This is a genomic window from Eggerthella hominis (assembly GCF_014287365.1).
Lineage (GTDB): Bacteria > Actinomycetota > Coriobacteriia > Coriobacteriales > Eggerthellaceae > Eggerthella > Eggerthella guodeyinii.
Genome location: NZ_JACOOA010000008.1, coordinates 114,487 through 159,758, shown reverse-complemented (window position 1 = coordinate 159,758; position 45,272 = coordinate 114,487). Strand labels below are relative to the sequence as shown.

Sequence of the window (45,272 nt, the reverse complement as noted above, 5' to 3'; positions counted from 1 at the left end):
GCGGCCGAGTGCGAGCTGCTGTCCTACCTGGCCTCCCTGGCCGCCGGGGCCACGGCGCCGGCGGGCGCGCCCGAGGCCGCCGCCCTTCCCGGCGGCTCCCCCGGGGCCGCCTACGGGCGGTTCCTCTCCGGGCACGCCCGCGCCTGGATGCCCGCCTTCGCCGAGCGCCTCGCCGCCGAGGCCCGCCACCCCTTCTACCGCGCGGCCGCCGCCTACCTGGGCGCGCTCGTCGCCTGAGGGCGCCCCGCCCGCCGCGGGAAGTGGCAGAGATCGCGCCGAATGCGCGGATTTTCGTCGAGTTTCGTGCAACGCAAGATTCGCGACCTGGGGTTTTCTCCTTCCGAGCTCGGCTTGAACCGCCCGAATCAGCACATCCGGCGCGATCTCTGCCACTTTGGGGCCGCGCCGTTGACGCTGTCGGATCACGCATCCCACACGACGCAGGCGGGCTGCGGCACGCGCACGTGCGCGACGGCCCGCACCGCTCCGTCGGCGGCGTCGCGCTCGAACAGGCGCACGTCGTCGCTCGCAAGGTTGGCCACCGCCAGAAAGCGCCCGTCGGGCGATAGCGCGAAGTGCCGCGGCCCCCGACCGCCGCACCCGACGTCCCAGCGTCCGGCCGCCCGTCCCCGCTCGTCCACCTGGAACGCCGCCAACCGGTCGCTTCCGCGCACCGACGCGTACAGCTGCCGTCCGTCCGGCGCGAACGCGATATGGGCCGCCAGCGCATCGCCGTCCGGCGTCTGCGGAAGCGCCAGCTGCGCGACGGGCCGCCAATGCAAGCCGGCTTCGTCGAAGCGGAACAGCAGGACGTTGCATGCCAGCTCGTTCGCCAGCGCGGCCACCGGCAGCCGCGGGTGGTACGCCACCATGCGCGGCCCCGAGCCCGCCGCCACGCGCACCGTTTCCACGGGCTCCGGCGCGATCGCGCCGCACGCGTCCACCGGATAGATCACGAGCGCATCGATGCCGAGGTCGACGGCCACCAGCAGCCGCGTTCCCGGCACGAAGCTCAGCGAGTGCACGTGGGGTGCCTCTTGCCGGTCGTCGCGCAGGCCGCGGCCCTCGTGCCGCCGCGACGGCAGCCCCGCCACGAGCCGCCCGTCGTCCAGCAGCGCGCAGCAGCCGATGGAGCCGCTCAGGTAGTTCGCGCCGTACAGGCTGCACCCGCTCGGGTCGGGCAGTACGAAGCACGTGCCCGCATCGCGGGGCGCCGTGCATGCCCCGCGGCAGGTCAGCGAGCCGTTGGCCTCGATGGCGTAGGAGGCCATGCGCCCGCACGCGTCCAGCTCGTGGGCGGCGTAGAGGAAGGGCCCGCGCCGTGCGAGGTAGGAGGGGTTCGGCGCGCATCCGTCCGTGCGCACGACGCGCGCGATGCCGCGGTCGCCGTCGAAGGCGATCGTGGAGATGCCGCCTCGCTCGGCGTCGCCGGTGTACCCGCCTGCGAACAGCCGACGGAAGGCGCCCCCGCTCACGGACGCTCCTCGGCCGGCGGCCGCGCGCCGAGCGCGCCGCGCGAGCGCGGCGGTTCGCCGCCGCCGTGGGCGCGGCGCAGGTTCGTCCGTTTCGTCATGGGCCACCGCCTTCCTCGCGATGAAGATGTCGTCGAACGCCCAGTATGGCCGGGAAAGAAACCTCGCGCGATGCCGCGCGGCCATTGTGCGAGGGCCGTAAAACCCTCGGCACGCGGCCGTTTCCCCGCGCGCCCCTCCTTCCACATATGACACGTTGTCATATCGAACGCTCCCGTTTTGTGCGATACTGGCCCCAGCGTAAAAGCACTCGGGTGGTCGGGTGCGCGAACGGGCGAAGGAGGGGATGTGTTCAGCGTATTGGCGGTGGGCTATCTGTTCCTCGGCGGCGCGGGCGCGGGTGCTATCGCGGTCGCGTCGATCCTCGACCTCGCCTGGGTGAAAGCCCCGTTCGGCGCCGCGTCGCGCATCTCCATCGGCGAGGCGACGCCCCTCGAGCGCGTGGCGGCCTTCGGCCTGCTCGCCGGGTTCGCGGCGCTGGCGCTCGGCGTGCTGTGCCTCCTGTTCGACCTCGGGCGCATCGACCGCGTCGTCGCGCTGCTGCTGCGGCCCTCGCCGACGTTCCTCACCGTGGGCACGTACGCGCTGGCGGCCCTCGCGGCCTGCGCGGCGTTCCTCGCGGCGGTGCGGTTCGCCTACCTGCCGGGCGTCCCGCGCGGCGCGGTGCGCGCCGTCGAGGCGGTGGCGGCCGTCGTGGGCGTCGTGGTGATGCTGTACACGGGCCTGCTGCTGCAGAGTATGGGCGCGGTGGCCTTGTGGCGCTCGCCGCTCGTCCCGGCGCTGTTCGTGCTGTCGTCGCTTTCCTGCGGCATCGCGGTGCTGCTGCTCGCGGCGTTCTTCGCGCCGGCGGACGCGGCCGTGGCCCGGTTCGCGCACGCGCTCGCGCGCATCGACGCCGCCGTCATCGCCCTCGAGGCCGTGGCCGCGGCGCTGCTGGTGGCGCTCGCGCTCGGCGGCGACCATTCCACCGCGGCCGCGTCGGCCCAGCGCCTGACGAGCGGCGACCTCGCCGCGTGGTGGTGGGTGGGCTTCGCGCTGTGCGGGCTCGTCGTCCCGCTCGTCGTGGAGGTCGCGTTCGCCGCCCGCCGCGCGTCCGGCCACGCGCTGCGCACGGCGCTCGCCGTGGCGGCCGTGCTCGTGCTCGTGGGCGGGTTCAGCATGCGCGCCGCGCTCGCCGACGCCGGCGCCCACCGCGACCTCGAGCTCGAGGCGCCCCTGAACGACCCCGGCGCGATGGCGCGCTGGGCGAACTAGAAAGAGCAAACACGTGGCCCTGTTCGAGATAAACGAGAAAAGCAGCATCCCTATCTGGTTGCAGCTGAAGAACCGGTTCATCTACCTCATCACCTCGGGGTACTACAAGCCGGGCGACCAGCTGCCCACCGTGCGCGGCCTCGCCGCGGACGTCGAGGTGAACTACAACACGGTGAGCAAGGTGTACATGAGCCTCGAGCAGGACGGCTACATCCAGTCCAAACGCCGCCAGGGCGCGTTTGTCCTCGATGTGTCCGACAAGCCGGGCGTCAGCATCTCGTCCACGGCCGAGATCGTCACCCAGGAGTACCTCAAGCGCTGCTTCGAACTGGGCATGTCGCTGGAAGACGTGGAGCAGCAGTTCGCGCTCAGCATGAGCGAAGCGAAAGCCAAGCGGGCCGCCGGCTAAAGGCCGCGCGCCCGAACGCGAAGGGAGATCGTTCTATGAAACGCGATACGCAAAGGGGAGCCGCGTCGGCGAACGCGCCCGCCGGGTCCGCCACGGGCGCCGCGCCCGCCTACGCCGACGCTCGCGGCATGCCCGATGGCATCCGCTCGGTGACGAGCCGCAGCCGCGCGTCCCGCAATGGGGCCGTCGTGTTCGCCGTGGTGGTGTTCGTCGCGGCGTTCGGCATCGTGCTGGCGGTTGCGCAGGCGGCCTTCGGCGAGATCGGCCTCGTCGCCCTCGCGGCGGCGGTCGTGATCGCGTGGCTGGCGTCCTCGTCGGTGCACATCGTGCTGGAGTGGGAGAAGGCGGTGGTGCTGCGCTTCGGCAAGTTCAACCGCGTGGCGGGCCCCGGCATCGTGTTCACCTGGCCCATCGTCGAGTTCTACACGCTGCGCATCGACCAGCGCGTGGCCACCACGTACTTCGGCGCCGAGGAGACGCTCACGAGCGACCTCGTCCCCATCAACGTGGACGCCGTGCTGTTCTGGATGGTGTGGAACGCGAAGAGCGCCACCGTGGAAGTGGAGGACTACGCCTCGGCCGTGGCCTGGATCGCCCAGACGGCCATGCGCAAGGCCATCGGCTCCACCACCGTGTCCGAGGTGGCCACGCGCCGCGACCAGCTGGACGAGCTGCTGAAGGAGACCATCGAGGAGAAGCTCAACCCCTGGGGCATCACGATCATCGACGTGGAGATCCGCGACATCGTCGTGCCGAAGGAGCTGCAGGCCGCCATGGCCATGGAGGCCGTCGCCGAGCGCAAGCGCAACGCCCGCATGGTGCTGGCCGAGGCCGAGAAGGACATCTCGGAGATGCTCAAGGACGCCTCCGAGGTGTACGCCGGCGACGCCGACGCCATGAAGCTGCGCACGATGCACCTCGCCTACGAAAGCGTCGAGCAGTCGGGCGGCACCCTCGTCATCCCGAGCGCCTTCAGCGAGGGCTTCGTCGACAACGCGCCGGGGGAGGGAAGCCCGAGCAAGGGCTGATCCGCCGCGCCGCACGCGCGAAAACGGGGAAGAGAACGCGAAAGCGGCCTGCGAACGGTCGCTTTCGCGTATTCGGCGCAAGCTATGATCGGCGCAATCAGCAAAAGAATCCCCAGTACAAACTCTATATCCTAAAAATAGAATAATCGTCTGTCATATTCTGTCATACATCGTTATTGATAATCATAGTGACGTATGGCAGAATGCGGGACAGAAGGAATCGGCCGATTTCTGATATGAGGGGGACATCTCGGAAAACGCGCTCGTGCGCACCGACGCGCCGCGCAGCCGAAGGGGACAGCCGTTCGCGGAACGCTCACCTTCATCCGGACATCCCCTAGGCATTCTGCAGCAAGAATGGAGGAGGAGACATGTCGGAAACGAAGAGCCCGCACGGCGGACTCACGCGCAGGAGCTTCCTGAAGACGACCGGTGCCGTCGCAGGCGTCGCAGCCGTCGCGGGGACGGGTGCCGCCCTGACCGAGCTCGCGCCGAAGGCGTACGCGGAAGGAGCCGCCGCCGTCGATGGCGAGCAGGTGTTCCGCACGTCCTGCCGCGGCAACTGCGGCAGCCGGTGCCCGCAGGAAGTGGTCGTGCGCGAGGGCAAGGTCGTGCGCACCACCGCAGCGCAGCTGCCGGGCGATGACAACGTGCGCCGCCGTCTGTGCGTGAAGGGCTACACCCAGCCCCAACGCCTGTACGAGCCCGACCGTTTGAAGTACCCCATGAAGCGCGCCAGCTGGAGCCCCGAGAACCCGAACGGGGAAGCGCGCGGCAACGGCGACTGGGAGCGCATCAGCTGGGACGAGGCCATCGATATCGTGTCCACGCAGATCGGCACCATCATGGAGCAGCACGGCCCCTCGTCGGTGGCCCTGTGGACGTCCTACGGTTCCAACAACGTGCTGAACGGCACGTCCGCCGGCTTCATGTCGGTGGCCTACGGCCGCTTCATCACGTCCACCGGCATCACGGTGCTCGGAGCGAGCGCCGACTACGCCCAGCTCAAAACCCAGATGTCCGACCTCGCCGTCACGGGCAACGACTGCGCCGACATCGCCAACGCCAAAACCATCATGGCGTGGGGCGGCAACCCGGCCGAGGCCTACATCCACGACTGGCAGTTCGTGTGCCAGGCGCGCGAGAAGGGCGCCAAGCTCATCACCATCGATCCGCAGTTCACGGCATCGGCCATGCACTCGGACGTCTACGTCCCCATCCGCCCCGGCACCGACGGCGCGCTCATGCTGGGCATGGCGAACTACATCGTCGAGAACGGCCTGGTGGACGAGGACTTCATGAAGCAGAAGACCGTCTCGCCGCTGCTCATCAAGGAGGACGGCACGTACTTCCGCCTGAGCGACCTGGGCGTCGAGCCCACCGAGGGGCCCATCAACCCCTACACGGGCCAGCCGAGCGTCATCGACCCGAACGTCGTGTGGGACGCGGCGACGGACGGTCCCGTCGCGGCCGCCAAGGCCGCCGACCCGGTGCTGCTGGGCAGCTTCGAGCACGAGGGCGTGGCGGTGCAGACGGTGTACCAGAAGACGCTCGACTCCATCAAGGAATTCACGGTGGAGAAGGCCGCTGAGATCTGCGACCTGCCCGTCGAGACCGTCGAGATGCTGGCGAAGACCTACGCCACCGAGGGCCCCGTTGCCGTGCTCACGTACCAGGGCATCGGCCACCACGTGAACTCGCACCACAACTACAAGAACCTCTCGTTTATCGGCGCGCTCACCGGCAACGCGGGCAAGCCCGGCGCCATGCTGTTCCGCGCCTACGGCACGTCCATGCCCACGAACTCCGCCGAGTACATGCTGGGCAAGGTGGCGCTCAACATCTGCGGCATGTACCTGCCCCAGATCCTCGAGACGAAGCAGTGGGCCGGCAAAGACCTCGACATCCGCATGCTGTTCTGCACGAACGGCAACATGCTGTCCTGCGAGTCGGGCCGCGCGCAGCTGGTCGAGGCCGTGAAGAAGGTCGACTTCGTCGTGTGCGCCGACGTCAACCTCACCGACACGGCGCGCTACGCCGACGTGCTGCTGCCCGTCACGCACGCCTACGAGACCGAGGACTTCGACGGCGGCGGCTCCACGCCGTTCCCGACGTACTACCACAAGGTGATCGACCCGCTGTACGAGTGCAAGACCGACCTCGAGATCATGCGCCTCATCGCCGACAAGCTGGGCATGAGCCAGATCTACGCCAAGTCCGACGAGGAGTTCCTGCGCGCCATCATCGACACGCCGGCCAACATCGCGGGCGGCTGCGGCTACGACGACTTCCACAAGGACAAGCCCGTGAAGAACTACGCGTTCACGGAGAAGTCGCTGGTGGACACGTTCGCCAGCACGCCCACGCAGCGTCTGCAGTACTACATCGAGAAGCCGACGCCGCGCAACAACTTCGGCCAGGAGATCGCCGACTACGAGCGCCTGCCGCACTACGAGCACGCCAACGAGGCGTACTGGGAGAACCCGCTGCGCGAGAAGTACCCGCTCATGGGCTGCAGCGAGCACCCGAAGTACCACGTGCACTCGCAGTGCGCCCACACGCCGTGGCTGCGCGAGCTCGAGCCCGAGCCGCTGCTGAAGGTGAACGCCTCCGACGCCGCCGCGCGCGGCATCGAGCAGGGCGACTACGTGCGCGTGTACAACGACCACGGGTACGCCGTGCTCAAGGCGCGCGTGACCGAGGGCATCAAGCCGGGCGTCGTCTCCATCCCGCACGGGTGGCAGGCCGACCAGTTCGTCGAGGGCCACACGCAGGACCTCACGAACATCTTCATGAACGATTTCGTCTCGAACAGCGCGTTCTACGATTTCCTCTGCGAAGTCGAGAAGTACGAAGGGGGTGAGCGGTAATGGCCCATTACGGAATGGTCATCGACACGAAGCGGTGCGTAGGCTGCAATGCCTGCTCCATGGCGTGCAAGATGACGAACAACCTGCCCGACACGAACTGGTGGAGCCGCGTGCTCACCGAGGGCGGCGACGAGATCGACACGCCGGCCGGCATCTTCCCCGACGTGTCCATGCGCTACATCCCCGTCAGCTGCCAGCATTGCGAGAACCCGGCCTGCACGAAGGTGTGCCCCGTGGGCGCCACGTACAAGGATCCCGAGACGGGCGTCGTGCGCCAGGACTACGACAAGTGCATCGGCTGCCGCATGTGCATGGCGGCGTGCCCGTACACCGGTGTGCGCTCGTTCAACTGGGACGAGCCGAAGTACTCCACCGAGCACGCCATCGGCGACGCGGACATCGCGCCGCACCAGAAGCACACGGTGGAGAAGTGCACGTTCTGCTACCAGCGCCTCGCGCGCGGCGAAGTGCCCGCCTGCATGGACCTGTGCCCTGCCCGCGCGCGCCACTTCGGCGACCTTGACGACCCGGAGTCGGAGGTGTCGAAGCTCATCAAGGAGCGCTCGTACGAGCAGCTGCTGGCGAGCGAAGGCACGAAGCCGTCCGTGTACTACCTCGTGTAAGGGGGAGAGATCATGACTGAGAACGTATCGGCGGCCCAGCCCGCCAAGGCTCCTGCTGCCAAGTTCGGCGGCAAGGGGCTCACCATCGCCATCGCGGTGGCCGCGATCATCACGGTGGCGGGCCTGGCCCTGTGGGTGTTCCAGCTCACCGGCGGCATGGTGAACACCAACATGCGCAACCTCGACTCGTGGGGGCTCTACATCACGATGTTCATGTTCCTCGTGGGCCTGTCCGCCGGCGGCCTCATCATCTCGAGCGCGCCGCGCGTGTTCGGGGTGGAGGGCTTCGGCGGCATCTCGAAGATCGCCGTGTGGACGTCCATCTGCTGCACGGTGCTGGCCATCGGCTTCGTGGTGGTCGACCTCGGCCAACCGCTGCGCCTGTGGGAGCTGTTCGCCTACTCGAACCTCGGCTCGCCGCTGATGTGGGACATCATCGTGCTGGGCACGTACCTTATCCTGTCCATCGTGTACCTGTGGGCGATGCTGCGCTTCGAAGGCGGCAAGGGTTCCGCGACGGGCCTGCGCGTCGTGTCGGCCATCGCGCTCGTGTGCGCCGTGCTCGTGCACTCGGTGACGGCCTGGATCTTCGGCCTGCAGCAGGGGCGCGAGATGTGGCACACCGCGCTGCTCGGCCCCTGGTTCGTGTCGTCGGCCCTCGTGTGCGGCGTGGCCCTCGTGCTCGTCGTGGTCATCGCGCTGCGTCGCGCCGGCTATGTGCAGCTCGACCAGAAGCACGTCGTGAAGATGCTGAAGCTGTTGGGCGTGTTCGTGCTGGTGGACCTGTACTTCTTCGGCTGCGACCTGCTGACCGAGGGTTTTCCGGCCGGGTCGGGCGCCGACATCGTGGCCATGCTGACCACCGGCGCGCTGGCACCGTTCTTCTGGATCGAGGTGCTGGGCTGCGCCGCCACCGCCGTGATCGCCTTCGTGCCGAAGCTGCGCACGAACCCGCTCATCGTGGTCGCCGCGGTGCTGGCCATCGTGGGCATCTTCTGCAAGCGCGTGCAGCTGCTCGTGGGCGGCTTCCAGATCCCGAACCTCGATATGCCGGCCGTCGTGTCGGGCCCGGGGCTCACGGATGCGGGCGCGGCGCTGCAGAGCGCGGGCGGTGCGATGGTGTACTTCCCGTCGCCGCTCGAGTTCGGCGTCATGGTGGGCGTCGTCGGGTTGGGCGCGCTCCTGCTCCTGCTGGGGCTCAAGTTCCTGCCGTTGAAGCCCACCGAGCAGTCGCACTAGATTCTACGGCCGTCTTCGGCGGGGCGCTTTCCTCCAAGGGCGTCCCGCCGCGCGCGGTGAAGGGGCGGTACATGCGATGCTGAGAAAAACGGTCATCACCCTGGTGACGTTCTTCCTCGTGGGGGCCGTGGTGTTCGGCGCCGTGGCCGCCGCGAACCCCACCGTGGGGCTTCCCCGCGCCATCGAGCCCGATTCGGCCTGCCCGGCGGTGGGCTGCGCGTCGGGGTCGTGCCACGGCTTCGGCGACGTGCCCCAGCCCGACGGCGAGCACGAGATGGTGTGTCCCGAGGCGGGCTGCGCGAGCGTGGAATGCCATGCGTGGGACACGCTCTCGACGCGCTACTACCGGGCGTCCGACGCGAGCCTGAACCTGTGGATTCTGGCGCCGGTGGCCCTCGTCGGGCTGCTCATCCTGATCGTACGGAAGCTGTAAGGGGGCGATGACTGGGTGAAACGGACGCTTTTCATCGACGCTGCGGCGCTTCTCGTGTACGCGGCTGCGGCCCTTCCGGCGCTCACGGGCGTGCCCGTGCACGAATGGCTGGGCCTGGCGCTGCTGGTGCCGGTGCTCGTCCATTGCGTGCTGCATGCGGATTGGGTCGCGGCCACGCTGGCGCGGCTCGGCCGCGGGGCGGGTCCGGCGCGCGTGGGGCACCTGGCGCTCGACGCGGCGCTCCTCGTCGCGTTCATGATGGTGCTCGTGTCGGGCCTGGGCATTTCGGGCACCGTGCTGCAGGCGTTCGGCCTGTACGTGGACGGGTACTACGCGTGGGGCCCTCTGCACGCCATCGCGGCGAAGGCGTTGCTCGCCCTTTTGCTCGTTCACGTGGCCGTGCACGCGGGGTCGCTGTACAATCTTCTGAAACGACGCGGCACGCCGAAGGCGCCCGCGCACGACGACGGAGGTTTGAGCGATGAGCACCGATCCGCTTGAGGCGCGGCCCACGCTGCGCGCGTGGCTCGACGAGTACGCCGACATCGAGGCCGACTACCTGGCGCAGCTTGGCCGCTGGGGCATCCGCATCGCGCCGCGCGACGCCGACGCGGACGCCGTCCGCGCGGCGAAGGAGCGCCTGCGCGCGAAGGGCGCGCGCTTCCGCAACGGCGATGCCAGCATCGTGTGCGGCGGGCTGTCGTCGGCGTGCGTGGCCTGCACGGGCGGGCGGGGGAGCAAGACGTTCTTCCTGTCGCTCGCGTGCAACCGCTCCTGCTACTTCTGCTTCAACGCCAACCAGGCCGACTACGCCGACCACCTGCGCCTGAACGACGCATGGCGCGACGAGGTGGACGCGTTCGCCGCCGCGTGCGGCGGCGACGTCACGCACGTGGGGCTGACGGGCGGCGAGCCGCTGCTCCACGCCGACGAGGCCGTGGCGTTCTGCGCCTACGTCCACGAGCGTTTTCCCGACGCGCATATCCGGCTGTACACCGCCGGCGACTTCCTCGACGAGCCGCTGCTCGCGCGCCTGCGCGACGCGGGGCTCGCGGAGCTGCGCATGAGCATCAAGCTCGACGACGGCGAGGACGACATCGACGACGCGCTCGCGCGCCTGGCGCTCGCGACGCGCTTCATCCCCGACGTGATGGTGGAGATGCCCGTGGTCCCCGGCACGGGCGAGCGCATGCGCGCCCTCTTGCGCGAGCTCGACCGCCTGGGCGCGTTCGGCATCAACCTGCTGGAGTTCTGCTACCCCCTGGGCGCGTGGGACGAGTTCGAGCGCCGCGGCTTCGCGGTGAAGAACCCGCCGTTCCCCGTGCTGTACAACTACGGCTACGCCGGCGGCCTGCCGCTGGCGGGCAGCGAACTTCTGTGCCTCGAGCTGCTGGAATTCGCGCTCGACGAGGGGTTGTCGCTCGGCGTGCACTACTGCTCGCTCGAGAACAAGAACCGCGACCAGATCTGCCTGCAGAACGCTTCCCGCCCGCTCGACGGCGGCGTGTACGAACGCGACGAGCACGACTTCTTCCTCAAGACGATGAAGGTGTTCGACGGCGACGTGCCCCTCGTGCAGCGCGCGCTCGAGGCGTGCGGCGTCGGCGCGTTCGCGCTGGAGGACGACGGTCGCAGCTTGGCCTTCCACCCGCGCCACGTCGCAGCCGTGCAGGGCCTTCCCGTCGCGCTGTGCCGGTCGTACAACGTGCTGGAGGAGTCCGCCGACGGCACCGTCGTGCGCGAGCTGAAGCTCGAGCCGCTTCTCTAGTGGATGCGGGCGTCCCGTATTCGCGCCCTGCCTGGGTGCGCTTGTCGGGTAGCAGGCTCCCCTCTTTTCTGTGTCCTTGAGTTTTGCACCCTCGTGGCAGCCTTTTTCGCGTATAGCTCAGCGGGAGCACGGGAGAAACCCCTGGTGGGCTGAGTTCGGGCGAAGCGCGCTCTTCGCCGAAGCCTCTTGCGAGGGTACATAACTCGAGGATCGAGTGCCTTTCGCAAGGTTTTTGCGCCACGAGGGTGCAAAACTCAAGGACCGGTCGGTTCTTGCGGGTCGGTTCGTCCGCCTGCGCGCCGCGACCCCCCTCCTCCTCGCTTCGTTGCAGATCGGCAGCACCTGCGGCGCGCCCGCGATCTGTGCTATCCTTTCCGCTGCACGCAATCATTCGAGCGGAACGCAGGGCCATGGATTTCAGATCGCTCCACCTAGAGGACAAAGCCGCCGTCAACGAGGTGCTGCTGCCGCTCGGCCGCAACGACTCGGCGCTCGGGTTCGCCAACCTCTACTCGCTCACCGAGAAGTACGGCACCCAGATATGCCTCGAGGACGGCACGCTCTTCGTGCGCCAGCTCGAGCGCGTGCCGGGGGCGGTGGCGTACTACCCGCCGCTCGGCACGCAGGACATCGCTCGCGACGTGCGGAAACTCATGGACGAAGCGCGCGTCGAAGGCCACGAGCCGTGCCTCGTGGGCCTCTCGCCCGAGGAGCGCGAGCGGCTCGCCGCCGACCTGCCGGGCGCGTTCGAATTCTCCTCCGATCGCAATTTCGCCGACTACCTCTACCTCACCGACACCATCGCCGCCTACGAGGGCCCGGGCCTCGCGAAGAAGCGCCGCGAGACGAACAAGTTCTTCCAGCTGTACGGCCGCGAGGCGTCCTTCGAGCCCATCGTCCTCGACGGCATGGACGAGCTGCGCGCTTACCAGCAGGTGTGGTTCGAGACGAGCCGACGCCGCGGCACCGACGAGCATCCTCTCGAGCTCGAGCATCGCAAGATCCTGCTCGACATGGACCACTTCCGGGAACTCGATCTCGAAGGCATCCTCCTGCGCATCGGCGATACCGTCGAAGGGTACGCGTACGGAAGCATGCTGCCCGGCGGCGCGTTCGACGTCATGGTGCTCAAGGGCAACCTCGACTACCGGTTCGTGTGGCGCGCGCTGCTGCGCGAGCTGGCCCGCTTCTGCGTCGGCAAGGCGACCTACCTCAACCTCGAAGAGGATCTCGGTCTGCCCGGCCTGCGCGAGAACAAGATGAGCTACCAGCCCTGCGCCCTCATGGAGAAGTTCCAGGGCCGCCTGCTGTAGCGCCAGCGCGAAGCGAACCGCTGCCGAACGCGCGAATCGCCGAGTACCAGGCAATTTTTGCGTTTTGCGAACGCGCAGGGCCTCAGCGGGGCATTGCTCGCAGTATCGGACATCGCCGACCTGGGGCGATGTCCGGCCTCTCGTGCGCGTTCGCCGCCGATAACGCTCGAAAGCGCCTGAATCGTTCGCAAAACGCAAAAACTGCTTGCCGCATCGCGATGTGCGTGTCCGGAGGGCAGCAACGATCCCGAAACGCAAGAACGCCCCGGACCTGCCGGGGCGTTCGCATGCGATGGAGAAGGGCGGCGCGCTACTTGAGGATGCGCCGTGTGGCGAGCGCCGCGCCCGCAATGGCGGCCACGCCGGCCGACGCGAGCGCCACGCCCAGCGGCCCCTTCAGCGTGTCGTCGCCGGTTTGGGTGAGGCTCGAGGTTTTGGCCTCGCCGTTGGCCTGCTTGTTCTCGCTTGCCTGGTCGGTGCTTTCGGACTTGGGCAGGTCGCGCGGTTCCTGGGCGGCGGTCGAAGGCTCCTCGAGGGTGGTTTCCTCCTTGTCCACCACTTCCTTGGTGGGCTCCTCCTCCTTGGGGGCGTCGGAGCCGGTCGTGGTGTCGGGCGGCGTCGCAGTCTCCTCGGAGGGCGGCGTGGTATCCGGCTTGGTCCCTTCCTCGGGCTTCGGGTCCTCGGTCGGCGGGGTCGTCGTGCCCTCTTCCTTGTCGTCGGGCTTCACGACGTCGTTCGAGCCGCCTTGATCGGTGCCGTTGTCGGCGGGCGGGGTGGTGTCCTCGGGCTCCTGCGGCTCGTTCGACGGCTCATCCTCGGGTTCGTTCGACGGGTTGTCGTTGTCCGTCGGCGGGGTGGTGGTGTCCGGCGGCAGCGTGCCGTTGTCGGCGGGCGGGAGGGGCTCCTCGCCGGGCTCCTCCGGCTCCTCGGCCGCCGGCGGCTCCGGCTCGGTGGCGGATTGGCTGAGGATCTCCAGGTATCCCGCCTTCTCGTTCCGGTACCGGTTTTCCCAGCCCTCATGGTACTGCGGCTGCCCCTGGTAGAACTCGCCCACGTGCGCCACGACGTAGTCGCACAGCACGGTGACGAACTCCTCGTCGGTCATGTCGTTCGTCAGCCCGGCGCCGGGGTGGTTGTAGCTGTCGTAATAGGTGCCGTTCACGTACCCGTCGGACCAGCCGCCCACGAACTTGTGCCATCCCGACGTGCCGAACAGGTTCGCCAAGCCCCAGCAGAGGCTCTTCACGGCATCGGAGCGGTTCGAGATGTCGATGCCGCGGCCTGCGAGGTAGTTCTCGGCGGGCACGTAGTAGTTCTCGTACGCGTAGCTGTCCTGCAGCCCGGCGAACTCGGTGGGGTTGTTAGCGTAGGCGGTGTGCCACGAGTCGTTGAGTCGCTTGCCCACCTCGGTGAGCTCCCCGGCATCCTCGTCGTACAGGTCACCCGAGATGTCGGTGTTCGCCACCCATCCGAACATCGCGTACTTCGTGGAGTCGTAGTTGTAGCACGCCACGAGGAAGCTCTTGAGCACGTAGCGGTTGTCGAACTGGTAGTAGCCCATCGCGTGATAGCCGTCGCCCCAAGAGAGTCCCTGGTCGTAGTTCTGGTTGCTCTCGTACCGGGCGAAGTACTTCATCGTGTCGGAGAGGTTCACCGGCCCGAACGACGAGCGCGAAAGCGGGGATATCAGGGCGCGGGCGATCGACGCGCTGGCGCTGTCGGAATAGAAATCGGCCTTGTCGTACCCGGCCGGCTTGGCCGCGTCGCCCGAAGGGGCCGCGTCGGCGGAACCCGAGGCGCTGTCATCGGCCGGTGCTTCTTCGGCGAACGCCGCGCCCGGCAACAGGCCGCATGCGAGGGAGAGAGATACTCCCAAGGCGAGCGCCTTCGGAGTGTTGGATTGTCCCATGAGGACCTCCTTGTTCTTCAAGTATACTGCGTTTCAACTTCGTTCGTAGTGTGTTCGCGCGCCTGTAAGCGCTGGAACCTATAGTCTCGCATGCCGATTCGAGGGCCGCAGCTGAGATTGGGCGAATTCCACATCGTCGCAACGAACAAAACAAAAGTCTCTCCCTGGGAATTATGACGATGCAGATCCAAATTGCGCCGCGAATCGAAACTGGTTCCTTTCCATCGTCCCAGTTGAACCGGCGAATCAACAAAGAATTTCCACAGTTCGTAAAAATTTTCCTTGACTCGCCTTGACTTCCGACGTATCTTAGGCAATTGCGACTTTTTCGCAGAAATGCGGGTGCACATGAAGGAGGAAAAGCCTCGTGGCTCAAGGAAAAACGACTGATCAGACCAGCCTTTATAGGGATCGGCGAAGCTTCGCTAAGATCCCGGACGTCATGGACGTCCCCAACCTCATCGCCATCCAAACGGACAGCTTTGAGTTTTTCAAGGGCGAGGGCCTGGCGCAAGCGTTCCAGGATATCAGCCCCATCGAGAACAACACCAAGGACATGTGCGTGGAGTTCGGCAAGCACGAGTTCGGCGAGCCGAAGTACACGGTGGACGAGTGCAAGGAGAAGGACGTCTCCTACCAAGCACCGCTGTTCGTGGAGATCCGCTTCATCAACCGCGAGACCGGCGAGATCAAGGAGCAGGACGTCTTCATGGGCGACTTCCCGCTCATGACGCCGCGCGGCACGTTCATCATCAACGGCACGGAGCGCGTCGTCGTCTCCCAGCTCGTTCGCTCCCCGGGCGTCTACTTCGCCTCCGAGCGCGACAAGGCGTCCGACAAGGTGCTGTTCAACGCGAAGGTCATCCCGAGCCGCGGCGCGTGGCTCGAGTTCGAGACCGACAAGCGCGACATCCTGTCCGTGCGCATCGACCGCAAGCGCAAGCAGCCGGCGACGCTGCTCGTGCGCGCCCTCGGCCTGGCCGAGACGCGCGAGGAGATCATCGAGCTCCTCGGCAACGACGAGATGGTGCTGCGCACGCTCGACCGCGACCCGGCCACCACGAAGGAAGAGTCGCTCATCGAGCTGTACAAGCGCTTCCGTCCCGGCGAGCCGCCCACCATCGACTCCGCCCGCACGCTGCTCGAGGGCCTGTTCTTCAACCCGCAGCGCTACGATCTGGCGAAGGTCGGCCGCTACAAGATCAACAAGAAGCTGGGCTTCGACCCCGACTACGAGGCCTCCACGCTCACCAACGACGACATCGTGCGCACGATGCAGTACATCGTGGCGCTCCATGCCGGCGACGAGGGCGTGCAGACCGACGACATCGACCACTTCGGCAACCGCCGCATCCGCACGGTGGGCGAGCTGATCCAGAACCAGTTCCGCATCGGCCTGTCGCGCATGGAGCGCGTCGTGCGCGAGCGCATGAGCATGCAGGAGCCCGACGAGATCACGCCGCAGAGCCTCGTGAACATCCGCCCCATCGTGGCGGCCATCAAGGAGTTCTTCGGCTCCTCGCAGCTGTCCCAGTTCATGGACCAGACGAACCCCGCTGCCGGCATCACGCACAAGCGCCGTCTGTCGGCCCTCGGCCCGGGCGGCCTGTCCCGCGAGCGCGCCGGCTTCGAGGTGCGCGACGTCCACACGTCCCACTACGGCCGCATGTGCCCCATCGAGACGCCTGAAGGCCCGAACATCGGCCTCATCGGCTCGCTGGCAACCTACGCCCGCATCAACCCCTACGGCTTCATCGAGACGCCGTATCGCCGCGTCGAGAAGGGCCTGGTCACGGACATCGTGGACTACCTCACGGCCGACGAGGAGGAGAACTACACCATCGCGCAGGCCAACGACCTGTTCGACCCCGAGACCCGCAAGTTCGGCACGTTCGACGACGAGGGCAACTTCCACGAGGCCGTCCGCGTGCTCTGCCGCACGAAGGACGCCGCCGGCGTGTTCGGCGAGCCCGACGAAGTGGCGCCCGAGCTCGTCGAGTACATGGACGTGTCCCCGCGCCAGATGGTGTCGGTGGCTACCTCGCTCATCCCGTTCCTCGAGCACGACGACGCGAACCGCGCCCTCATGGGCTCGAACATGCAGCGTCAGGCCGTGCCGCTGCTCAAGCCGCACGCGCCGCTCGTCGGCACCGGCATCGAGCACCGCATCGCGGTCGACTCCGGCGAGATCCTCGTCGCCCAGAACCCGGGCGTCGTCGATTACGTCGACGGCCAGACCATCATCGTGCTGAACAACGACGGCGAGTACGACGAGTACCTCGTGCCGAAGTTCCAGCGCTCCAACCAGTCGGGCTGCATCAACCACCGCCCCATCGTCCGCAAGGGCGACGAGGTGCAGGCGGGCGACGTGCTGGCCGACGGCCCCAGCTGCGACGGCGGCGAGCTCGCGCTCGGCCAGAACCTCATGGTGGCCTACATGCCGTGGGAAGGCTATAACTACGAGGACGCCATCATCGTGTCCGAGCGCGTGGTTGCCGAGGACCTGCTCACGTCCATCCACATCTCCGAGTACGAGATCGACGCCCGCGACACGAAGCTCGGCCCCGAGGAGATCACCCGCGAGATCCCGAACATCTCCGACGACATGATCAGCGACCTCGATGCCGACGGCATCATCCGCGTGGGCGCCGAGGTGTTCCCGGGCGACGTGCTGGTGGGCAAGGTCACGCCGAAGGGCGAGACGGAGCTCACGGCCGAGGAGCGCCTGCTGCGTGCCATCTTCGGCGAGAAGGCCCGCGAGGTGCGCGACACGTCCCTCAAGGTGCCCCACGGCTCCGGCGGCCGCGTCATCGGCATGAGCCGCTTCAGCCGCGAAGCCGGCGACGAGCTGGCTCCGGGCGTCAACGAGCTCGTGCGCATCTACGTGGCTCAGAAGCGCAAGGTGCAGCAGGGCGACAAGCTGTCCGGCCGCCACGGCAACAAGGGCGTCATCTCCCGCGTGCTGCCGGTGGAGGACATGCCCTACCTCGCCGACGGCACCCCGATCGACGTCATCCTCAACCCCCTGGGCGTTCCGTCCCGCATGAACGTCGGCCAGCTGCTTGAGAACCACCTCGGCTGGGCTGCGAAGTGGGGCTGGGACGACGCGGAGGAGACCGACGCGGTGGTCGAGGGCCCGATGCACGTGGCCACGCCCGTGTTCGACGGCGCCACGGAGAAGGAGATCTCCGACGCCATCGAGAAGTCGAACCGCAACCTCATCAACCGCAACCACGCCAAGTTCGGCGACCTGGCGCGCGACGAGTTCGTGCCCCAGCTGTCCCGCACGGGCAAGACGTGGCTGTACGACGGCCGCACGGGCGAGAAGTTCCGCGAGCCCATCACGGTGGGCCAGAGCTACATCCTGAAGCTCGGCCACATGGTGGACGACAAGATCCACGCGCGCTCGACCGGCCCTTACAGCCTGATCACGCAGCAGCCGCTCGGCGGCAAGGCGCAGTTCGGCGGCCAGCGCTTCGGCGAGATGGAAGTGTGGGCGCTCTACGCCTATGGCGCGTCGAACGTGCTGCAGGAGATTCTCACGGTGAAGTCCGACGACACCGCGGGCCGCGTCAAGTCCTACGAAGCCATCGTCAAGGGCGAGAACATCCCGGCCGCCGAGGTGCCCGAGAGCTTCAAGGTGCTCGTGAAGGAAATGAAGTCGCTGTGCCTGAACGTCGAGCTGGAGGGTCACGATCATCGCACGATCGACGTGACGCAGGAAAGCGACGGCCAGGAAGACGGCGATCGTGCGCTGTACGAGGCCATCGCCGCCGACGCGCGCAAAACTGAAGAAGACGACGCGGCCAATGCGCTCGACAGCATTGCCGCCGAGCTGGGAGAGCTGATGGGCGATAGCAACAACGATACGAACGACCTGATCGGTGACGGAGAGGAGCGATAAATGACGACGGAATTCGACGTAAGCAATTTCGATGCCCTGCGCATTTCGCTCGCCAACGCCGAGGACGTGCGCAGCTGGTCGCGCGGCGAGGTGAAGAAGCCCGAGACGATCAACTACCGCACGCTCAAGCCCGAGAAGGACGGCCTGTTCTGCGAGAAGATCTTCGGCCCGACGAAGGACTGGGAGTGCGCCTGCGGCAAGTACAAGCGCGTGCGCTTCAAGGGCATCGTCTGCGAGCGCTGCGGCGTCGAGGTGACGCGCAGCAAGGTTCGCCGCGAGCGCATGGGACACATCGAGCTGGCCGCCCCGGTCAGCCATATCTGGTACTTCAAGGGCTCGCCTTCGCGCCTGGGCTACCTCCTGGACATCGCGCCGAAGGAGCTCGAGAAGGTGCTGTACTTCGCGTCCTCCATCATCACGTCGGTGGACAAGGAAGCCCGCGAGGAGGATGCCGACGAGCTGCGTGACGAGCTGGCCGCCGACCTCGAGGAGCTGGACGCCGAGCGCGACCGCCTCGTGGAGGCCACGCGCAAGCTGTCCGTGGACTACGTCCCCGAGGACGACGACTTCGTCGACGACGTGGACGAGGACGAGCGCATGACGGCCGAGGAGGTCGACGAGGAGATCGCCGACATCTACGAGGAGTTCAACGAGCGCAAGGCGCTGCGTCAGGACGCCTTCGACGCCTTCATGAAGATCGAGCCGAAGCAGCTCGTGCCGGACGAGGCCCTCTACCGCGAGATGCGCCTCAACTACCGCGACTACTTCACGGGCGGCATGGGCGCCGAGTCCGTGCGCGACCTGCTGGACGCCATGGACCTGGCCGCGACGGCCGACGAGCTGCGCGACGTCATCGCCAACGGCAAGGGCCAGAAGCGCGCCAAGGCCATCAAGCGACTCAAGGTGGTCGACGCGTTCCTCAAGTCCGAAAACAAGCCGACGGACATGATCCTCGACGTCATCCCGGTGATCCCGCCCGACCTGCGCCCCATGGTGCAGCTCGACGGCGGCCGCTTCGCGACGTCGGACCTCAACGACCTGTACCGTCGCGTCATCAACCGCAACAACCGCCTCAAGCGCCTGCTGGACCTCGGCGCGCCTGAGATCATCGTCAACAACGAGAAGCGCATGCTGCAGGAGGCCGTCGACAGCCTGTTCGACAACGGCCGCCGCGGCCGTCCCGTCACGGGCCCGGGCAACCGCCCGCTCAAGTCGCTGTCCGACATGCTCAAGGGCAAGCAGGGCCGCTTCCGCCAGAACCTGCTGGGCAAGCGCGTCGACTACTCCGGCCGTTCGGTCATCGTCGTCGGCCCGCAGCTCAAGCTGCACCAGTGCGGCCTGCCGTCGCAGATGGCGCTCGAGCTGTTCAAGCCGTTCGTCATGAAGCGTCTGGTCGAGCTGGAGTACGCCGCCAACATCAAGGCCGCCAAGCGCGCCGTCGATCGCGGTGCCAGCTACGTGTGGGACGTGCTGGAAGAGGTCATCACCGAGCATCCCGTGCTGCTGAACCGCGCCCCCACGCTGCACCGACTGGGCATCCAGGCCTTCGAGCCGGTGCTGGTCGAGGGCAAGGCCATCAAGCTGCACCCGCTGGTCTGCACCGCCTTCAACGCCGACTTCGACGGCGACCAGATGGCCGTGCACGTGCCGCTGGGCGCCGAGGCGCAGGCCGAGGCCCGCGTGCTCATGCTGTCCGCCAACAACATCAAGTCGCCGGCCCACGGCCGTCCGCTGACCGTGCCCACCCAGGACATGATCATCGGCCTGTACTACCTCACGGCCGCCCGCGACGGCTTCGAGGGCGAGGGTCGCTTCTTCATCGACTTCGACGACGCCATGAACGCCTACGACGCGCGCGCCGAGCTGGACCTGCAGGCCAAGATCTGGGTGCGCCTCTCCAAGGACACGCAGGTGGCCACGGCCTTCGGCGTGTTCGAGGAGCACAAGGCCGGCGAGCGCATCGAGACCACCATCGGCCGCATCACGTTCAACAACGTGCTGCCCGAGGACTACCCGTACCTCAACTACGAGATGAACAAGAAGGAGATCAGCCGCCTCGTCGAGGACGTGTGCAACCGCTACGAGCTGTCCAACGTGCCGGCGATCCTCGACGGCCTCAAGGACGCGGGCTTCCACTACGCCACGCGCGCCGGCGTCACCGTGTCGGTGTACGACGCCACCGTGCCGCCGAACAAGGGCGAGATCCTGGCTGCCGCCGACGAGAAGGTCGCGGCCATCGACGAGGACTACGAGATGGGCCTCATGAGCCCCGACGAGCGCCACAAGCAGGTCGTCGACATCTGGAACGCTGCGAACGAGGAAGTCGGCGAGGCCATGGCCGAGAACTTCGACAAGTTCAACCCCATCTACATGATGGCGTTCTCCGGCGCTCGTGGTAACATCAAGCAGATCCGCCAGCTGGCCGGTATGCGAGGCCTCATGTCCGACCCGAAGGGCGAGATCATCGACCGCCCGATCAAGGCGAACTTCCGCGAAGGCCTTTCCGTCCTGGAGTACTTCATCTCCACGCACGGCGCCCGTAAGGGTCTGGCCGACACCGCGCTGCGTACCGCCGACTCGGGTTACCTGACCCGCCGTCTCGTGGACGTGGCCCAGGACGTCATCATCCGCGAGATCGACTGCGGCACCACCGACGGCGTACCGTACCCGCTGCACAACGAGAAGGGCGACGTCGACGAGAACCTCATCGGCCGCTGCCTGCTCGACGACGTGGCGGGCACCGACGGCGTCGTGCTGCTGGGCGCGGGCGAGTACATCACCCATATGGACCAGCTCAAGGCCATGGATGCCGCGGGCGTCGAGACGCTCGTCATCCGCACGGTCATGACCTGCCATGCCGAGCACGGCGTGTGCCAGAAGTGCTACGGTTGGGACCTCGCCACGTCGCGTCCGGTGAACATCGGCACGGCGGTGGGCATCATCGCCGCCCAGTCCATCGGCGAGCCGGGCACCCAGCTCACCATGCGCACGTTCCACACCGGCGGCGTCGCCGGCGAGGACATCACCCACGGTCTTCCCCGTGTCCAGGAGCTGTTCGAGGCGCGCAAGCCCAAGGGCCTCGCCATCCTCGCGGAGATCTCCGGCACGCTGCAGATCTCGGGCGACAAGCAGTCCAAGACCATCACGATCCACGACCAGCAGGGCAACTTCCGCGAGTACGTCGTGTCGGCGCGCGCCCAGATGCTGCCCGGCGTGACGGACGGCTGCGAAGTGAAGGTGGGCCAGCAGCTCACCAAGGGCTCGGTGAACCCGCACGACCTGCTGCGCCTCACCGATCCGAACACGACGCTGCGCTACATCGTGAGCCAGGTCCAGGGCGTGTACGTGTCCCAGGGCGTGGACATCAACGACAAGCACATCGAGGTCATCGCGCGCCAGATGCTGCGCAAGGTGGCCGTCATGGACGCCGGCGAGTCCGACTACCTGCCGGGTCGCCAGGTCAACCGCTTCGAGTTCGAGGATGCCGCCAACGCGCTCATCGCCGAAGGCAAGGAGCCGCCCGTGGGCCAGCCGCTGCTGCTGGGCATCACGAAGGCATCGCTGGCCACGGACTCGTTCCTGTCGGCCGCCTCGTTCCAGGAGACCACGAAGGTGCTCACCGACGCCGCCATCGAGGGCAAGGTGGACCATCTGGCCGGCCTCAAGGAGAACGTCATCATCGGCAAGCCGATCCCGGCGGGCACGGGCCTCTCGCGCTACCGCGAAGTGGGCCTCACCTACAAGGGCCGTCCGGTTGCGCCGGTGCTGGGCGAGACGCTGCCCGACTTCGCGCCGGAAGCGCTCCGCGACATCGAGGAGCTGCTGCCCCAGCCGCAGGATTGGTCGCTCGACGGCGACGGCTACCTCAACATGGGTACGAACTACGGCAGCTACTACAGCGGCCTGTCGCTGGGCCATCGCGGCCCGCAGCTGTCCGACGAGGACGCGCGCCTGTACATCTACGACGATCTGGGCGTGTCGCAGCGTTGGGCCAACAAGTTCTCCGAGGCGGGCATCGAGACGGTGGCCGACCTCGTGGGTCACACCGAGGAGGACCTGCTGCGCATCGAGGGCATCGGCGTGAAGGCCATCGAGGAGCTGAAGGAAGGCCTCGACGCCCACGAGCTGACGCACGTGATCGAGGACGACCTCGCGGCCACGAGCGACGACATGAGCCAGCTGCTCGACATGGTGTTCTCGCCTGACGACACCATCCTCATCGGCGGCGACGAGCCCCCGACCTTCAACACCGAGGGCGAGGACATGCTGGGCGAGGCCCTGCCGCCGCGCTCCTACCAGCGCAACCTGGAAGAGCTCGATGCGCTGCTGGGCTCCGTGGGATCGCTGGGCTTCGGTCTGACCAGCAAGGATGAAGAAGAAGCATCCAACGCTGACGACGACGTGGAAGAGTAGTTGACAGGGGGCGCGCTCAGGCGCGCCCCCTGTTCGCTTTGCCCGTTTTGTCTCCTTCCCTTGCGCGGGCGCTTGGATTGCGGGACCTGCAAGTCGTGCGGCCATCGCAAGGGGAAGAGCCGCATGATCATCTCGAAAGGTATCATCTCATGCCGATCAAAACCTACCTACCGGAAAACGAGCAGCCGCCCGCATCCCCTATCGGGGCAACGCTCGAGGCGCTTGCCGCCACCATCGCGGCGCGACGCGACGCCGACGAGGGGAGCTACACCCATCGTCTGCTCACCGATTCGCCCGACACCGTGCTGAAGAAGGTCATGGAGGAAGCGGGCGAAGTGGCGCTTGCCGCGAAGGACGTCGAGTCCTGGTCGTGCTCGTCGCTGGCCGCCGCCCTGGCGTTCGAATGCGGTCGAGGCAACGACGTGGAGGAGGAGTCGCTGGCCGTCGAGCTGCCGGCCGAGTACCACGAAGCGGTGGATCATCTGCGCTACGAGGCTGCCGACGTGGTGTACCACCTGCTGGTGGTGCTCGAGCGCTACGGCATCGACCTCGACGAGTTCGCCGCCGAGCTGAACAACCGCATGACCGACGCCGAGCGCCCTGAGGGCGCCGTCCGTCTGTACGAGAATCACGTGAAGAGGGGGAAGTAGCATGGCTCGTTTATTTGGAACGGATGGGGTTCGCGGTGTGGCGAACAAGGAGCTGACGTGCGAGACGGCCTTCAAGCTGGGCCAGGCCGCCGTGGCGTTCCAGGGCACCACCATCCTCATCGGCAAGGATACGCGCCTGTCCGGCGACATGCTGGAAGCCGCCGTGTCCGCCGGCATCATGTCGATGGGCGGCACGGCCCTCTTGGCCGGCATCATCCCGACGCCCGCCATCGCGCTGCTCGTGCGCGAGCTGCACTGCGACGGCGGCATCGTCATCTCCGCCTCGCACAACCCGCCCGAGTACAACGGCATCAAGCTGTTCGACAGCCAGGGCTTCAAGCTGCCCGATGCGGTGGAGGACGAGATCGAGGCTTATCTGGCCGCGGGCGGCCCGCCGGTCGAGGAGCTCCCGGGCGGCGACGAGGTGGGCGTGGCGCTGCCGGTGGACGACGCCTGCGAGCTGTACGTCGCGCACGCCGTGTCCACGGTGGCGAACGAGGGCATCGACTTCGCGGGCCTCAAGGTGGCGCTCGACGTGGGCCACGGCGCGTCGTGCATGACGAGCGCCGAGGCGCTGCGCCGTCTGGGCGCCGAGGTCGTCGTGGTCAACGAGGACTTCGACGGCACCGACATCAACGTGCAGTGCGGCTCCACGCATCTCGAGCCGCTGCGCGCGCTCGTGGCCGAGACGGGCGCCGACGTCGGCATCGCGCACGACGGCGACGCCGACCGCGTCATGCTCATGGACGCCAAGGGCAACGAGATCGACGGCGACGTGATGGAGGCCGTGTGCGCCATCGACCTGCACAAGCGCGGCCTGCTGCCCGGCGGCACCGCCGTGTCCACGGTCATGTGCAACCTCGGGCTCACCCATGCCTTGCGCGACGCGGGCATCGAGCTCATCCAGACGAAGGTGGGCGACCGCTACGTGCTGGAGGCCATGCGCGAGGGCGGTTTCGTCCTCGGCGGCGAGCAGAGCGGCCATATGATCTTCCTCGAGCACAACTCCACGGGCGACGGCCTCGTGACGGCGCTCCAGTTCCTGGCCGCGTGCCAGCGCGCCGGTTCCACCATCGAGGACGCCGCGTCGGTGATGACGCGCTTCCCGCAGACGCTCATCAACGTGCGCGTGGGCGACAAGCACGCCGTGGACGGCAACGCCGCCGTGCAGGCCGCCGTCGAAGCCGCCGAGGCGGAGTTGGGCGACTCGGGCCGCGTGCTGCTGCGCCCCTCCGGCACCGAGCCGGTGGTGCGCGTCATGGTGGAGGCCGCCAGCGCCGAAGAAGCCGAGCGCCACGCGCGCGCCATCGCCGACGTGGTGGAGCGCGAGGTCTAGTCCGAAGCCTCATCGACCGGCGATAACGACCCCGGCGCGTTCTGCGTGCCGGGGTCGCTTCGTTGCGGGGGGTGTAGCGCGGGGCGTCGGGGCCCGGAATGTTTCATGTGAAACATTCGTTCTGACTCCCTCTTTGGCGTGTAACGCCCGACTGGGGTTCCGCGGGCCCGCTTCCGGTCGGGGCGTCGGCCGGAAGCGCCCGCGCCGTCGCGCTCTCGCCTCCCTATGTGCGGAAAAATCGGGCTTTTGGCAATCTTTCCCCCTATTTCGCCGTCGCGGGGCGCCGCCGCCGCGGTCTCGGGCGGCGAAACCCCAGGTCGGGAGCTTTCCACAGCGGGGAGCCGGGAGGGCCGGGTTGCCAAAAGCCCGATTTTTCCGCACGCAAGGGAGCCCGAAGCGGCGCGGCCGGAACGCGGCCGGCGCGATGGTCGCGACGCCCCTGCGCGGCGGCGCCCCGCCGAGGAGGCTGGGCGGACGTCGACGAGTGCGGGCGCGGAGGAGGGCGCGAAGGCGCGGATGCGGGCGCTGCAGGGTGGGGCGCGGGGTGCGGAGGCACGGATCAGCACATCGTCATCCTGAGCGAGCGAAGCGCGCCGAAGGATCCCCGCGGCGATAGCGGCATGCGTTGCGGTTGGTGCCTCACGGGATCCTTCGACTGCGGCGGCTCGCGCCGTCTCCGCTCAGGATGACAACCTGGCCTGATCTTTATGTCAATGGTGGTCTACCAGCGGAAGACGCTCTTTCTGCACAAAAATCACCGCTGTGAAGTTCGGGACGGCAATTGGGTTGCTGTTCGCGCACGCGCGAACAGGGAAAATGCCCAACGAATGGGCGGAAGCGGTGGTTGGAAAACGCCTCAAACGCTTCACAGCGGTGATTTTTGTGACTCCGCGCGCGTTTATTCGCGTCGCTGCGGGTTGGGAGCGCGCCTTTTCAGTCGGCGAGCGCGACGCGCGCAGGGGTCGGTGCTGCGTCGGTCCCCGCCTGCGCTCGCGCATCGGCTTGCATGTGGCGGAAGTTCCAGAACGTCACCGCGAAGCAGATGAGCGCGTACACGAGCGTGATCGACGCCTTCGCGGAGCCGAAGGGCGGCAACGCGCCTGTCTTCGAGATCAGCGAGTAGGCCATGATCAGCAAAAACGGCAGCAGCATCGCGTACTCGCTTTTGAAGTAGCGCAGGAGGTCGAATTCCTGCTTGCGCAGCACGCGCTTGCTGACCACGAACAGCGCGATGCCTGCGTGCATGGCGACGAGGGCGACGAAGAACCACGGCTTCTCGAGAAACTGCATGACGGTCAGGCAGCCGAACGTGACGATGGCGGCCGTCAGAAACAGGGCGAGACCGCGGGCGGGATTCTTTTCGGACATCGAACGTTCCCCTTCGGTACGGCGGAGCATGCCTCCGCACGGCGTTTTCGCCATGATACGGGATATGGCGGCGAACGACGCCCTCAATGTGCAACTTCAAGGGGAAAACGGAACAACCGCAAGCGGGATCAAGCGGCGGCGTCTCGGCTTCACTATAGTACGCTTGCGTAGTCGAGACGAGGAGAACGAGCGCATGTACGAGTGGCAGCGGCATATTCAGGTGATCGTCGACGAGATCGACGCCTGCATCAAACGGCACGACGACGAGGCGCTCGCCCTGAGCGCGCTCTCCCGCAGGCTGGGCTATTCCGAGTTCCATATGACGAGGAAGTTCAAGGAGATCTCGGGCATGTCGTTTCGGGATTACCTGCGTCAGCGCAGGTTGGCCTTCGCGCTCAAGGAGGTGCGCGACGGCGAGCGCAGCATGCTCGACATCGCCTTCGACTACGGATTCTCTTCGCACGAGGCGTTCACGCGGGCGTTCAAGGCGGCGTACGGCATCGTCCCCAGCGCATACCGCAAGCGGCCCGCGCCGGTGGTGCTTCGCACGAAGATCAACCCGTTCGACCGGTACGTTCTAGGATTAGGAGAGATCGGCATGGTGAAATCAAGCAACGACGTCAAAGCGTACTTCGTAACCATCCCCGCGCACAGGTTCCTGCACGTGAGGAACAGCGAGAGCAACGGGTACTGGGACTTCTGGCAGAAGCAGAGCCTCGTGCCCGGGCAGGACCACGAGACGGTGTGCGGCCTGCTCGACAGCATCAAGGGCAAGCTGGACGACAACGGCGGCAGCGAGGCGGACAGCAGCGGCGGGCACGTGATGGCCTACATCGGCGACCCCGGCGGAAGGCTGTGCGATTGGGGGTTCCCGCGCGTCGAGTGCTACGGCGTGCGCCTTCCCGCCGCCTACGACGGCGCGGTGCCGCCGAACCTGACGATGATGGACGTGCCGGAGGCCGAGTACCTCGTGTTCGAGCACGGCCCCTTCGACTACGAGCAGGAGAACCGCAGCGTGGAAGGGAAGATCGAGGAGGCGATGGCGACGTTCGACTTCGACGGCACCGGCTACCGCTTCGACACCGAGCCGGGCCGCGTGCTGTACTTCTACCACGACCCCGAGCGCTTCTGGAAATACGTGAGGCCGGTGAAGAGGGGGTAGCCCCTCCCTCATGGCGCGGCGGAAGCTGTGGGATGCGCGCATCCTATCCCGCACCGATCGCACGCCGCCGCCGTTGCGAATCGGCGCGGAACGCGCCCGTCGGTTCGCAGGTCGCACCCGCGCCCCTCAACGTGCGAGCTTCTTCCCGGCAACGATTCCACGCGGCCTCTTGCGCGCGCGGGCGCTTCCATGGGATCGTAGGCGGTGCGACACGGACGCGGCCGCGACCTGCCGCCGGTCGACCGCAGGCATCGTCGGACCGCGCTCCTGTCGCATCATCGACGAACAAACGCCCCCGGCTCCTTGCGAAGCCGGGGGCGTTCTCGTGCGCGCGGGCGGGGCGCTACCTGCGGGCGAACAGGCTGAGGAAGCGCACGAGCAAGCTCGGCTTCTTGCGCGGCGGCGGCGTGGTCGCGAGCCCTCGGTCGTCCGGGCGCGCGGTGCGCGCCGCCGGCTCGCCGACGGGCGGCTCGATGGCGTCGGCCTCGAGCGCCGGCTCGGGCGCGGGCGCGGATGCAGCCGCGCCCGCGGCCACAGGCTCGGGCGCGGCCGTCTCCGCAGCCGTCGGCTCCTGCACGGCCGGCTTCTCGAACAGCTCCTCGTCCACGGGCACCTCGCTGCGCAGCGCGCTGCGGCGGTTCGCCTCGCGCGCGGCCTCCTCCTCGGCCGCTTCGAGCCGGCGCTGCTGCGCGCGCTTGATGAAGAACTCCTGCGACTCGAACAGCGTGGTCGTGCCGTCTTCGGCTTCCTTGGCGAACGCGCCCAGCGGGGTGTAGCTTCCGTCGGGCAGCAGTTCGCGCAGCTTCGCCGTGTCGCTCATCGACACGTCCAGGTAGCCCAGGATCTCCTCGCGCAGCTGATCGTTCAGCACGGGCCAGGCGATCTCGATACGCTTGTCCATGTTGCGCGTCATGAGGTCGGCGCTCGACAGGTACAGCTTCATGGTGTCGCGCGGGCCGAACCCGTAGATGCGGCTGTGCTCCAGCAGCCGGCCCACGATGGACACGACGCGCACGTGGTCGGTGCAGCCTTCGAGCCCCGGCACGATGCACGAGATGCCGCGCACGAACAGCGTCACGTCCACGCCGGCCTGCGACGCCTCGACGATCTTCTCGATGACGTCCTTGTCGGTGACGGAGTTCGTCTTGAAGAACAGCCCGCACGGCTCGCCGGCCTTCGCGTGCTCGATCTGCGTGTCGATGCCCGCGAGGATCATCGGCTTGATCTGCAGCGGGGCCACCCACATGATGTCGTAGTTGTCGGAGGTGTTCTCCAGGCCCATGTTGCGGAAGAACTCGGTGGCGTCGCGCCCGAACGTCTCGTCGGTGGTGATGAACGACAGGTCGGTGTACAGCTTCGCCGTCTTCTCGTTGTAGTTGCCGGTGCCCAGCTGCGTGATGTGCTGCAGGCCGTGCTCGGTCTGGCGCGTGATGCAGCAGATCTTCGAGTGCACCTTGAAGTCGCGGAAGCCGTAGATGACGTTGCATCCCGCCTGCTCGAACCGCTGCGACCACTCGATGTTGTTGCTCTCGTCGAAGCGGGCGCGCAGCTCGAACAGGGCGGTCACCTCCTTGCCGTTCTCGGCGGCGGCGATGAGCGCCTCGGCCAGATGCGACTGGCTGGCCAGGCGGTACAGCGTGATCTTGATGGAGATGACCGACGCGTCGTTCGCGGCCTCGCGCAGCAGCTGCACGAAGGCGTCCATGCTCTCGTAAGGGTACGACAGCAGCACTTCCTTCTCGGTCACCTGGTCGATGATGCGGCGGTTGCGGTCGAGGCAGCCCGGCCACTGCGGCGTGAACGGCGTGTTCGTCAGCTCGGCGCGCTGGCCCTCGGGCAGGCGGCCGGCCAGGCCGAACGTGTAGCTCATGTCGAGCGGCACCTTGGTGACGTAGGCTTGGTACGGCTTGAGGTTCAAGCGCTTGAGCAGCAGCTTCTCCAGGGTGGGGGACAGCGGGCGCTCGCTTTCGAGCCGCACGGGAGCCAGGCGGGAGCGCTTCTTGAGGATGCGCTTCATGTGCTCGCGGTAGTCCTCATCGCTCTCGTCGGTGCCCTCGGTGGCATCGAGGTCGGCGTTGCGGGTGACGCAGATGACGTTCGTGTGCTTGATGGCGTACATGGAGAAGATCTCGTCGGCCACCATCTCGATGGCGTGCTCGAGCAGGATGAACTGCAGCCCGTCGCCCGGCAGCGCGATCACGCGCTCGCACTGGCGCGGCATGGGCACGAGGCCCAGCGTCACGCCCTCGGCGCCGAGGTTCTTCGCCTTCTCCTCCTTGGTCGGCTTCTCGCCGTCCTTCGCCTTCGGGGCCTTCTTCTTCGCTCCCAGATCCTCGTTGAGGCGCAGCACCACGTACAGCGCGCCGTTCTCCAGGTGGGGGAACGGGTGGCGCGAGTTGATGATCTGCGGCGACAGGAACGGCATCACGTTCTTGTGCACGTAGCCCGAGAGGAAGGCGCGCTGCTCGTCGTCGAGGTCCTCGGGGCGCAGCCCGCACACGCCGTGCTCGCACAGCAGCTTCCGGACGCTTTCGTAGGTGCGCTCTTGGATGGGGTACAGCTCGTGGCAGCGCGCGTAGATGGCTTCGAGCTGCTCGGTGGGCGTCATGCCCGACTTCGAGTCGATGATGTGCTTCTTCACGAGCGACAGGTCGGTCAGGCTGCCCACGCGCACCATGAAGAACTCCTGGAGGTTGCTCCAGAAGATGGAGATGAAGTTCAGGCGCTCGAGCAGCGGCACCGTCTCGTCGGCGCCCTGGTCGAGCACGCGCTCGTTGAACGTGAGCCACGACAGCTCGCGGTTCTGCAGGTACGGCGCCTTGACGGGCGCGTCGCCTTCGACGGAGGGGCTCGCGCCCTCGACCTCGTCGATGGAGGCGCGCATCTCGTCCGCGCGCGTTTCCGCGAGCGCGGCGCTCGCTTGGCCGATGGACGCCTCGGCGGTTTCGGCGGTGGCTTTCTTGGCGGTGTCCATGAACGTCCCCTTCCCGTGGTTCGATTCCTGCATGCGTCGCTACCGCAGCATGCGGTCGATCAGATACCCTTCGCGCACGCCGTACTTGCACACGTCGAGGCGATCGGCTCCGCACGCGTCGAGCAGCTCCAGAAGGATGATGCAGCCCGGCACGAGGGTGTGCACGCGCTCGGCCGAGGCCTTGAGCGCGGTGTGGGCGAACGCGTCGGGGTCGGTGCGGCACCATTCCAGTATCGCATGAATTTCCTTTTTAGTCATGGTTTTCGGACGGGCGGTCGCGCCGGCAGCCTGGGCATGCATCTTGGCGGCCGCTCGCACGCTGCCGCCGATGCCGAACAGCACTTCCGAGCGGTACGCGTCCGGGCGCGGCAGCGCGGCGAAGCGCTCCCGGAACGCGGCGGCGATGGCGTCCATCTCGGCGCCGGTGGGCAGGATGCCCCGCACGTGCTGGGCGAACGACGAGAGCGAGCCCTGCCCGATGCTCGCGTTGTCGAAGTCGCGGTCGTGCTCGATGCGCGTGAGCTCGGTGGAGCCGCCGCCGATGTCCACGAGCGTGCCCTGCACCACGGTGCGGTCGCACGTGGCGCCGACGAAGCCCAGGTGCGCCTCGTCCTGCGCCGACAGCAGCGAGATGGGCAGCTCGGCGCCCTCCTCGATGGCGATCACGGCTTCCTCGCAGTTCGAGGCGTTGCGGATGACGGCGGTGGCGAACACCTCCATCTTCTCGCAGTTGAAGTACCGCGCGCGCTTCGCGTGGCCGCGCAGCACGCTTATGGCGCGGTCGATGCCGTCCCGGGTGAACGCGCCGTCCACGACGTAGGCCGACAGGCCCGCCATCACCTTGTCGTTGATGAGGCTCTTGAAGTCCTTGCTCGTGTACGTGCGCTTGTGCGCGTCCTTCACGTCGTACACGACGAGGCGTATCGAGTTCGACCCAAGGTCGACCACCGCATAGTTGGGCATTGGTCCATCCATCCGCAATCAGGCGGCTCGCCTGGGGCGATCCGCAACGTGCTCCATCCCTCCATTGTAGGCGTACCCGCGCTCTCCGGCCAGAAGCGCGAGGAACTGAAAGCAGGATTTTACTTTTCGCTCTTCCTTGACGCGGACCGCCCGGCCGGGCCCTCCGGGGCCCTTGTGGTACTATGAACCTCTCGAAGGAAAGGAAGCGCCCATGCTGGAGACCGTCGATTTCTCACTCGAACCGCTTTCGAAAGACGCCTACAAGGCGCGCCGCGACGAGCTGATGGAGCAGCTGGTGGTGCTGCAGCAGCAGGCGCGCGTGCAGGGCGTGGGCCTGGTCGTGCTGTTCGAGGGATGGAACGGCGCCGGCAAGGGCAGCCGCATCTCCGATCTCATGTACCACCTCGATGCGCGCGCGACCAGCGTGTACGTCACCGAGAACCTCGACGTGAAGGCCGCGCGCTCGTTCGCGGGCGGCGCGCACGGCGTGACGGGCTTCTACCCCGTGATGCAGGAGTTCTGGAAGGGGCTCGGCCAGCGCGGCACCATCTCGTTCTTCGACCGCGGCTGGTACACCGCCGCCGTCCAGCACATGCTGTACACCGAGTTCGGCAAGCTCTCGCTCAAGTCCTCCAAGCGCAAGAGCCAGAAGGCCGTCGCGGCCGCCATGGCCGAGGCGCGCGACGAGCGCCACATCGACGTGCTGCGCCGCTACCTCACCTCGGCGTCCGACTTCGAGCGCCAGCTGGCCGACGACGGCTACCTCGTGGTGAAGTTCTTCGTGCACGTCACGAAGGAGGCGCAGAAGAAGCGCCTCACGCGCCTGCACGACGACCCGGCCACGCGCTGGCGCGTGGGCGAGGACAAGCTGGCCACCATCGGCAACTACGAGGAGGCCTACCGGCTCTACGACAACCTGCTGAAGGGCAGCGACTTCTCGTTCGCGCCGTGGAACCTCGTGAACGGCGAGGACAAGCGCCGCGCCAACCTGCAGATCGCCGAGACGCTGGTCAACGCGCTTACCGGCGCGCTCGAGGCGGTCCCCGACGCCGACGCCGCCGCGGCAGCCGCGAAGGCGCAGGCCAACTCGGCGGGCGCCCTCGACGAGGCGCCGCTGTTCGGCCGCTCGCCCGAGGAGGAGGCCCGCGTGCGCGAGGAGGCCGAGCGCGCCGCAGCCGAAGCCGCGGCCCGCGCGCCGCGCGTGTCGCGCTACCGCCAGGTGGACGACCCGCCGCGCCTCGATCGCATCGACCACACGCTCGTGCTCGACCCCGACGAGTACAAGGTGCGGCTCAAGGCCGAGCAGGAGCGTCTCAACAAGCTCGAGATGGAGATGTACCAGAAGCGCATCCCGCTCATGATCATGTACGAAGGCTGGGACGCGGCGGGCAAGGGCGGCAACATCAAGCGCGTGGCCCAGGCGCTCGACGCCCGCGCCTACACCGTCTTCCCGAGCCCGGCCCCCACGAAGCCCGAGCTGCTGCACCCGCACCTGTGGCGCTACTGGACGCGCCTGCCGAAGGCGGGCCACGTGGGCATCTACGACCGCAGCTGGTACGGCCGCCTGCTCGTGGAGCGCGTCGAAGGTTTCGCCTCGGTGTCGGAGTGGACGCGGGCGTATGACGAGATCAACGAATTCGAACGCGATTTGGTGCGCTGGGGCGCCATCCTGCTGAAGTTCTGGGTGGACGTGAGCCCCGAGGAGCAGCTCCGCCGCTTCCACGATCGCGAGCAGGACCCCGCGAAGCAGTGGAAGATCACCGACGAGGACTGGCGCAACCGCGACAAGTATCCCCAGTACAAAGCCGCGGTCGAGGATATCTTCCGCCTGACGAGCACGCCGTTCGCCCCCTGGATCGTCCTCGAGAGCGACGACAAGCGCTACGCGCGCGTCAAGGCGCTTAAAATAATCAACGATGCTCTGGAAGCGCGCTTGCACGAAAACTGAGATCGCGTTACTATGGGCAGCAGTACTCAAAACGACCGTGCGCATGCGCGCGCTTGAACGAAAAAAGGGGTAAAGAGCCATGACTCTGTTCGGAATCACCGTGCCTATGGAGGCCATCTGGGTCATCGTCGCGATCATCGTTCTCGTCATCATCGGCTTCATCGCGAAGGGCTTCATCGACGAGATGAAGAAGTAGCCGCTTTGGCGAACAGCGGTTTCCGATCGTGAAAATTGCGTTTTTGCGAACATCGCGCCCCCGTCAACGGGGGCGTTTGTTTATTATGGTAACGGTCTGGCGAAGACGGAATTCCGTCATCTGACGATCATCCGAAAGGTGAACATGTCCGAGTATCGACAGTATCCCGATCCCGCGTCGAGCGGGCGACATGCGCAGCAGCCGCGCACGCCGAGGGGCGCTGCGCCGCAGGCGCGAGCAGGGGCGCAACCGGGCGCCTACCGTCCGGCTACCGCACAGCACTCCGCCTACCGCCCCGTGCAACCCGCGTCGCGCCGGTCGAACGGCGGCGGGGGCAACCCGTACCAGCAGTACCCGAGTCATCAGCAGCCCGGTTCCGGGCGTCCCAAGAAGAAGGGCGGCCCGTGGCGGGTCGTGTTCTGGATCGCGCTCGTGGTGTTCGTCGTGGCCTTGGCCGCGCTCGGAGCCATCGGCTTCAGCTACTGGCAGGGCCAGCAAACCTACCAAAGCGTCGCGGAGGAGGGCTTCACGCCGCCCAGCGACATCGAAGGAACGTCGCTGGCCGACCTCACGGTGGACTGGGACGCGCTCAAGGCCATCAACCCCGACACGGTGGGCTGGATCTACATCCCCGGCACCGTGGTGAACTACCCCATCGTGCAGACCACCGACGACGTGAAGTACCTCACGCACGACTTCAAGGGCTCGGAGGGGTGGATCGCCACGTTCGGCGCCATCTTCCTGTCGGCCGAGAACGCGAGCGACTTCTCCGACCCGAACAACATCATCTACGGGCACCATCTGAACGACGGCTCGATGTTCGCCTGCCTGGCCGACTTCAGCGATGCCGCCCAGTTCGACGACCATCGCACGGTGTATATCCTCACGCCCGAGGGCAACTACCAGCTGAACACGTTCGCGCTCGTGCACGTGGCGGCCGACGACCCGCTGGCGCAGACGCAGTTCACCGACGAGGCCGAGCGCGTCGCCTACGTGCAGGACAAGATCGACCGCTCGGTGGTGGCCGCCTCCGACATTCCCGAGGCCGCCGACATCGCGCACACCTTCGCGCTGGCAACCTGCGACAACCTGCCTTCCGACGGGCGCTACGTGCTGTACTCCTACGTGGCGGCCAGCACGGTGGGCGAGGACGGCGGCGACGTCGTGGACCCCGAGGCGGCCGCGGCCGTCGATTCGGCGGAACAGGAGATCGCTTCATGAGCACCTCGATCCTGCCGGGCGAGCGCCCCGACCGTCTCGAGGAGGAATGCGCCGTGTTCGGTGTGTTCGCGCCCGGGGAGGACGTGGCGCGCATGACGTGCTTCGGCCTGCAGGCGCTGCAGCATCGCGGGCAGGAGAGCGCCGGCATCGCCGTGGGCGACGGCGAGACCATCATGGTGTCGAAGGACCTGGGCCTCGTGACCCAGGTGTTCGACGAGGCCAGCCTGGCCGCGCTCGACGGCTTCGTGGCGGTGGGCCACGCGCGCTACTCCACGAGCGGCGGCGCCGCATCGTGGGAGGCCGCGCAGCCGCACATCTCGGCCATCGACGACGTGCTGATCGCGCTCGCGCACAACGGCACGCTCATCAACACGAACGCCATGCGCACGCGCCTCATCGACGAGGGCGTGCAGTTCCGCTCGGGCACCGACAGCGAGGTGGCGGCGAAGGTGATCGGCCAGGTCACGCAAGCCACGCACCACCTGCGCAACGGCATCCGCCGCGCCATGGAGGATATCGAGGGGGCCTACGCCATGGTGCTGGCCAGCCCCGATTCGCTGTACGCGTTCCGCGACCCGAACGGCATCCGCCCGCTGTGCATCGGCGCGCTGCCCGACGGCCGCGGCTGGGTCGTGTCGAGCGAGACGTGCGGCCTCGACATCGTGGGCGCGCAGTACGTGCGCGACGTCGAGCCGGGCGAGATCGTGCGCTTCAACCGCGACGGCATGTACGCCGAGCAGGGGGTTCCCGCCCGGGCGTCGGCGGCGTGCATCTTCGAGTACGTGTACTTCGCGCGCCCCGACAGCGTGATCGACGGCCAGAGCGTGTACCAGGCCCGCCGCAGCATGGGCCGCATCCTGGCGCAGGAGGCCCCCGTGGAGGCCGACCTCGTGCTGGGCGTGCCCGACTCGGGCGTGCCGTCGGCCCTGGGCTACGCGTTTGAGAGCGGCATCCCGTACGCCGACGGCATCGTGAAGAACCGCTACGTGGGGCGCACGTTCATCGAGCCCACCCAGGCCATGCGCCAGCTGGGCATCCGCTTGAAGCTGAACCCGCTGCGCTCGGTGATCGAGGGGCAGCGCCTCGTGGTCATCGACGACAGCATCGTGCGTGGCAACACGTCGAAGAAGCTCGTGCAGATGCTGCGCGACGCGGGCGCGGCGGAGGTGCACCTGCGCATCGTGAGCCCCGAGGTGAGGTGGCCGTGCTTCTACGGCATCGATACCGACACGCGCGATCAGCTGATCGCCGCGAACATGGACCTCGGCGAGATGAACGCGTGGATCGGTTCGGACTCGCTGGCCTTCATCTCGCTCGAGGGTTTGCGCTCCGCCGTTCCCGACGCCCGTCGCCAGGGGTTCTGCGACGCGTGCTTCACCGGCGACTACCCGGTGGCCATCCCCGACGCGGTGGCCAAGAGGAGCTTCCTGACGAAGAAGGATTTCGACGAGACGTACGGCGAAGACGCGACGGGCTAGGCGCGCCGCGCACGACAGCAGCATGACAGTGGGGGATCGCCCCGACCTGGACGATACGGCACAAGGAGCCAAGATGACTGAGAGAATTACCGTAAGCGCGACGCAGACCGACGACGGCCCGCACATGCCCAGCTGGATGGACGAAGACGCGGTGACCTACGCGCAGGCGGGCGTGGACACGGCCGAGGGCGCGCGCGCCGTCGAAGCCATCAAGGGCGTCGTGCACGACACGTACCGTCCCGAGGTGGTGGGCGACATCGGCGGCTTCGGCGGCCTGTTCTCCATCGCGGCGGCCAAGAGCATGGACGACCCGCTGCTGGTCAGCGGCACCGACGGCGTGGGCACGAAGCTCAAGGTGGCGCAGCTGGCCGGCAAGCACGACACGGTGGGCATCGACCTCGTGGCCATGTGCGCGAACGACATCCTCGCCACGGGCGCCGAGCCGCTGTTCTTCCTCGACTACGTGGCCATCGGCAAGCTCAAGGCCGAGAACGTGGCCGAGATCGTGGCGGGCATCGGCGAAGGCTGCAAGCAGGCCGGCTGCGCGCTCATCGGCGGCGAGATGGCCGAGCACCCCGGCGTCATGGACCCCGACGACTACGACCTGTCCGGCTTCTGCGTGGGCGTGGTCGACCGCACGAAGATGCTCGATCCGGCCACCGTGCGCGAGGGCGACGTGCTGATCGGCCTCGCGTCGAGCGGCCTGCATTCCAACGGCTACTCGCTGGCGCGCAAGGTGTGCGTGGAGGGGAAGACCCACTACGAGCTGCGCATCGAGCGCGAGGAGCTGGGCGGCGCGAGCCTCCAGGACGCGCTTCTGGAGCCCACGCGCATCTACGTGAAGCCGGTGCGCGCCGTGCTGGAGGCCTGCGAGGGCGCCGTGCACGCGCTCGCGCACATCACGGGCGGCGGCATCTCCGAGAACCTCGACCGCGCGCTGCCGAAGACCTGCGCCGCCGAGGTGGACCTCGGCACGTGGCCGGTGCCGGCCATCGCGTCGTTCGTGTGCGACGCGGCGCACCTCGACGAGGCCGAGGCGCTCAAGACGTTCAACATGGGCCTCGGCATGGTGCTCATCGTGGACGCGGCGCGCGCCGACGAGGTGGAGGCCGCGCTGACGGAGGCCGGCGAAACCGCGTACCGCGTGGGCCGCATCGTGCCCGGCGAGGGCGAGGTCCGCTACACGGGCGACGGCGCGCTGTACGCGTTCGGCGCCGACGCGGAGGCGTAGGGCCATGGCCGAGCCGCTGAAGATCGGGGTGCTGCTGAGCGGCAGCGGCACGAATTTGCAGGCCATCGTCGACGCGGCGGCCGAGGGGCTGCCGGTGGAGATCGTGCACGTGGTGTCGTCGCGTCCCGACGCCTACGGCATCGAGCGCGCGCACGCGGCGGGCATCCCGGTCACGGCGCTCAACCGCGACGTGTACGCCGACCCGATCGAGGCCGACAAACGCATCGTCGAGACGCTGCGCGACGCCGGCGCGGACTACGTGGTGATGGCGGGCTACATGCGCAAGGTGACGCCGGTGCTGCTGGACGCGTTCCCCGACCGCGTGCTGAACCTGCACCCGGCGTTGCTGCCCTCGTTCAAGGGCGCGCACGCCATCCAGGACGCCTACGACGCGGGCGTGAAGGTGACGGGCATCACCGTCCACTTCGCGAACGAGGACTATGACTTGGGCCCCATCGTGGCGCAGCGCGCCGTGGAGGTGCGCGAGGACGACGCCCTCGACGATCTCGAGGCCCGCATCCACGAGGTCGAGCACGTCCTGTACCCCGAGGTGCTGCGCCTCATAGCCGAAGGCCGCGTCACCGTAGGCGAGGACCGCAAGGTGCATATCGCCCCCGCCCGCTGAACGCGCGGAGCGACCCGCAGGTTCGCCGCTCTCGCTGCGCGTAAGCTCGTCGCCCGTCCCTGATGAAACCAAGGAGCTATCATGATCCAACCCGCGCTCAAGCAGATCATCGCCGACCTCCGCGAGGGCCGCACGCCCGCCCTGCGCGTCGAGGACTTCCCGTGCTTCTCGCCCGAGGCGACCGAGGGAAACCAGCATGTGGACCCGTCGTACCTCGACGCGGTGGCGCGCAGCCTCACGGCCGACGACATCCCCACGTTCGAACGCGCCCTGCGCGCGATGGAGGAGGGCGACCTCGCCTGGCTCGGTTTCAAGATCGTCTACGACGCCGACGAGGCCCAGCGCAATACCGACAACGAGGTGACGAAGAAGTACGGCGACGCGGGCTCGGCCGACGGCGAGCCGCTCGTGTTCTTCTGCAACGACGCGAAGGAGGTCGTGGCCGCGCGCCCGTACTCGCCGCGCGACCTGTTCCAGATGAAGGACGTTACGCGCGGCCCCTCGATGCACAACGAGCAGTTCGAGGGCCTCACCTGGGCGAGCGTCCCCCTGTTCGACCAGGTGCACGTCTGGCTGCTCGGCGCGTCCGACGCGGCCAGCGAGGTGGCGGCGCTCGCCGACCACGTGGGCTTCGCGGTGACGGTGGTCGACTACGATCCGGCGTACGTGAGCGAGGCGCGCTTCCCCCGCGCCAAGCGCATCGTGCTCGAGGGCGGCAACTTCGACGCGCTCGACGAGCTCGACGCCGCGCCGGAGGACTACGTGTGCGTGCTCACGCGCGGCCACATGTTCGACCCCGAGGGCTGCGTGTGGGCCGCGAAGCACCACGTGCACTACGTCGGCATGATGGGCTGCGCGGGCAAGAACGACCGCGTGCACGAGCTGGTGCTGGACAGCGGCGCCACCGAGGAGGACTGGGAGCGCGTCAAGCGGCCCATCGGCCTCAAGTTCGGGGCGAAGACGCCCGCCGAGCTGGCCATCGCCATCGTGGCCGAGCTCGTGGACGTGCGCTACCGTCAGCGCTACAGCGCCGAGGCGCGCGAGCGCCACGAGAAGAGCCTCGGTCGCTAGGATGCAGAACGGAGCCTACGACGCGCTGATCGTGATCGACGTGCAGACCGCGCTCGTCGAGGCGCACCCTTCCGACGAGGAGCGTTTCATCGCCTCGGTGGGCGCGCTTGTCGGGGCGTGCCGCTGCAACGGCGTTCCCGTGGTGTACGTGCTGCACGACGGGGGAGCGGGCGACGAGCTCGAGCGCGGCACGGACGGGTGGCAGGCGTATGCCGCCGTCGCCCCGCAGGGCGGAGAGCCCTGCGTCGGCAAGCGCTTCAACAGCGCGTTTCGGCGCACGGGGCTCCATGAGATGCTGCGGTCCCTCGGCGCGAAGCGCCTCGTCATGTGCGGCATGCAGACGGAGTTCTGCTTCGACGCGTCCGTCAAGGCAGCCTTCGAGCTGGGCTTCGAGGTGACGGTGCCGCGCGAGGCCGTCACCACCTTCGACAGCGAGTTCGCGACGGGCGACGCCCTCACCGCCTACTTCGAAGACCGCATATGGGACGGCCGCTTCGCCCAGGTGAAAGACACGGCTTCCGTGATCGAGGAGCTTGCCGCTCGCTAACCTGCCCGTCGTGCGCTTTCGCGGGATATGCGCGCGCCTCTTCGTCCGCCTCGCGGCCCGGGTGGTACCATGCGTCGAAGGAGATTGGACGCATGGGGCCGTTCAGTCGCAAACAAGAGGAAAGGATGTAAGGCCATATGAGCAATCCTAAGGTCAAGCGCGTGCTCGTGTCCGTCACGGACAAGAGCGGCGTTGCGGACTTCGCCCGCGCGCTCGTCGACGAGTTCGGGGCGGAAATCATCTCGACGGGCGGCACCGCCCGCGCGCTCAAGGACGCCGGCGTGCCGGTCACGCCCATCGACGACGTGACGCAGTTCCCCGAGATGATGGACGGCCGCGTGAAGACGCTGCACCCGCGCGTGCACGGCGGGCTTCTGGCCAAGCGCGACAACGAGGCGCACATGGCCCAGGCGGCCGAGCACGGCATCGAGATGATCGACATGGTGGTGGTGAACCTCTACGCCTTCGAGAAGACGGTCGAGAGCGGCGCCGACTTCGGCACCTGCATCGAGAACATCGACATCGGCGGCCCGTCCATGCTGCGCTCCGCGGCCAAGAACTTCGAGAGCGTGGCCGTGGTCACGCGTCCCGAAAACTACGATGCCATCCTGGCCGAGATGCGCGCCAACGACGGTGCCACCCTGCGCGACACGCGCGCCAAGCTGGCGCTCGACGTGTTCGAGACCACGGCGGCCTACGACGGCGCCATCGCCGCGTGGATGGGCGCCCAGCTTGAGGGCGAGGGCGACGTGAAGTTCCCGGCCGATCGCTGCTTGCGTCTCACAAAGGTGCAGGACCTGCGCTACGGCGAGAACCCGCACCAGAGCGCCGCGTTCTACCGCCGCGACGACTACGCCGACGCCCCGCACAGCCTGGCCCACGCCAAGCAGCACCAGGGCAAGGAGCTGTCCTACAACAACTACCTCGACCTCGACGCGGCCTGGACAGCCGTGCGCGAGTTCGACGAGCCGGCCTGCGTCATCGTCAAGCACCTCACGCCGTGCGGCGTGTGCCAGAACGACGACCTCGTCGAGGCCTACCAGCGCGCGCACGCGTGCGATCCGGTGAGCGCCTACGGCGGCGTCATGGCGTTCAACCGCCCCGTCACCTCCGACGTGGTGGTGGCCATCTTCGACAACAAGCAGTTCGTCGAAGCTATCATCGCCCCCGAGTTCGCGGGCGACGCGCTCGACATGTACAGCGCCAAGAAGAACGCGCGCCTGCTGTCCACGGGCGGCGTGAATCCGGCCGGCGGGGAGGTGGAGTACCGCGCTGTCGAGGGCGGCCTCCTGTGCCAGGATTCCGACGCTGTGGCCGAGGACCCCGCGACGTTCACGGTGCCCACGAAGCGCCAGCCCACCGAGGAGGAGCTCGCCGAGCTGCTGTTCGCGTGGAAGGTGTGCAAGTCCATCAAGTCGAACGCCATCTCCATCACGAAGGGCCATGCGACCATCGGCGTGGGCGGCGGCCAGCCGAACCGCGTGAACTCCGCCCGCATCGCCGTCGAGCAGGCGGGCGAGGAAGCCAAGGGCGCCGTGGCGGCGTCCGACGCGTTCTTCCCGTTCCGCGACGGCCTCGACGCGCTGGCCGAGGCCGGCGTGACGGCCGTCATCGAGCCGGGCGGCTCCATCCGCGACGAGGAAGTGATCGCCGCCGCCGACGAGCACGGCATCGCACTCGTGTTCACCGGCCACCGCCACTTCCGCCACTAGGAAGGCTCCGGCGGCCTGATCGGCCGACCACCGGCACGCACTCATCGAGCGGCCTCCTCCGGGAGGCCGCTCGTGCGTTCGGCCCTCGCGCGCCCTTCTTCCCCGATTCCCCTGTTTCAGGGGACAGGATTCCCCTGCTCCACCTCCTTGGCGGGACAGCTTTTCCCCGTGACGCGCCGTATGCTGCCCTCATCTGCTGACCAGGGGATTCAAGGAGGGGACTATGAAGCAATCGCAAAGAACGCGCGCACGGCGGGCCGCGTGCGCAACCGTTGCGGCGTTGGCGACGGCGGCGCTCTGCTGCCTGGGCGCGTGCGCGCCTCAGCAAACGTCGGATGGGGGTGCGCGCGACGACGCGAAGAGCAACGCGCCGGCCGTCGACGCGGCGTGGTCGATGGGTGGGGACTGCGGCACGTGCCATGCCACGGAGCGGGGCAGTTACGACAGCTCCGCCTGCGAGGCGTCGCAGCACAAGGACGTCGCCTGCGCGCAGTGCCACGGCGACGAAGCGACGCTCGCTGCCGTGCACGAAGGCAAAACCGCTTCGGACAAGATGCCCACGCGCCTCAAGAAGACGAGCGTGGAAGACGCCACGTGCTTCAGCTGCCATTACGGCGACCGCGCGGGGCTCGTCGCCGCCACCGACGGCTCGGTGGTCCTGACCGACTCCGAGGGCACCGAGCGCAACCCGCACGATCCCGAAGGCGTGGCCGAGCACGAAGCCATCGCCTGCGGCGATTGCCACAACATGCACAGCGACGAAGACATCCAAGAGCGCGCCATGAACGAATGCCTGAGCTGCCATCACGAGGGCGTCTTCGCCTGCTACACCTGTCACGACTGACCGTGCGCGCATCGGAGGAAGGAGGAGCCGCGCGCACGAAGGTTCGCACGTCAAACAAGGAGCATCAGGGAATCAGCACGAAAGGGGATACACATCATGGGAGCAACCGAAAACCTGTCGCGTCGTCATTTCATCCAAGGTCTGGGACTCGTCTCCGCGGGAGCGGTGGCGACGGGGCTCATGGGCTGCTCGAGCGGCGCGCCGGCGGGCGACAAAGCGGCGGCAAGCGACGCGGCCTGGGACAAGGAAACCGACATCCTCGTGGTGGGCAGCGGGTACGCCGGGCTGTGCGCCGCCATCGAGGCCGCGCAGGCGGGCGCGGAGGTGGTACTGCTGGAGAAGAACACCGTGTACGGCGGCAACTCCATCCTGTGCGCGGGCAACGCCCAGTTCGGCGGCGGCAACGTCGTGCAGAAGGCGGCGGGCATCGAGGACACGCCGCAGCGCTTCTACGACGACATCTTCGCCTACGGCAAGCATCGCGCCGTGCCCGAGCTGCTGCAGACGTTCATCGACCATGCGAACGAATGCGTCGACTGGCTGCAGGACGACCTGGGCGTCGTGTTCAAGGAGAAGGTGACGCAGAACGAGGGGCATGACGTTCCGTGCTCGCTCACGCCCGACAAGAGCGACGCGTACCCCGGCAGCGGCGGCATCTCGTACTGGTACGTCATGTACGAGCGCGCCAGCGACCTGGGCGTCGAGATGCTGCTCGAGCATCAGGCCACGAGCTTCATCCAGCAGGAAGACGGCACGGTCATCGGCCTCGAGGTCGAGGCCGAGGGCGCCACGAAGCGCTTCAAGGCGCGCCAGGCCGTCATCATGGGCAGCGGCGGTTGGAAGTCGAACGAGGCCATGCGCCTGAACTACGACCCGCGCCTCGATGCCGACCTGTCCGCCGGCGGCCTGCCCTACGTGCAGACGACGGGCGAGCTGACGAACGCCGCCGTCAACATCGGCGCGGGCACGCGCGACATGTCGTACGTGTGCGAGTTCCGCTTCAAGTGGGGCACCCGCTTCTACCAGGTGTGGGACCCGGTGGATATCGAGAACCCGCCCTCGACGGGCGTCGGCATGAGCATCAACGACTTCTCCAACGTGATGCTGGTGAAGGCCGACGGTACGCGCTTCGTGGACGAGAACGCCGCGCTCGTGTACCCGCAGGAGCCGTTCTACGAGTCGTACCTGAACCAGGCCGCGCCGCGCGCGGTGTGGGCGCTCGTGGACGCCGCCGGCGCCGAGGCGCTCAAGTGGGATGTCGAGAAGCTCAAGTCTCCCGCGGAGGACAAGGCCCCCTACCTCAACCCCGACTACGTGGCCGTCGCCGACGACCTCGACGCGCTGGCGAAGCAGATCGGCGTGCCGGCCGACGCGCTCAAGGCGCAGGTGGAGCGGTACAACGGCTTCGCGAGCGCCGGAACGGACGACGAATTCGGCAAGGAGGGCATGACGGCGCCGCTCGCCACGGCCCCGTTCTGCGCGGTGAAGATGCAGTTCTTCGCGCACGACCAGATGGGCGGTCTCGTGGCCAACACGAAGGCGCAGGTGTGCAAGCGTTCCGAGCATGCGGGCCCCGACCCCGTCAAGCTCGACGATCAGGAGATCATCCCGCATCTGTACGCGGCCGGCGAATGCGTGGGCGGCTACGTGGGATGCGATCGCGGCCACGGCAAGATCAGCATGTACATGGTGTACGGCCGCATCGCCGGTCAGAACGCCGCCGCCGAGACGCCGGTCGCCTAACCCGGCCGAGCGTTTCGCGAGCGAACTCCCTCCCTTCTTGGAGCCCGGTCGACGCGTCCGCGCCGGCCGGGCTTCGCGCGCCGGCCGGCCGGGTTCCGTCCGTTACCCGGCCGCCTTCTCGCCTGCGATGGCGTCGATCCGGTCGATGAGGTCCTGGCGGCTATGGCAGCCCGTCTTCGCATAAGCGCGCTTGAGGTGCGTCTTCACGGTCTCCTGCGACACCACCAGCTCGTCGGCGATGTGCGCCACCGTGCGCCCGCGCGCGAACTCCCGGGTTACGAGGCGCTCGCGCTCGGACAGCCCCTGCTCGTCGGCGAACCGCGCGAAAGCCGCATCGAAGCTGGTCGCGGGCGTAGGCGCGGCGCTCGGCTCCCTGCGGCGCCGATGGGCGAACAGCATGACGAGCGCCGCCATGGACAGCAGCCAGATGGCGAACAGCGCCGCAACGGCGATGGTCTGGTCCGACAGCACGGTATAGGCGTTCAGCGCATAGGCGAAGAAACGCCCGGCCATGAGCGCCAGATGGTACAGCCCCAGCGCGATGCCGAAAAAGAAGAAGCACTTGTCGGGCGCCTTGCTGGTCAGCCGTTGCAGGTGAATCCACATGAGCGAGGTGTAGACGAGGAACCCGCACTTCATGATGAATCCCGACACGAACACCTCGCGATCCCAGAACAGCGGGAAGAACAGCAACGCCGTGGCGAACACGGGCAGGACGATCACGAAGATGCCTTCGGCGTCGAGCCCGCTCTTCTGCAACGGCGCGCTCATCGCCAGCAGCACGAGGATCACGATGCCCACGATCTCGGTCGATACGTCGAATAACCCCGAGCTGATGTTCGCGTCGGCGCATATCTGGGCCATGAGCCCGTAGAAGAACGGGAACACGAGCATGCCGAAGTACAGCGAGAAGTACCGGTTCGACTTGAGCAGCGGCACCATGGCGAGCGTTTCCCTGCGCGGCGCCACGATCCCCTCGAAGGCGGCGTCGGGGATGAGGTGCCCGAGGGCGAAGCGAAGCCCTGCGCCCGATGCCAGCAGCAAGAGCGTTTCGACGGCGTGGACGTGCGCCGGGGGAAGGAGGTAGCTGCCCAGGAAGACGAGATGCGAGCACGCCCAGGACAGCGGGATGAGCACGAGGGCGTGGCGCGCCGGAAGCGAGCAGAACGCGCGGGCGAACAGCAGCACCATGCAGGCGATGAGGATGCCGTTGAAGAAGCCCGAGCACGCATCGAGCAGCACGGCTTGGCCGTTGAAGAGGCCGGGAGGCAGCAGAACCTTGCAACCCTCGAACGCGAGGTACGCCGCGAACGCGCCCGCGCCCGCCTGGTACAGGCGAAACGGGTTGATGCGGGAGCCGCGCGCGACGAAGGCGATCAGGAAGCACGCCGCGATCTCGACGATGCGGCTCGTGTAGTGCGCGAGCACGAGGCCGCTCGCCCCGTCTTGCCGCACGAACAGGCTTGTGGACAGGAAGCAGGCGAACAGCATGGCGACGAGCGCTTCCA

Annotated in this window: 31 protein-coding genes and 1 pseudogene (1 of these 32 running past the window's edge); 26 read left to right on the top strand and 6 right to left on the bottom strand. The window is 67.5% G+C overall.

Annotated elements, in window-relative coordinates; all coding sequences use genetic code 11:
- Nucleotides 1-237 (top strand): annotated as a pseudogene (locus tag H8S61_RS15415) (TorD/DmsD family molecular chaperone); the annotation flags it as partial.
- A 185-nt stretch (nucleotides 238-422) separates the two neighbouring features.
- Here H8S61_RS15415 and H8S61_RS15410 read toward each other — a convergent pair.
- Nucleotides 423-1,475, bottom strand: a complete 1,053-nt coding sequence (locus H8S61_RS15410) for a lactonase family protein (protein ID WP_366458577.1) — start codon at nucleotides 1,473-1,475, stop codon at nucleotides 423-425.
- 345 nt (nucleotides 1,476-1,820) lie between these two features.
- On the opposite strand from H8S61_RS15410, the gene nrfD (H8S61_RS15405) reads away from it, so the two are divergent.
- The 10 genes from nrfD (H8S61_RS15405) to H8S61_RS15360 all read left to right on the top strand — a co-directional run bounded on the left by nrfD (H8S61_RS15405) (nucleotide 1,821) and on the right by H8S61_RS15360 (nucleotide 12,469).
- Entirely contained in the window at nucleotides 1,821-2,786 is a 966-nt protein-coding gene (gene nrfD, locus H8S61_RS15405; protein WP_186939602.1) for an NrfD/PsrC family molybdoenzyme membrane anchor subunit, read from the top strand.
- A gap of 13 nt (nucleotides 2,787-2,799) precedes the next feature.
- Entirely contained in the window at nucleotides 2,800-3,195 is a 396-nt protein-coding gene (locus tag H8S61_RS15400; protein ID WP_160942985.1) for a GntR family transcriptional regulator, read from the top strand.
- A 35-nt stretch (nucleotides 3,196-3,230) separates the two neighbouring features.
- Nucleotides 3,231-4,223 carry an SPFH domain-containing protein gene (locus H8S61_RS15395; protein WP_186939601.1) on the top strand — a complete coding sequence of 331 codons (993 nt, stop codon included), beginning with the start codon at nucleotides 3,231-3,233 and terminating at the stop codon, nucleotides 4,221-4,223.
- Between the two features lie 371 nt (nucleotides 4,224-4,594).
- Nucleotides 4,595-7,093, top strand: coding sequence for a molybdopterin-containing oxidoreductase family protein (locus tag H8S61_RS15390; RefSeq protein ID WP_186939600.1), 2,499 nt, complete (start codon nucleotides 4,595-4,597; stop codon nucleotides 7,091-7,093).
- Nucleotides 7,093-7,716: a 4Fe-4S dicluster domain-containing protein gene (locus H8S61_RS15385; protein WP_154334964.1), complete on the top strand. Its 624-nt coding sequence runs from the start codon at nucleotides 7,093-7,095 to the stop codon at nucleotides 7,714-7,716. The genes H8S61_RS15390 and H8S61_RS15385 overlap by 1 nt, the downstream gene beginning before the upstream one ends.
- A gap of 12 nt (nucleotides 7,717-7,728) precedes the next feature.
- Nucleotides 7,729-8,955 carry an NrfD/PsrC family molybdoenzyme membrane anchor subunit gene (nrfD, locus tag H8S61_RS15380; RefSeq protein WP_186939599.1) on the top strand — a complete coding sequence of 409 codons (1,227 nt, stop codon included), beginning with the start codon at nucleotides 7,729-7,731 and terminating at the stop codon, nucleotides 8,953-8,955.
- A gap of 76 nt (nucleotides 8,956-9,031) precedes the next feature.
- Nucleotides 9,032-9,388: a hypothetical protein gene (locus H8S61_RS15375; RefSeq protein WP_186939598.1), complete on the top strand. Its 357-nt coding sequence runs from the start codon at nucleotides 9,032-9,034 to the stop codon at nucleotides 9,386-9,388.
- Nucleotides 9,389-9,403: 15 nt separating this feature from the next.
- A complete protein-coding gene (locus H8S61_RS17790; RefSeq protein WP_186939597.1) occupies nucleotides 9,404-9,889 on the top strand; it encodes a DUF4405 domain-containing protein in 486 nt (161 codons plus the stop codon).
- On the top strand, nucleotides 9,870-11,156 hold the full coding sequence (locus H8S61_RS15365; RefSeq protein ID WP_186939596.1) for a radical SAM protein: 1,287 nt from the start codon (nucleotides 9,870-9,872) through the stop codon (nucleotides 11,154-11,156). Before H8S61_RS17790 ends, H8S61_RS15365 begins: the two co-directional genes overlap by 20 nt.
- A gap of 410 nt (nucleotides 11,157-11,566) precedes the next feature.
- Nucleotides 11,567-12,469 carry a DUF2156 domain-containing protein gene (locus tag H8S61_RS15360; RefSeq protein WP_186939595.1) on the top strand — a complete coding sequence of 301 codons (903 nt, stop codon included), beginning with the start codon at nucleotides 11,567-11,569 and terminating at the stop codon, nucleotides 12,467-12,469.
- Nucleotides 12,470-12,779: 310 nt separating this feature from the next.
- Here H8S61_RS15360 and H8S61_RS15355 read toward each other — a convergent pair whose 3' ends face one another.
- The gene (locus tag H8S61_RS15355) at nucleotides 12,780-14,378 is read right to left on the bottom strand and encodes a VgrG-related protein (RefSeq protein WP_186939594.1); all 1,599 of its coding nucleotides are present in this window, start codon (nucleotides 14,376-14,378) and stop codon (nucleotides 12,780-12,782) included.
- 367 nt (nucleotides 14,379-14,745) lie between these two features.
- Between H8S61_RS15355 and rpoB the strand changes: the two genes are divergently transcribed.
- The 4 genes from rpoB to glmM all read left to right on the top strand — a co-directional run bounded on the left by rpoB (nucleotide 14,746) and on the right by glmM (nucleotide 24,681).
- A complete protein-coding gene (gene rpoB, locus H8S61_RS15350) occupies nucleotides 14,746-18,282 on the top strand; it encodes a DNA-directed RNA polymerase subunit beta (RefSeq protein ID WP_186939593.1) in 3,537 nt (1,178 codons plus the stop codon).
- Entirely contained in the window at nucleotides 18,283-22,695 is a 4,413-nt protein-coding gene (locus H8S61_RS15345; protein ID WP_160942975.1) for a DNA-directed RNA polymerase subunit beta', read from the top strand.
- Nucleotides 22,696-22,844: 149 nt separating this feature from the next.
- Nucleotides 22,845-23,345 (top strand): phosphoribosyl-ATP diphosphatase, encoded by a 501-nt coding sequence (gene hisE / locus H8S61_RS15340; protein WP_086414397.1) that lies wholly within the window; start codon nucleotides 22,845-22,847, stop codon nucleotides 23,343-23,345.
- A gap of 1 nt (nucleotide 23,346) precedes the next feature.
- Nucleotides 23,347-24,681 carry a phosphoglucosamine mutase gene (gene glmM, locus H8S61_RS15335; protein WP_186939592.1) on the top strand — a complete coding sequence of 445 codons (1,335 nt, stop codon included), beginning with the start codon at nucleotides 23,347-23,349 and terminating at the stop codon, nucleotides 24,679-24,681.
- Nucleotides 24,682-25,614: 933 nt separating this feature from the next.
- Here glmM and H8S61_RS15330 read toward each other — a convergent pair.
- The gene (locus H8S61_RS15330) at nucleotides 25,615-26,049 is read right to left on the bottom strand and encodes a hypothetical protein (RefSeq protein ID WP_186939591.1); all 435 of its coding nucleotides are present in this window, start codon (nucleotides 26,047-26,049) and stop codon (nucleotides 25,615-25,617) included.
- Between the two features lie 193 nt (nucleotides 26,050-26,242).
- Between H8S61_RS15330 and H8S61_RS15325 the strand changes: the two genes are divergently transcribed.
- Nucleotides 26,243-27,211, top strand: a complete 969-nt coding sequence (locus tag H8S61_RS15325) for a helix-turn-helix transcriptional regulator (protein ID WP_186939590.1) — start codon at nucleotides 26,243-26,245, stop codon at nucleotides 27,209-27,211.
- Between the two features lie 343 nt (nucleotides 27,212-27,554).
- On the opposite strand, the gene ppk1 is transcribed toward H8S61_RS15325, so the two are convergent.
- Together ppk1 and H8S61_RS15315 are read right to left on the bottom strand one after the other, a co-directional pair.
- Complete coding sequence (ppk1, locus tag H8S61_RS15320) at nucleotides 27,555-30,185, bottom strand: polyphosphate kinase 1 (protein WP_186939589.1); 2,631 nt, start codon at nucleotides 30,183-30,185, stop codon at nucleotides 27,555-27,557.
- Nucleotides 30,186-30,224: 39 nt separating this feature from the next.
- A complete protein-coding gene (locus tag H8S61_RS15315; protein WP_186939588.1) occupies nucleotides 30,225-31,148 on the bottom strand; it encodes a Ppx/GppA phosphatase family protein in 924 nt (307 codons plus the stop codon).
- Nucleotides 31,149-31,359: 211 nt separating this feature from the next.
- On the opposite strand from H8S61_RS15315, the gene H8S61_RS15310 reads away from it, so the two are divergent.
- The 10 genes from H8S61_RS15310 to H8S61_RS15265 all read left to right on the top strand — a co-directional run bounded on the left by H8S61_RS15310 (nucleotide 31,360) and on the right by H8S61_RS15265 (nucleotide 43,764).
- Nucleotides 31,360-33,096: a polyphosphate--AMP phosphotransferase gene (locus tag H8S61_RS15310; protein ID WP_154334286.1), complete on the top strand. Its 1,737-nt coding sequence runs from the start codon at nucleotides 31,360-31,362 to the stop codon at nucleotides 33,094-33,096.
- A gap of 340 nt (nucleotides 33,097-33,436) precedes the next feature.
- On the top strand, nucleotides 33,437-34,513 hold the full coding sequence (gene srtB / locus H8S61_RS15305; RefSeq protein WP_086414411.1) for a class B sortase: 1,077 nt from the start codon (nucleotides 33,437-33,439) through the stop codon (nucleotides 34,511-34,513).
- Complete coding sequence (gene purF / locus H8S61_RS15300) at nucleotides 34,510-35,991, top strand: amidophosphoribosyltransferase (protein WP_186939587.1); 1,482 nt, start codon at nucleotides 34,510-34,512, stop codon at nucleotides 35,989-35,991. Before srtB ends, purF begins: the two co-directional genes overlap by 4 nt.
- 73 nt (nucleotides 35,992-36,064) lie before the next feature.
- Nucleotides 36,065-37,222 carry a phosphoribosylformylglycinamidine cyclo-ligase gene (gene purM / locus H8S61_RS15295; RefSeq protein WP_154334289.1) on the top strand — a complete coding sequence of 386 codons (1,158 nt, stop codon included), beginning with the start codon at nucleotides 36,065-36,067 and terminating at the stop codon, nucleotides 37,220-37,222.
- A gap of 4 nt (nucleotides 37,223-37,226) precedes the next feature.
- Complete coding sequence (gene purN / locus H8S61_RS15290; protein WP_186939586.1) at nucleotides 37,227-37,847, top strand: phosphoribosylglycinamide formyltransferase; 621 nt, start codon at nucleotides 37,227-37,229, stop codon at nucleotides 37,845-37,847.
- 81 nt (nucleotides 37,848-37,928) lie between these two features.
- On the top strand, nucleotides 37,929-38,918 hold the full coding sequence (locus tag H8S61_RS15285; RefSeq protein ID WP_160942966.1) for an XdhC family protein: 990 nt from the start codon (nucleotides 37,929-37,931) through the stop codon (nucleotides 38,916-38,918).
- A 1-nt stretch (nucleotide 38,919) separates the two neighbouring features.
- Nucleotides 38,920-39,465, top strand: a complete 546-nt coding sequence (locus tag H8S61_RS15280; RefSeq protein WP_186939585.1) for a cysteine hydrolase family protein — start codon at nucleotides 38,920-38,922, stop codon at nucleotides 39,463-39,465.
- Nucleotides 39,466-39,602: 137 nt separating this feature from the next.
- Nucleotides 39,603-41,177, top strand: a complete 1,575-nt coding sequence (gene purH / locus H8S61_RS15275) for a bifunctional phosphoribosylaminoimidazolecarboxamide formyltransferase/IMP cyclohydrolase (RefSeq protein WP_186939584.1) — start codon at nucleotides 39,603-39,605, stop codon at nucleotides 41,175-41,177.
- Nucleotides 41,178-41,400: 223 nt separating this feature from the next.
- The gene (locus tag H8S61_RS15270; RefSeq protein WP_186939583.1) at nucleotides 41,401-42,021 is read left to right on the top strand and encodes a cytochrome c3 family protein; all 621 of its coding nucleotides are present in this window, start codon (nucleotides 41,401-41,403) and stop codon (nucleotides 42,019-42,021) included.
- Nucleotides 42,022-42,117: 96 nt separating this feature from the next.
- Nucleotides 42,118-43,764, top strand: coding sequence for an FAD-dependent oxidoreductase (locus H8S61_RS15265; protein WP_186939582.1), 1,647 nt, complete (start codon nucleotides 42,118-42,120; stop codon nucleotides 43,762-43,764).
- 102 nt (nucleotides 43,765-43,866) lie between these two features.
- On the opposite strand, the gene H8S61_RS15260 is transcribed toward H8S61_RS15265, so the two are convergent.
- Nucleotides 43,867-45,272: the 3' portion of a helix-turn-helix transcriptional regulator gene (locus tag H8S61_RS15260; RefSeq protein WP_186939581.1), read on the bottom strand. 25 nt of this gene lie beyond the right edge of the window; 1,406 of the gene's 1,431 nt are visible here — the last part of the coding sequence; its start codon lies off the right edge, out of view; its stop codon occupies nucleotides 43,867-43,869.

Coding starts and splice junctions, on each gene's coding strand:
- purN (WP_186939586.1), top strand. CDS start 37,227: ATGGCCGAGCCGCTGAAGATCGGGGTGCTGCTGAGCGGCAGCGGCACG.
- purH (WP_186939584.1), top strand. CDS start 39,603: ATGAGCAATCCTAAGGTCAAGCGCGTGCTCGTGTCCGTCACGGACAAG.
- H8S61_RS15375 (WP_186939598.1), top strand. CDS start 9,032: ATGCTGAGAAAAACGGTCATCACCCTGGTGACGTTCTTCCTCGTGGGG.
- H8S61_RS15280 (WP_186939585.1), top strand. CDS start 38,920: ATGCAGAACGGAGCCTACGACGCGCTGATCGTGATCGACGTGCAGACC.
- nrfD (WP_186939599.1), top strand. CDS start 7,729: ATGACTGAGAACGTATCGGCGGCCCAGCCCGCCAAGGCTCCTGCTGCC.
- H8S61_RS15265 (WP_186939582.1), top strand. CDS start 42,118: ATGGGAGCAACCGAAAACCTGTCGCGTCGTCATTTCATCCAAGGTCTG.
- H8S61_RS15345 (WP_160942975.1), top strand. CDS start 18,283: ATGACGACGGAATTCGACGTAAGCAATTTCGATGCCCTGCGCATTTCG.
- H8S61_RS15325 (WP_186939590.1), top strand. CDS start 26,243: ATGTACGAGTGGCAGCGGCATATTCAGGTGATCGTCGACGAGATCGAC.
- ppk1 (WP_186939589.1), bottom strand. CDS start 30,185: ATGGACACCGCCAAGAAAGCCACCGCCGAAACCGCCGAGGCGTCCATC.
- H8S61_RS15355 (WP_186939594.1), bottom strand. CDS start 14,378: ATGGGACAATCCAACACTCCGAAGGCGCTCGCCTTGGGAGTATCTCTC.
- purF (WP_186939587.1), top strand. CDS start 34,510: ATGAGCACCTCGATCCTGCCGGGCGAGCGCCCCGACCGTCTCGAGGAG.
- H8S61_RS15270 (WP_186939583.1), top strand. CDS start 41,401: ATGAAGCAATCGCAAAGAACGCGCGCACGGCGGGCCGCGTGCGCAACC.
- H8S61_RS15285 (WP_160942966.1), top strand. CDS start 37,929: ATGATCCAACCCGCGCTCAAGCAGATCATCGCCGACCTCCGCGAGGGC.
- hisE (WP_086414397.1), top strand. CDS start 22,845: ATGCCGATCAAAACCTACCTACCGGAAAACGAGCAGCCGCCCGCATCC.
- H8S61_RS15365 (WP_186939596.1), top strand. CDS start 9,870: ATGAGCACCGATCCGCTTGAGGCGCGGCCCACGCTGCGCGCGTGGCTC.
- H8S61_RS15330 (WP_186939591.1), bottom strand. CDS start 26,049: ATGTCCGAAAAGAATCCCGCCCGCGGTCTCGCCCTGTTTCTGACGGCC.
- H8S61_RS15390 (WP_186939600.1), top strand. CDS start 4,595: ATGTCGGAAACGAAGAGCCCGCACGGCGGACTCACGCGCAGGAGCTTC.
- srtB (WP_086414411.1), top strand. CDS start 33,437: ATGTCCGAGTATCGACAGTATCCCGATCCCGCGTCGAGCGGGCGACAT.
- H8S61_RS15385 (WP_154334964.1), top strand. CDS start 7,093: ATGGCCCATTACGGAATGGTCATCGACACGAAGCGGTGCGTAGGCTGC.
- H8S61_RS15395 (WP_186939601.1), top strand. CDS start 3,231: ATGAAACGCGATACGCAAAGGGGAGCCGCGTCGGCGAACGCGCCCGCC.
- purM (WP_154334289.1), top strand. CDS start 36,065: ATGACTGAGAGAATTACCGTAAGCGCGACGCAGACCGACGACGGCCCG.
- H8S61_RS15315 (WP_186939588.1), bottom strand. CDS start 31,148: ATGCCCAACTATGCGGTGGTCGACCTTGGGTCGAACTCGATACGCCTC.
- glmM (WP_186939592.1), top strand. CDS start 23,347: ATGGCTCGTTTATTTGGAACGGATGGGGTTCGCGGTGTGGCGAACAAG.
- H8S61_RS15310 (WP_154334286.1), top strand. CDS start 31,360: ATGCTGGAGACCGTCGATTTCTCACTCGAACCGCTTTCGAAAGACGCC.
- H8S61_RS15360 (WP_186939595.1), top strand. CDS start 11,567: ATGGATTTCAGATCGCTCCACCTAGAGGACAAAGCCGCCGTCAACGAG.